57 protein-coding genes (2 of these 57 only partly in view) are annotated in these 57,274 nt (G+C 35.3%); 24 read left to right on the forward strand and 33 right to left on the reverse strand.

Annotated features, from left to right (window positions below; genetic code table 11):
* The 4 genes from ACFPVY_RS00285 to ACFPVY_RS00300 form a co-directional block, all read right to left on the reverse strand.
* Positions 1–1,596 carry the 5' portion of a tetratricopeptide repeat-containing sensor histidine kinase gene (locus ACFPVY_RS00285; protein WP_379789673.1) on the reverse strand. It extends 159 nt beyond the left edge of the window, so only the first 1,596 of its 1,755 coding nucleotides appear in the window; its start codon is at positions 1,594–1,596; its stop codon lies off the left edge, out of view.
* The gene (locus ACFPVY_RS00290) at positions 1,596–1,898 is read right to left on the reverse strand and encodes a hypothetical protein (RefSeq protein ID WP_379789674.1); all 303 of its coding nucleotides are present in this window, start codon (positions 1,896–1,898) and stop codon (positions 1,596–1,598) included. The genes ACFPVY_RS00285 and ACFPVY_RS00290 overlap by 1 nt, the downstream gene beginning before the upstream one ends.
* Before the next feature lie 14 nt (positions 1,899–1,912).
* On the reverse strand, positions 1,913–2,572 hold the full coding sequence (locus tag ACFPVY_RS00295; RefSeq protein ID WP_379789675.1) for a response regulator: 660 nt from the start codon (positions 2,570–2,572) through the stop codon (positions 1,913–1,915).
* Positions 2,573–2,734: 162 nt separating this feature from the next.
* A complete protein-coding gene (locus tag ACFPVY_RS00300) occupies positions 2,735–3,148 on the reverse strand; it encodes a DUF4293 domain-containing protein (RefSeq protein ID WP_379789676.1) in 414 nt (137 codons plus the stop codon).
* A 183-nt stretch (positions 3,149–3,331) separates the two neighbouring features.
* Between ACFPVY_RS00300 and rho the strand changes: the two genes are divergently transcribed.
* The gene (gene rho / locus ACFPVY_RS00305) at positions 3,332–5,170 is read left to right on the forward strand and encodes a transcription termination factor Rho (RefSeq protein WP_379789677.1); all 1,839 of its coding nucleotides are present in this window, start codon (positions 3,332–3,334) and stop codon (positions 5,168–5,170) included.
* A gap of 92 nt (positions 5,171–5,262) precedes the next feature.
* Here the strand turns inward: rho and ACFPVY_RS00310 are convergent, their stop codons facing one another.
* The 8 genes from ACFPVY_RS00310 to ACFPVY_RS00345 form a co-directional block, all read right to left on the reverse strand.
* Positions 5,263–6,060: a class I SAM-dependent methyltransferase gene (locus tag ACFPVY_RS00310; protein ID WP_379789678.1), complete on the reverse strand. Its 798-nt coding sequence runs from the start codon at positions 6,058–6,060 to the stop codon at positions 5,263–5,265.
* 79 nt (positions 6,061–6,139) lie between these two features.
* A complete protein-coding gene (locus ACFPVY_RS00315; RefSeq protein ID WP_379789679.1) occupies positions 6,140–7,306 on the reverse strand; it encodes an endonuclease in 1,167 nt (388 codons plus the stop codon).
* 11 nt (positions 7,307–7,317) lie between these two features.
* On the reverse strand, positions 7,318–8,532 hold the full coding sequence (locus ACFPVY_RS00320; RefSeq protein ID WP_379789680.1) for an RsmB/NOP family class I SAM-dependent RNA methyltransferase: 1,215 nt from the start codon (positions 8,530–8,532) through the stop codon (positions 7,318–7,320).
* Between the two features lie 171 nt (positions 8,533–8,703).
* Positions 8,704–9,891 (reverse strand): hypothetical protein, encoded by a 1,188-nt coding sequence (locus tag ACFPVY_RS00325; RefSeq protein ID WP_379789681.1) that lies wholly within the window; start codon positions 9,889–9,891, stop codon positions 8,704–8,706.
* An 86-nt stretch (positions 9,892–9,977) separates the two neighbouring features.
* Complete coding sequence (locus ACFPVY_RS00330; protein ID WP_379789682.1) at positions 9,978–10,847, reverse strand: helix-turn-helix domain-containing protein; 870 nt, start codon at positions 10,845–10,847, stop codon at positions 9,978–9,980.
* A gap of 111 nt (positions 10,848–10,958) precedes the next feature.
* Positions 10,959–12,119 (reverse strand): PepSY-associated TM helix domain-containing protein, encoded by a 1,161-nt coding sequence (locus ACFPVY_RS00335; RefSeq protein ID WP_379789683.1) that lies wholly within the window; start codon positions 12,117–12,119, stop codon positions 10,959–10,961.
* 15 nt (positions 12,120–12,134) lie between these two features.
* The gene (locus ACFPVY_RS00340) at positions 12,135–12,863 is read right to left on the reverse strand and encodes a DUF4198 domain-containing protein (protein WP_379789684.1); all 729 of its coding nucleotides are present in this window, start codon (positions 12,861–12,863) and stop codon (positions 12,135–12,137) included.
* Between the two features lie 60 nt (positions 12,864–12,923).
* Complete coding sequence (locus ACFPVY_RS00345) at positions 12,924–15,362, reverse strand: TonB-dependent siderophore receptor (RefSeq protein WP_379789686.1); 2,439 nt, start codon at positions 15,360–15,362, stop codon at positions 12,924–12,926.
* A gap of 377 nt (positions 15,363–15,739) precedes the next feature.
* Here ACFPVY_RS00345 and ACFPVY_RS00350 point away from each other — a divergent pair, with 377 nt between their 5' ends.
* A complete protein-coding gene (locus tag ACFPVY_RS00350; protein WP_379789687.1) occupies positions 15,740–16,795 on the forward strand; it encodes a WD40/YVTN/BNR-like repeat-containing protein in 1,056 nt (351 codons plus the stop codon).
* Positions 16,796–16,799: 4 nt separating this feature from the next.
* On the opposite strand, the gene ACFPVY_RS00355 is transcribed toward ACFPVY_RS00350, so the two are convergent.
* The 4 genes from ACFPVY_RS00355 to ACFPVY_RS00370 form a co-directional block, all read right to left on the reverse strand.
* Positions 16,800–17,240, reverse strand: coding sequence for a sensor of ECF-type sigma factor (locus ACFPVY_RS00355; RefSeq protein WP_379789688.1), 441 nt, complete (start codon positions 17,238–17,240; stop codon positions 16,800–16,802).
* A gap of 2 nt (positions 17,241–17,242) precedes the next feature.
* Positions 17,243–17,647: a hypothetical protein gene (locus tag ACFPVY_RS00360; protein ID WP_379789689.1), complete on the reverse strand. Its 405-nt coding sequence runs from the start codon at positions 17,645–17,647 to the stop codon at positions 17,243–17,245.
* Between the two features lie 30 nt (positions 17,648–17,677).
* Positions 17,678–18,220 carry an RNA polymerase sigma factor gene (locus tag ACFPVY_RS00365; RefSeq protein ID WP_379789690.1) on the reverse strand — a complete coding sequence of 181 codons (543 nt, stop codon included), beginning with the start codon at positions 18,218–18,220 and terminating at the stop codon, positions 17,678–17,680.
* Positions 18,221–18,816: 596 nt separating this feature from the next.
* Positions 18,817–20,073 (reverse strand): SRPBCC family protein, encoded by a 1,257-nt coding sequence (locus ACFPVY_RS00370; protein ID WP_379789691.1) that lies wholly within the window; start codon positions 20,071–20,073, stop codon positions 18,817–18,819.
* Between the two features lie 138 nt (positions 20,074–20,211).
* Between ACFPVY_RS00370 and ACFPVY_RS00375 the strand changes: the two genes are divergently transcribed.
* Positions 20,212–22,248: a dipeptidyl-peptidase 3 family protein gene (locus tag ACFPVY_RS00375; protein WP_379789692.1), complete on the forward strand. Its 2,037-nt coding sequence runs from the start codon at positions 20,212–20,214 to the stop codon at positions 22,246–22,248.
* A gap of 116 nt (positions 22,249–22,364) precedes the next feature.
* On the opposite strand, the gene ACFPVY_RS00380 is transcribed toward ACFPVY_RS00375, so the two are convergent.
* Positions 22,365–22,553 carry a hypothetical protein gene (locus ACFPVY_RS00380; protein ID WP_379789693.1) on the reverse strand — a complete coding sequence of 63 codons (189 nt, stop codon included), beginning with the start codon at positions 22,551–22,553 and terminating at the stop codon, positions 22,365–22,367.
* Between the two features lie 78 nt (positions 22,554–22,631).
* Between ACFPVY_RS00380 and ACFPVY_RS00385 the strand changes: the two genes are divergently transcribed.
* Positions 22,632–23,015, forward strand: a complete 384-nt coding sequence (locus tag ACFPVY_RS00385) for a pyrophosphohydrolase domain-containing protein (RefSeq protein WP_379789694.1) — start codon at positions 22,632–22,634, stop codon at positions 23,013–23,015.
* A gap of 190 nt (positions 23,016–23,205) precedes the next feature.
* Here the strand turns inward: ACFPVY_RS00385 and ACFPVY_RS00390 are convergent, their stop codons facing one another.
* Positions 23,206–24,273 (reverse strand): branched-chain amino acid aminotransferase, encoded by a 1,068-nt coding sequence (locus ACFPVY_RS00390; RefSeq protein WP_379789695.1) that lies wholly within the window; start codon positions 24,271–24,273, stop codon positions 23,206–23,208.
* A 284-nt stretch (positions 24,274–24,557) separates the two neighbouring features.
* Here ACFPVY_RS00390 and ACFPVY_RS00395 point away from each other — a divergent pair, with 284 nt between their 5' ends.
* From ACFPVY_RS00395 to ACFPVY_RS00410, 4 genes are all read left to right on the forward strand, one after another.
* Positions 24,558–25,205: a DUF4920 domain-containing protein gene (locus tag ACFPVY_RS00395; RefSeq protein WP_379789696.1), complete on the forward strand. Its 648-nt coding sequence runs from the start codon at positions 24,558–24,560 to the stop codon at positions 25,203–25,205.
* Positions 25,205–25,657, forward strand: coding sequence for a hypothetical protein (locus tag ACFPVY_RS00400; RefSeq protein ID WP_379789697.1), 453 nt, complete (start codon positions 25,205–25,207; stop codon positions 25,655–25,657). Before ACFPVY_RS00395 ends, ACFPVY_RS00400 begins: the two co-directional genes overlap by 1 nt.
* Positions 25,658–25,676: 19 nt before the next feature.
* Entirely contained in the window at positions 25,677–26,339 is a 663-nt protein-coding gene (gene mnmC2, locus ACFPVY_RS00405; RefSeq protein WP_379789698.1) for a tRNA (5-methylaminomethyl-2-thiouridine)(34)-methyltransferase MnmC2, read from the forward strand.
* Positions 26,340–26,482: 143 nt separating this feature from the next.
* The gene (locus ACFPVY_RS00410; protein WP_379789699.1) at positions 26,483–26,680 is read left to right on the forward strand and encodes a hypothetical protein; all 198 of its coding nucleotides are present in this window, start codon (positions 26,483–26,485) and stop codon (positions 26,678–26,680) included.
* Positions 26,681–26,768: 88 nt separating this feature from the next.
* Here ACFPVY_RS00410 and ACFPVY_RS00415 read toward each other — a convergent pair whose 3' ends face one another.
* A complete protein-coding gene (locus ACFPVY_RS00415; RefSeq protein WP_379789700.1) occupies positions 26,769–27,713 on the reverse strand; it encodes a LysR substrate-binding domain-containing protein in 945 nt (314 codons plus the stop codon).
* A 107-nt stretch (positions 27,714–27,820) separates the two neighbouring features.
* On the opposite strand from ACFPVY_RS00415, the gene ACFPVY_RS00420 reads away from it, so the two are divergent.
* From ACFPVY_RS00420 to can, 4 genes are all read left to right on the forward strand, one after another.
* On the forward strand, positions 27,821–28,300 hold the full coding sequence (locus ACFPVY_RS00420; RefSeq protein WP_379789701.1) for a Dps family protein: 480 nt from the start codon (positions 27,821–27,823) through the stop codon (positions 28,298–28,300).
* 166 nt (positions 28,301–28,466) lie between these two features.
* Positions 28,467–28,736, forward strand: coding sequence for a hypothetical protein (locus ACFPVY_RS00425; RefSeq protein WP_379789702.1), 270 nt, complete (start codon positions 28,467–28,469; stop codon positions 28,734–28,736).
* An 89-nt stretch (positions 28,737–28,825) separates the two neighbouring features.
* Positions 28,826–30,691: a SulP family inorganic anion transporter gene (locus ACFPVY_RS00430; RefSeq protein WP_379789703.1), complete on the forward strand. Its 1,866-nt coding sequence runs from the start codon at positions 28,826–28,828 to the stop codon at positions 30,689–30,691.
* Positions 30,692–30,715: 24 nt separating this feature from the next.
* Entirely contained in the window at positions 30,716–31,351 is a 636-nt protein-coding gene (gene can, locus ACFPVY_RS00435) for a carbonate dehydratase (protein WP_379789704.1), read from the forward strand.
* Positions 31,352–31,378: 27 nt separating this feature from the next.
* Here can and ACFPVY_RS00440 read toward each other — a convergent pair whose 3' ends face one another.
* Positions 31,379–32,581, reverse strand: coding sequence for an LETM1-related biofilm-associated protein (locus tag ACFPVY_RS00440; protein ID WP_379789705.1), 1,203 nt, complete (start codon positions 32,579–32,581; stop codon positions 31,379–31,381).
* A gap of 249 nt (positions 32,582–32,830) precedes the next feature.
* Here ACFPVY_RS00440 and ACFPVY_RS00445 point away from each other — a divergent pair, with 249 nt between their 5' ends.
* The 4 genes from ACFPVY_RS00445 (at position 32,831) to ACFPVY_RS00460 (ending at position 34,559) form a co-directional block, all read left to right on the forward strand.
* Positions 32,831–33,427, forward strand: coding sequence for a DUF4142 domain-containing protein (locus ACFPVY_RS00445; RefSeq protein WP_379789706.1), 597 nt, complete (start codon positions 32,831–32,833; stop codon positions 33,425–33,427).
* 24 nt (positions 33,428–33,451) lie between these two features.
* Entirely contained in the window at positions 33,452–33,610 is a 159-nt protein-coding gene (locus ACFPVY_RS00450; protein WP_379789707.1) for a lmo0937 family membrane protein, read from the forward strand.
* A gap of 134 nt (positions 33,611–33,744) precedes the next feature.
* The gene (locus ACFPVY_RS00455; RefSeq protein WP_379789708.1) at positions 33,745–34,341 is read left to right on the forward strand and encodes a DUF4142 domain-containing protein; all 597 of its coding nucleotides are present in this window, start codon (positions 33,745–33,747) and stop codon (positions 34,339–34,341) included.
* A 47-nt stretch (positions 34,342–34,388) separates the two neighbouring features.
* Positions 34,389–34,559: a lmo0937 family membrane protein gene (locus ACFPVY_RS00460; protein ID WP_296146953.1), complete on the forward strand. Its 171-nt coding sequence runs from the start codon at positions 34,389–34,391 to the stop codon at positions 34,557–34,559.
* Between the two features lie 78 nt (positions 34,560–34,637).
* Here the strand turns inward: ACFPVY_RS00460 and ACFPVY_RS00465 are convergent, their stop codons facing one another.
* From ACFPVY_RS00465 to ACFPVY_RS00485, 5 genes are all read right to left on the reverse strand, one after another.
* Positions 34,638–36,443, reverse strand: coding sequence for an acyl-CoA dehydrogenase family protein (locus ACFPVY_RS00465; RefSeq protein WP_379789709.1), 1,806 nt, complete (start codon positions 36,441–36,443; stop codon positions 34,638–34,640).
* 31 nt (positions 36,444–36,474) lie between these two features.
* Positions 36,475–36,840 (reverse strand): four helix bundle protein, encoded by a 366-nt coding sequence (locus ACFPVY_RS00470; RefSeq protein ID WP_379789710.1) that lies wholly within the window; start codon positions 36,838–36,840, stop codon positions 36,475–36,477.
* A 35-nt stretch (positions 36,841–36,875) separates the two neighbouring features.
* Positions 36,876–38,057: an acetyl-CoA C-acyltransferase gene (locus tag ACFPVY_RS00475; RefSeq protein WP_379789711.1), complete on the reverse strand. Its 1,182-nt coding sequence runs from the start codon at positions 38,055–38,057 to the stop codon at positions 36,876–36,878.
* A 112-nt stretch (positions 38,058–38,169) separates the two neighbouring features.
* Positions 38,170–40,560, reverse strand: a complete 2,391-nt coding sequence (locus ACFPVY_RS00480; protein ID WP_379789712.1) for a 3-hydroxyacyl-CoA dehydrogenase/enoyl-CoA hydratase family protein — start codon at positions 40,558–40,560, stop codon at positions 38,170–38,172.
* A 3-nt stretch (positions 40,561–40,563) separates the two neighbouring features.
* Positions 40,564–41,028 carry a MarR family winged helix-turn-helix transcriptional regulator gene (locus ACFPVY_RS00485; protein WP_379789713.1) on the reverse strand — a complete coding sequence of 155 codons (465 nt, stop codon included), beginning with the start codon at positions 41,026–41,028 and terminating at the stop codon, positions 40,564–40,566.
* Between the two features lie 337 nt (positions 41,029–41,365).
* On the opposite strand from ACFPVY_RS00485, the gene ACFPVY_RS00490 reads away from it, so the two are divergent.
* On the forward strand, positions 41,366–41,989 hold the full coding sequence (locus tag ACFPVY_RS00490) for a hypothetical protein (protein WP_379789714.1): 624 nt from the start codon (positions 41,366–41,368) through the stop codon (positions 41,987–41,989).
* A gap of 33 nt (positions 41,990–42,022) precedes the next feature.
* Here ACFPVY_RS00490 and ACFPVY_RS00495 read toward each other — a convergent pair whose 3' ends face one another.
* Positions 42,023–43,042 carry a helix-turn-helix transcriptional regulator gene (locus tag ACFPVY_RS00495; RefSeq protein ID WP_379789715.1) on the reverse strand — a complete coding sequence of 340 codons (1,020 nt, stop codon included), beginning with the start codon at positions 43,040–43,042 and terminating at the stop codon, positions 42,023–42,025.
* Positions 43,043–43,195: 153 nt separating this feature from the next.
* On the opposite strand from ACFPVY_RS00495, the gene ACFPVY_RS00500 reads away from it, so the two are divergent.
* A complete protein-coding gene (locus ACFPVY_RS00500) occupies positions 43,196–44,617 on the forward strand; it encodes an RtcB family protein (protein WP_379789716.1) in 1,422 nt (473 codons plus the stop codon).
* A 506-nt stretch (positions 44,618–45,123) separates the two neighbouring features.
* On the opposite strand, the gene ACFPVY_RS00505 is transcribed toward ACFPVY_RS00500, so the two are convergent.
* Complete coding sequence (locus ACFPVY_RS00505) at positions 45,124–45,549, reverse strand: lipocalin family protein (protein WP_379789717.1); 426 nt, start codon at positions 45,547–45,549, stop codon at positions 45,124–45,126.
* 12 nt (positions 45,550–45,561) lie between these two features.
* Positions 45,562–45,789: a T9SS type A sorting domain-containing protein gene (locus tag ACFPVY_RS00510; protein ID WP_379790252.1), complete on the reverse strand. Its 228-nt coding sequence runs from the start codon at positions 45,787–45,789 to the stop codon at positions 45,562–45,564.
* Between ACFPVY_RS00510 and ACFPVY_RS00515 the strand changes: the two genes are divergently transcribed.
* The 5 genes from ACFPVY_RS00515 (at position 45,778) to ACFPVY_RS00535 (ending at position 48,993) form a co-directional block, all read left to right on the forward strand.
* On the forward strand, positions 45,778–46,218 hold the full coding sequence (locus tag ACFPVY_RS00515) for an SRPBCC family protein (RefSeq protein WP_379789718.1): 441 nt from the start codon (positions 45,778–45,780) through the stop codon (positions 46,216–46,218). The genes ACFPVY_RS00510 and ACFPVY_RS00515 overlap by 12 nt on opposite strands.
* A gap of 263 nt (positions 46,219–46,481) precedes the next feature.
* A complete protein-coding gene (locus tag ACFPVY_RS00520; protein ID WP_379789719.1) occupies positions 46,482–47,036 on the forward strand; it encodes a porin family protein in 555 nt (184 codons plus the stop codon).
* A 150-nt stretch (positions 47,037–47,186) separates the two neighbouring features.
* Positions 47,187–47,765 carry a hypothetical protein gene (locus ACFPVY_RS00525; protein ID WP_379789720.1) on the forward strand — a complete coding sequence of 193 codons (579 nt, stop codon included), beginning with the start codon at positions 47,187–47,189 and terminating at the stop codon, positions 47,763–47,765.
* Between the two features lie 23 nt (positions 47,766–47,788).
* Positions 47,789–48,139 (forward strand): DUF2200 domain-containing protein, encoded by a 351-nt coding sequence (locus ACFPVY_RS00530; RefSeq protein WP_379789721.1) that lies wholly within the window; start codon positions 47,789–47,791, stop codon positions 48,137–48,139.
* A 95-nt stretch (positions 48,140–48,234) separates the two neighbouring features.
* Positions 48,235–48,993: a hypothetical protein gene (locus ACFPVY_RS00535; RefSeq protein WP_379789722.1), complete on the forward strand. Its 759-nt coding sequence runs from the start codon at positions 48,235–48,237 to the stop codon at positions 48,991–48,993.
* Positions 48,994–49,030: 37 nt separating this feature from the next.
* Here the strand turns inward: ACFPVY_RS00535 and ACFPVY_RS00540 are convergent, their stop codons facing one another.
* The 5 genes from ACFPVY_RS00540 to ACFPVY_RS00560 form a co-directional block, all read right to left on the reverse strand.
* Positions 49,031–50,821: a T9SS type A sorting domain-containing protein gene (locus ACFPVY_RS00540; RefSeq protein WP_379789723.1), complete on the reverse strand. Its 1,791-nt coding sequence runs from the start codon at positions 50,819–50,821 to the stop codon at positions 49,031–49,033.
* Between the two features lie 17 nt (positions 50,822–50,838).
* Positions 50,839–52,323: a hypothetical protein gene (locus ACFPVY_RS00545; RefSeq protein WP_379789724.1), complete on the reverse strand. Its 1,485-nt coding sequence runs from the start codon at positions 52,321–52,323 to the stop codon at positions 50,839–50,841.
* A gap of 193 nt (positions 52,324–52,516) precedes the next feature.
* Positions 52,517–54,616, reverse strand: a complete 2,100-nt coding sequence (locus ACFPVY_RS00550) for a glycoside hydrolase family 97 protein (RefSeq protein ID WP_379789726.1) — start codon at positions 54,614–54,616, stop codon at positions 52,517–52,519.
* A 167-nt stretch (positions 54,617–54,783) separates the two neighbouring features.
* Entirely contained in the window at positions 54,784–55,482 is a 699-nt protein-coding gene (locus ACFPVY_RS00555) for a LytR/AlgR family response regulator transcription factor (RefSeq protein ID WP_379789727.1), read from the reverse strand.
* Positions 55,483–56,502: a sensor histidine kinase gene (locus ACFPVY_RS00560; protein ID WP_379789728.1), complete on the reverse strand. Its 1,020-nt coding sequence runs from the start codon at positions 56,500–56,502 to the stop codon at positions 55,483–55,485.
* A gap of 158 nt (positions 56,503–56,660) precedes the next feature.
* Here ACFPVY_RS00560 and ACFPVY_RS00565 point away from each other — a divergent pair, with 158 nt between their 5' ends.
* A protein-coding gene (locus tag ACFPVY_RS00565; RefSeq protein WP_379789729.1) for a TolC family protein crosses the window boundary here: on the forward strand, positions 56,661–57,274 show its 5' end (the start). It continues 772 nt past the right edge of the window; the window shows 614 of its 1,386 coding nt (coding positions 1–614); its start codon is at positions 56,661–56,663; the stop codon falls past the right edge of the window.

The raw sequence follows: 57,274 nt of genomic DNA on the forward strand, positions 1-57,274 counted from the left end.
GTCTTCGACTGTAATCAATAATTGGTTGTTTGTTTCCTCGATTGTGGTGTATGCTTTTGAGGCTTTGCTGTGCTTCATTATGTTGTTAAATAGCTCTGTTATAATGAAGTATACGCGCATTTCAAATTCTTCGGGATAACGTTTTCCGTCTTTTAAGTAGCTCATGTATTCGAATTGAAGGACGGAATTTGAATTTTTTTCGCTTAAATCTTGAAGTGCGTGAAGGAGTCCGAACTTTGCTAAAAGCGGTGGCAATAAATCATGTGAAAGATCGCGAACATTGTCATGAGCTTCTTTTAAAATATCTTTTGCTTTTTTAATTTCTGCAGAATCTTCGTTAGAATTATTAGCCATATAAGCAGCGAGGTGCAGGCCGGCCGACGATAAGAGTGCGCTGATACTGTCGTGAAGGATGTTCGCAATGTTTTTGCGCTCAATTTCTTGGCCGTCTATTGAGGCATTGATTATGTTTTGCTTTACTTGACGGTCAAGTTCAATGAATTTATTTTTTTGCTTTAAGCGTAAATTTTGATAAAAGAAATAGAAAAGGATCGTGCTGAAGGCAAAAAGTGCGACAAAAATCAAAATAATTTTATGGTTATTTTTTTGTTTTTCATCAAAAACACGCTCTTTTTCACGATTTTCGCTTTCCATTTTTTCGATGCGATATTTGGTTTCCACATCGTTAATGGCTTGTTTTAAATTTCCTTGGTAGATATTTTCATTTAAGGTTGACCATTTATTCAAATAATCATGGGCATTTTTGTAATCACCAACCATTTCATATCCATAAGATAAGTTTAAATAGATGTCTGCGATTTGCGACGAAAGTGTATCTGTTGAATTTAATTTTATGACTTTTTCAAATTCATTGATTGCTTTTCGGTAGTCTTTTTCGACAATCATATAATGGCATCCCAAGTTGTTTAATGCTGTGGAAATGATATAGTTGTTTTTACTTCTTTTGGCAAAAATAAGCGATGAGTCTAAATATTTTTTTGCCAGATCATATTGTTGTCGAGAGTTATAGTATGAAAAATAATTATTATAACTGTCAGCAAATTTTTTATCGCTTCCAGATTTTCTGGTATCTTTCATTACTTTTTCAAGATAATAAAAAGCGCTGTCAGAATTACTTTCAAAATAAACCGCATAGATTCTTTGGTAAACAAAAGAATTTTGGTCGGTTATTTTATTTTTTTTGGCAAGAGCAATCGATTTGTGGTAGTAATCAATTGCTTTTTTATAGTCTAAAATTGTTGCATATCGGTGACCGATATCTTCTAAAGTTTGAATTTTAATCTTTAAAAGATTTTGTTCGTCGGTTATTTTTAAAACCTGAAATAAATTTTGAAAAGACTTCTCTTTCTCGTTTAAGAGAAAATAAATGGTTGATTTTTTTAAAATAATTAAGCAATATTTTTCATAATCTTTTTGGCTCAGGTATTCTTTTGATCTTTTTTCGGATAAATCTAAACCTTTGATAAAATTTTTAGTGTTTATGTAAAAATCAATGGAATCAATGCTTTTTTCAAAAGATTGAGAAAAGCATTGAAAACTAAGTGATAAAAAAAATATTATCAGTATTTTTTGCATTATCCTAATAAGGCATTTACCAAGATTTTTGGTTTTTTAGCAAGTCCAAGTCCGCCTTCTGCTGGAAGTAAAAAACCTACTTCCAAATTGTTATCTTGATCACAAGCAATGGCAACAGTTTCGGTAACAAATATATTTGACGGATCTTTTTCTGATGGATTAAGGAATACAGAAATTGTATAAACTCCCGGTGAGTCTTCATCTGCTTTATAATTACAATTATCAGGAATTTGAAATACAATTGAAAAAAGGTCGTCTTCATTTAAAAAGCTGTAATTGCCTAAGTAAGGTGATTTTGCCATAGTTTTTAATTTAGTTATATAATTATGTTATGTTTTAGAGCGTATTTGACAAGCCCAATTGTTGATTTTACATTTAATTTTTTAATCAAATTTTTTCGGTGGGTTTCAACAGTATTTGAACTGATATTGAGCTCATCACCAATTTGTGTACCGCTGTACTCTAAAGTAATTAATCGTAAGATTTCAAGTTCTCGATCAGTTATTGTGGAAAGTGGCATTGCTTCATTTATGTAGCTCTGCTGCGGAATTTTTGAAAAAGATTGAAAAATTCTATCTTTAATTGACTGTGAAAAATATTCTTCTCCAGAAGCCACTACAGTTATTGCTTCGATAATATTTTCTCCAGCGCTTTGTTTGCTTAAATAACCGCTGGCGCCAAGTTTTAAAACCTCCTTAATTATTTTTACGTCATCATAGCTTGAAAGCACGATTACTTTGCAACAAAAACCCTTAACTGAAAATTCACGAAGTACGTCAATTCCATCTTTAACTGGCATGTTTATGTCCATAACCAAAATTTCTGCTTGATTATTTTTAATTTCGTCAAAGAGTTTTTCGCCATTTAAGGAGTATCCCACAACTTCAAACTTGTTATTGGTCTTAAGCATCGATAACATTCCGTCTATCAATACTTTGTGGTCGTCGGCGAGGTGAATTTTAATTTTTCTGTCCATATCGGGGGAAATTGACTGATCCAAATTTAACTTTTTTTTTGAAGTATTACCACTACTAAAGTGCTTTCGGGCATGAAATACTTAAAAAGTCGATGAAATACAAAAAAAGCCCGAACAATGACGTTCGGGCTTTTTAGCACTAAATAAACTAAGTTTATAGGTTTATCTCAATCGATCCACAGATTTTACGAGATCTTCGTCCTTTTTTATGGCTTTATTAGCAAGCACAAGAAAAACGATAGAAAAAATAGGTAGAAACATCCCAATACCCTTCTCAGGAAGCGCCCTTCCTCCGGATACAGTTAGCGAATGATATACAAATAATCCTAATAAAATTAAATTTAATATGATATTCAATCTGCCAAGAACAAATTGAAGTTGTCTGTTTTTAAATAAGAAAATTGAAATAATTGAAAGTAAAGCACTTCCAAGAAATAGAACCAAATCAATCGTGTGATCCATTGCAAAGATTTGCTTATTTCCAGAAGGATCTGTCTCCAACGGAAAAACAAATGGCAAAGCTCCCATAATTATAAAAGCGATCAGCAGATAAATAGTTTGTATTCTTTGGATCATTATTGTTTGTTTTCTGTCACAAAAATATATTTTCTTTTTTATAAATACTATTGCTTGATAAAAAAATATTCGTATTATTGCATTAGAAATCCGTAAACACTTCATTTGTCGGATTTTCCATTTCAAAAAAAATTCACACACTACACTTCACACAAGTTCCCACAATTTATTCAAATAACATTTATGTTTGATATTGATGTATTAAAAGAAATGAAGCTTTCTGAGCTTCAAGACATTGCGAAAGCTACAAAAAAAATAAAATTTAATGGCGTAAAAAAGGAAGCTTTAATCTATCAAATTTTAGATTACCAAGCAGCCAATCCAGAAGTTATTGCTCCGGTAGCACCACAAACTTCACCCGAAGCGGCAGATTCTAAATCAAAAAGAGCTAGAATTGTTCCAGAAAAAAAGCCAAAAATAATAAAGGCAACGAATACAAATCCTTTTTCTGAATCTGATGCAAAAGCAAAAGAAGCTCTAGAAAAAGCACAGGTTGAAGAAGTAGCACCTCAAGTTCAAGCTACTGAAAAACCAGTAAATGAAGCTCCAGCTCCAGAACAAAAGGAAAGAAAATTGATTAAATTCAAGAAAAATAATCTTGATAAAGCTCCCGTTCAGAAAGAAACTGCAGAAAACGTTGCAGAAAAAACTACTGAACCTGCAATTGTAAAAGAGCAAAATAATTCTGAGAAAATAGTTGCAAAACCGCAACACCAAAATCCGAATCAGAATCCAAATCAAAAACAAAATCCGAATCAGAGAAATCAAAACGGAAACCAAAATAATCCAAATCAAAATCCGAATCAGAACCAAAATCCGAATCAAAATAGGAATGAGGCTAATGGAAATGTGAATCCAAATTTCAAGGGAAACAAAAAACCAAACTTCAGAGATGCAGATTTTGAATTCGACGGAATCATTGAAAGTGAAGGTGTTCTTGAAATGATGCCTGACGGTTATGGATTTTTAAGATCTTCAGATTATAATTATTTGGCTTCGCCGGATGATATTTATCTTTCAACTTCACAAATCAGATTATTTGGTTTAAAAACCGGAGATACTGTAAAAGGTGTGGTTCGTCCGCCAAAAGAAGGCGAAAAATATTTTCCATTGGTAAGAGTTTTAAAAATCAACGGACACGATCCGCAAGTGGTTCGCGATAGAGTTTCTTTTGAACATTTAACGCCACTTTTTCCTGATGAGAAATTTGATTTGGCCGGAAAACAAAGTTCTATTTCCACAAGAATTATCGACTTGTTTTCACCAATCGGAAAAGGTCAACGTGGAATGATCGTGGCACAGCCAAAAACGGGTAAAACAGTACTTTTAAAAGATATTGCAAACACAATTGCAGCGAATCATCCAGAGGTTTATTTGATCGTTTTATTGATTGACGAACGTCCGGAAGAGGTGACTGATATGCAAAGAAGCGTTAGGGGAGAAGTTATTGCTTCAACTTTTGACGAGCCTGCAGAAAGACACGTGAAAGTGGCAAATATTGTTCTTGAAAAAGCGAAAAGATTGGTAGAATGTGGTCACGATGTTGTGATTTTATTAGATTCAATTACACGTTTGGCAAGAGCTTACAACACAGTTCAGCCAGCTTCTGGTAAAGTATTGAGTGGTGGTGTGGATGCAAACGCATTGCAAAAACCAAAACGTTTCTTTGGAGCGGCAAGAAATATCGAAAACGGTGGATCTTTAAGTATCATCGCAACAGCTTTGACAGAAACAGGTTCAAAAATGGACGAAGTTATCTTCGAAGAATTTAAAGGAACTGGTAACATGGAATTGCAATTGGACAGAAAAATTGCCAACAGACGTATTTTCCCTGCAATCGATTTGACATCTTCAAGTACAAGACGCGACGATCTTCTTTTAGACGAAGCAACTATTCAAAGAATGTGGATTATGCGTAAATATTTGGCAGACATGAATCCAGTAGAAGCAATGGATTTTATTAATGACAGATTTAAGAAAACTAGAAATAACGAAGAGTTTTTGATTTCTATGAATGACTAATTTATAGTAATTTCAAAATTCAACTTCAAAGTTTAAATAAAAAAACTCCAATCAGGAAATTCTTGATTGGAGTTTTTAATTTAAAAACGGTCTTATTTTTTTGTGGCAACAATAGAATAAACCATCGGAATTTTGTTTTCTAAGTGTTTTATCCTAAATTTTTTTGGTTCAAATTCTTCCATTTCCTTGAAACAATCGTAGGGAGAATAATCATATTCGTTAAAAGCATTTAATTCGAGATCATTCTTCAAAAGACTGTTTAAAAGTTCGCTTGTGCTATGATTCCAACTTATTGTTTTAGAAACAATTTTTGATTCTTTGTTTGCATAAGTACCTTCAATTGTTTCTATTATCGGTTTGTCTTTAAAATAATTGTATCCAATTTTTTCAAAATTATCATCAAACATCCATACAACGGGATGAAAATCGGCCATGATAAATTTGCCTTTTGGTTTTAAAAACGATGAAATTACAGACGCCCATTTTTCTAAATCTGGAAGCCAGCCGATTGTTCCATAACTTGTGAAAACAATATCAAATTTCTCTTTTAAATTATTAGGCAATTCATAAATATCAGAACAGAAAAATTGAGTGTCTGTGCCTAATTGTGTTGCAATGACATTCGCCTTTTTTATAGCATTATCTGACAAATCTACTCCAGTTGCAACGGCTCCCATGCGAGACAAAGAAATGGTATCTTGGCCAAAATGACATTGCAAATGAAGGATGCTTTTGTTTTTTACATCGCCCAATAAATCTAATTCGATGGAATTTAGAGAGTTTGTTCCGCTTAAAAAAGCGTCCTGATTATAAAATTCTGACTTAATATGAACATCTGTTTTTTCGTTCCAAGCAGCTTTATTTATTTCTAAATAATCTTCTTCCATCATTATTGTTATTTTGCATAAATATATAAAAAAAGCCCTTCTAAATTTTAGAAAGGCTTTTCAAATATAAATTTTATCGAAATTAGTTAATAATAACTTTTCTCGTTGTCGATTGATTGTCAGAAGTCAATTTCAAGAAATAAAATCCGGATGGTAAATTTTCTAAGCTATAAGTATTTCCAGTTGAACTTGGATTCTTAATTTGTTGCATTAATTGACCGTTGATATTTATTAATTCAATTTCATCCAAGACAACTTCTGTGTCGATATTAATTCTGTGATTGTTCGATGGATTTGGGTAAACCGCAACCGACGCAAAATCAAATGATGGAGTCGAAAGCAATGAATCGACAGTTGCACATTGTGCTGACCAAATTTGGCAAACATATCCTGGATTATCGATAAATGGATTTCTGTTTCCTTGGTAAGTGTAAATCGCATCATTTTGTGCAATTTCTTTTGCCGAAACAGGATCTTGTTTGTGCCATTTTATCATAAGTAAGATGAAACCATCCGAAAAAACTTTGTCAGCACTTCCGTCAAACATTGCTTTAACTTGTGTTGAAGCTACGTTTGAAGCAGTATAAAACCCAGCCATTTTATCTTGATAACAAGTTGCGAAATAGAAAAATGTTCTGGCAACATCTCCTTTAAACTCGTCGATTGGTTCAAATACTGTTCCTGAGAAATTTGAAAAAGAGTTTACCAAATTAGAGCCTCTTTTCGAGCCATTTGATGATGTGTAATTTGCTGTCCCAACTACTCCAAAAGGAAAATTTCCTCTTGCTCCATTTACAGATCCATCTGTCGCAACAACGTGAAATGGATCATTTTTCATTGGACTTGCCTCGTTAAAATAAGATTGAGCAATCAAATGTTCTCTATTGTAGCATTGTCCTTCACCGGAATAATTTCCGCATTGTTGAGAAGTCGATGTGTATTGGTAGTTATCTGGTCCTGAAGGCTTTTCAGAATAAATATCTAATAATGATCCATCGTTTTCATAGTAATTATCTCTAAATGCAGTTTGCGTGTAAATTCCCCACAAACCGCCGTAACCGTTGTCTGTGTGATTTTTGATAATATTATGCAACTGCGTTTTCAAAGCATAACCAGTTCCTGTTGCAGCATTGTAATATCCGGCAGGAATTGCCTGAATTTCTTGCGTACTTTCTGTACTATTTGCAACGTTTTGGGAAAATCCAATTGTTGCAGTAAATAAAATAGCAAGCGTGTAAAGTTTTTTCATTTTCTAAATTTTTATTCTTTTCTTTCTAATAAAGCCATGTAAAATCCGTCGAATCCTGATTCAGATGCTAAGATTTTCGTTTCTTTGACAAAGGTAAAACTTTTACCAATATCGGTAGATAGGAATTTTTTTACTTGTTCCTGATTTTCAGAAGGTAAGATAGAGCAAGTTGCATAAACCATTTTTCCGCCTGGCTTTACAATTTTAGAATAATTTTCTAAAACTTCAGCCTGTACTTTTCTGATATTATCGATAAATTCTGGTTGCAATTTCCACTTGGCATCTGGGTTTCGTTTTAAAACTCCCAAACCGCTACAAGGCGCGTCAATCAATACTCTGTCTGCTTTTTCGTGTAGTTTCTTGATCACTTTTGTAGTGTCAATAATTCTATATTCTATATTAAAAGCTCCATTTCTTTTGGCTCTTAATTTTAATTGCTTCAATTTACTTTCGTATAAATCCATTGCAATCAATTGTCCTTTGTTTTCCATCAAAGAAGCCATGTGTAATGTTTTTCCGCCCGCGCCAGCGCAAGTGTCAACGACTCTCATTCCTGGTTTTACGTCTAAGAAAGCGGCAACTAATTGTGAACTTGCATCTTGAACTTCAAAAAAACCTTCTTTAAATGCGTCTGTCAAGAAAACATTGGCTCTTTCTTTTAAAACCAAAGCATCGGGCTGATCTTTCAAGAAATCAGTTTCAATATTCAAATCCATTAAAATGGCACGTAGTTTTTCCTTAGTAGTTTTTAAGGTATTGACTCTCAAAATAACTTTTGCAGGTTGGTTTTGCGCTGCAATTTCTTTTGACCAAAGTTCTTCTCCAAGTTCTTGAATTCCCACTTCATCCATCCAATCTGGAATAGATTCTCTGTATTTTCTGATTTTTGAAAGTTCATCAAAACGACCTTTAATTTTGCGTTCCGGAGTTCCTTCTAATTGTCTCCAATCCGGAATTGGGTAACCTCTTAAAACGGCCCAAACCGCAAAAACTCTCCAGATATTATCTCTGGTTAACGGTTCTTTAACTTCGGCAATTTCCATATATAATCGCTTCCAACGAACGATATCATAAATTGTTTCGGCCACAAACTTTCTGTCTGCGCTTCCCCAACGTTTGTCTTTTTTCAAAGCTCTTGCCACAACCTTATCTGCATATTCCTTATCATTGAAAATCGCATTCAATGAATCAATGGTTGTGTAAACTAAATTTCTGTGTAATCTCATTTTTTGTAATTGAGGTGCAAAGGTATTACATTTTTCGCAGTTCTCTAAAATACTTTGGCATAGCTTAAAGAAAAGAAAATGTAGAATTTTTTTTACTCAAGCTTTTGACTGATAAATGCTTACAAAAAAAGGACGCCGATTGAGCGTCCTTTTAAGTATTTAATTTTGAAATTATCTTCTTCCTCCAGAATTTCCTCTAGTTTCTCCACCGCCTGATCTTTGAGACTGTTGTGGAGCAGATTGCGTTCTTGCTGGCGCTTGCGGAGCTTGAGCTCTTGGCTGTGATTGCGCCGGAGCTTGCGTTCTTGTTGGCGCACTTTGCGTTCTCGTCTGTGTTTGAACTGGCGCTTGTCTTCTCACAGGAGCACTTTCTGTTCTGGTTTGCGTATCTCTTGTTGGCGTTGCAGTTTGTGTTCTGTTAGAAGAATTTGTGGTTGATCTTACAGAACCGTTATTTGTTCTACTTGGCGCTTGACTTCTTGTTGAAGTTGTATTTCTAGTTTCCGTCGCTCTTGTATTTGACGTACTTCTCGTTGGAGTTACACCTGTATTTCTTGTGCTAGAATTTGCTCTCGTAGAGTTTGCTTTAGTTGTTGCTCTTGTTCCAGCATTTTGATTTCTAGTTTCAACCAATTCGTGTCTGTTTGTAACATTATTATTTCTTTGTGCAAAAGAACGATTTGGGTTTTGTCTTGCATAACCGTCAGCACGATTTGATCTGTACATTGATTCTGCGCGAGAACTTCTTCTGGTATTTACGTAGTTATAATGGTTGTTTACATTAATATGTACGTGAACATTTCTTCTGTATCTGTAAATTGGGTATGGATTCCACGGAGAATAATAACTTGGATAATAGCTATAATAATAAGGAGAATAATAAGGTCTGTAAGAATTCATCCAAAAAACATTATAAATCACCGGCGTGTGAACATAAACCGGCTCATAAATATAATTTGAACCATACATATAAACGTCTCCAACCACTTGAACCTGAACGTTATTGTTTGAATCTCTCTCGACTTCCACAGTCGCAACATCTTGGTAAACATCTTTTTCAAGAACAGATTGAATGATGATTAAGTGGGTATTATTTTCCACAGTTTCAATAACTCTCAAATAATCGACTTGGTTGTCGCCATTTAAGTCAAGATTTGAAATCTGAATTTTTGGATCGTTCAAACGTCTTTCAAAGTCAGCCAAATCTTCTGATTCACCAAAGATGGAAGCCACCGCTTTTAAGTCTAAATTGTCACTAATATCGCTATTGTTTGCGCGAACAGTGGTCATATCTTGTGCTTGTATTTGAGTTGCAAACAGCGTTGCAAAGAGAGCAAATATTGTAAATTTCGTTTTCATGATTTCTATGAGATAATTGGTTTTGTATTTATTTGATTGACGTCTTTGGTTGTGATTAACCAATATCTGTGCCAAAGTTTTTAAAGTTATTTGTAATTCTTTAGAAAGTCAGTAGGAGTAAGGGCTGACGCTTTTTTAAATAATTTAGAGAAATAAGCGTAATCATCATAACCTAAGGAAAAAGCTACTTCAGAGAAATTATTTTTAGTATGCAAAACGCGTCTTTTTGCTTCCAAGATAATTCGATCCGTAATTACTTCGGAAGCAGTTTTGCCAATCACACTTTTTGTAATTCTATTCAAATGTTTCGGACTAATATTCATCCATTCAGCATATTGCGACGGAGATTTTTCTTTTATGTAATTTTTCTCCAAAAGCGACTCAAATTGCTGAAACTTCTCTGAATAAGAATTGGCTTTGATTATTTTTTGCGAATTATCTTCTAAATACAATCGGGAAGATTCTATATAAATCACATCAATGTAACTCAAAATCAATTGATGCTGAAATGCTTTTTTGTTTAAATATTCATCAAATAATCTGGCAAATAAATTTTCAATAATTACTTTTTGATTTCCATCCAAAGTAAGAAGTGGCGTATTTTGAATCGAGTAAAAAAACGGAAACTGATGAATTCGATTGTGTGAATAATGCAAGTCATAGAAATCAGCAGTATGCGAAAAAATATAACCGTCAATATCTTCTGAAAGTTCCCAATGATGTGTTTGTCCTGGAGCTAAAAAGAAAAGGCTTCCGGGTTTTATGACATACGAATTAAAATCAATCTCGTGTCGCCCAGAACCTTTTGTGAATAAAATCGCCAGATAAGAATTGTGTTTGTGCGGTTTTGTGATCTTGCTTTGGTTTTCAAAAATATGTGCAGGAAGCTGATTTACAAAAAAGTCTTTTTGGCTTTTGTCTAATTCAAATTGGGTAATATCTAAAATACTAATCATTTCCATTTGATAAAATTACAAATAAAATGTCCGTTTTGTACAAATTATAAAATTAAAAAAAGCCCGCTTATAAAAAATAAACGGGCTTGTAAAATAGATTAAAAAAATCTATTATTTTTTTGCTTTTGACTTTTTAAAAGTTCTACCATACCAAATTAAAAATCCGGTAACAGGAAGCATTCCGCAGATGAAACTTGCTATAAAGGCGATGATTTTTCCGGGAATTCCAAGAATCGCGCCTACGTGAATGTCATAATTTGCCGTAATCAATTTTTCTCCAAAGTTTTTTTCAGAGTGACTTCTGTTCAACAAAATTTCTCCCGATTGCGCAAAACGCATTTCGTGTGAAACATAATACGTGTTTTGGTTTTGTTGCACATAAATATTTACATTCGCCAACGAATCGGCAGGTTTTGCAAGACTGAAAGCATCTGCATCAGGATATTCAATTTTTGTTTTTTCTAAAGCAGTTTCCATCGCATTTAAAAGTTTTGGAAGATTTTTGTCTGCTTTTTTCTCAACAATTTCTGGCGGAGTCATTGTTCCAGAACCTACAACATAAACCAATCCTTGAAACCAAGTAAATGCCCAAACCATTCCGGTAAAGGCAATTATGATTGCAATTGTTGCAATATAAAATCCGAAAATATTATGAATATCATAGTTTTTTCGTTTCCATTGCGTGGTTTTTTTCCATTGAAATTTGAATCGCTGTTTTCTGGCGGCTTTATTTTTTGGCCACCAAAGAATGATTCCGGTAATCAGCATTATTACGAAAATAAATGTTGACCAACCCACAATCTGCTGGCCAATATCTCCAGAAATTAGTAAGCTCCAGTGGATGAATTTTACGATGTTGAAAAAATCCATTTCTTCATCATAAATCTTCAAAATCTCTCCAGAATAAGGATTTACATAGATTGATTTATAATAATCAATGCTTCCGAAATAAGTGATTCCGTCTTCATTTCCTTTGTAACAACCAAAAATATAAGTCTTTTGTGGATCTTTTGAAACCTTTACACTAGAGATTTTAAATTGATCGCCGATTTTTTTCTGCGTGTCATCCCAAAGTTTCGAAACAGCAATTGGTTCTGTTTTTACTTCAGAAACATACATGACATCGTCACGAAGTGCTTCAGTAATTTCGACACTGAAAACATAAATACATCCGGTCACAGAAAGGATCAAAACAATTAAACCTGAAGCCATTCCGAGCCACAGGTGTAATTTTCCTATCCAATGTTTGAAACCTTTTTTCTTTTTACTCATAGAAAAGTATTCGTATTATAGAGCAATTGTGTAAGTCGCGCTGTGGAAAATAAATTGGTAATCTAATCCGTTATATTTACCCGGAACTTGTTCTTTGTCAGTTACTTCAATAATATATTTTGTTTTGAACGGCAAGTTGAATTTTATAATTCCGTTTGCGTCAGTTTTTGCTTTTTTTATCCAAAGATCTTTTACAAATAAATCAACTTCTTTGTCTTTTACAATTTCTCCTTTGTATAAAATTTTCAAAGAAACTTCTCCGTTTTCAGCGTGCAATTTTTTAGAAACATCAACAATGGTAAGTCCTTCCGGATTTAATGATGCCGTTTCATTTGACTTGTTTCCAACTTCCACTTTTGCAATCGCGTGATAATGTGTTTTAAAAATCCCGAAATCATATTGCGTGTAATCCACTACGTCAATTTCGTTGTTGTTCAAAACGATCGTGTAAGTTCCGGCAATTTTTGGCGTAAATGAAGTTTTGTAAAATAAATCTCCAGCTTCAACATTTAATTTAGTTTTTTCTCCGTTTGGCGCAACAGCCCAAACTGTGAATTTTTTTACTTTGTTGAAAGCGTCTTCACCAACTTTATCTTGAACGCCATAAGTATATTCTCCGTAGAAAATTTTGACCTCTTGTTTTTGGTTTAACTTTCCTGAAGCGTTCGTTTCAATCCACAAATAGTGTGCGAAAGAAGTTGTACTGAAACAAAGTAATAAAAATAATAAAGATAATTTTTTCATGTATTTTATTTTAAAATAAACACCTTTTCAAGTTAATGAAAAGGTGTTTGATTGGTTTTATTAAAAGTTGTAAGTTGCTCCAATTGAGAAGATACGAGGTCTTTGCGGACTGATTGTTGACCAACCTTTGTAATATTCTTTATTTGTGATGTTGTCTAATTTTAAGGTAATCAAGAAATCATTTGAAGAATAAAATAAAGATCCGTTGATCACGGTGTAATCTGGTAATGTGAATGCGCCTGCGCCATTTCTGTTGAAAATTTTGTTTTCACTACCATAATTTCCTCCAAATCCTAAACCGAAACCTTGAAGTTTTCCGTCTAAAATTTTGTAAGTCGCCCAAAGATTAGCCAAGTTTTGAGGTCCAGCACTTTCAGGTCTTCTGTTTGCAAATTCATTTCCTTCGGCAGCTTTTTCAAGTTTGCTATCATTATAGCTGTAACCAGCGATGATATTTAAACCAGCGATTGGACTTGCGGTAATGTTTGCTTCAAAACCTTTGTTTGTTTGCTCACCATCTTGGATATATTCTTCTGGAGAAACTTGTAAAACAGTGTTGCTAACTTTTACGGTATAAAAGCTTAAACCTGCAGTTAATTTATCATTTAATAGATTTAATTTAGTTCCAACTTCAAGTTGATTTGCTTGTTCTGGATCAAATGTAAAAATGTTGTTTCCAGGCGTTGTGATTGGTGCAACATTGCTAAATCCATTCATGAAATTTGCAAAAACCGAAACTTTATCTAAAATTGGTTGAAAAACAACTCCAAATTTTGGAGACAAAGCCGTTTGATTATAATCATCAGCAGTTGTTGAAAGGTCGCCGTTGTTAATAAAACGGTCAACTCTCAAACTTGTCATTACCGAAAGTGCAGGCGTAATGTTCAATACATTTGAAGCATAAGCACTATAGATTTCTTGTTTAGTTTTTGAGGCACTTCTTGGAGAACCTGCCAATAAACCATCGACTCCAGCTTGAGAAAGTGTTCCGCTATCGTCAGTATAAAGTGTTGGATCAGTGATTCCTAAAACGCTTTCGTTAAATTGCTGTAAATTGTTTCCGATGTAAACATAACCATCTTGAACATAAGAAGAACCATTATTGACAACATTCATATTATAATAGTCAAAACCTACTATCAATCTGTTTCTTAAACTTCCAATTTTAAAGTCACCAATAAAATTTTGTTGAATATCTGTTCCGATAGACTCTGAATTTTGATTGCTTGTATATCTTGCTAAAACAATTCCATCTGTTACTGGTGTATATTGTGTTCCTTCGTATAGGTAAGAATAATATCCTTCAGATTTTGAAGAAGTTCTTGAAATTACTGTTTGAGAAGTCCATTGGTCATTGATTTTATAATTCATCTGACCTTGAAGATTGAACGAAGGAGTTTCGATAAATAAATCATTTGAAGTGTATGAACGTTTATTATCATATCCAAGCTCGCCAAGATTATGAACTCTTAAAGGTGCTCCTCGGTCAAGAAAAAGCATGGTTTGATTAGTGCTTTTTCCGTTGTAAAACTCTGTGTTAATCAAGAATGATAGCTTGTCATTCACTTCATAAGAAAGTGATGGAGCGATAAATAATGATTTTCTAAAACCAGCATCTTGAAAACTATTTTCAGAGTGATATGCGGCATTGACACGCATTGCTACGTTTTTTTCAGTGCTTAGTGGCGTGTTCACATCAACTGCAACTCTATTTAAACCATAAGTACCGCCAACATAAGAAACGCTTCCTCCAAAACTATTGTATGGTCTTTTTGTAGTAACATTGATTAAACCACCATAAGAAATTAAGCTACTGCCAAATAAAGTTCCAGACGGACCTTTTATAACTTCAATTCTTTCGATGTTTGCAGGATCTGGGCTACCATTAGTTAAACTTGGAAGTCCGTTAACCATCGTTGGTTGAACTGCAAAACCTCTTAATGAAAAGTAACCAGCGCCATCAGAACCACGACCCGTTGATTCCCAAAGTTTGTCGATTCCAGGCGCATTTTTTAAAGCATCATCAAAGTTTGTAACTACTTGCTCTTTTAATAATTCACTTGAAATTGTGTTGTAAACTTGTGGGTTTTCAATGTCTTTCAAAGGCATTTTTGAAACAACCGCACTTTCCTTTCTAGCGTAAGGATTTGTTTTTGTTCCGTTCAAAACTACTTCGTCAAGTGTTTCAGCTTTTGAACTTAAAGCAACATCTTCTAAAGTAGTGGTTTGATTTTCAGTTATTGAAAAAGTAATTTCTCTAGTTTTAAAGCCTACAAATGAAGTCTTTAATGTGTAATTTCCTGATTTCAGGTTTTTAATTTCAAAATTTCCTTGAGAATCAGTTTGAGTTCCAAATTTTGTTCCGTTTACAGTAACCGTAACTGCCTCAAGTGGCAAATTATCTGAAGAGACAATTTTACCATTCAGTGTTCCGTTCTGTGCAAATGAGATTGCTACGCAGAAAACACTGGCAAGAAATGTAAGTATTGATTTATTCATTTTGAATAAGAGTTAAGTTTGAATTAAATTTCGGTGCAAAAGTAATTCGCAATTTACACTTGCACAAAATTAATTTAGAATAAATATAAATAGAAGTAAAGTTTTATAGTAGTCTTTATAAAATTGTAATTCCATCACCTAATTATCAGTTTTTTATTCAGAAAAGGCGATACATTAATTGAATTAATAATAATTTATTATGAATTGTTTTTTTATCAAATCATCATAACGACAACGTTGTCGTTATGAATTTTAATCATATAAGCAATGAATTATGTAATTCGTCGATTAGGTATGAATTTTATCCGAGCTAAACTTAAAAAGGTTGAAAGATCAACTTATCTTTTGTTAATTTGTAATTAATTATCACCTTACCAATGAAAAAAGCCACATTTCTAATATTGTCAACATTACATTTATGTTCTTGTAACCAAAAAATTGTACTTCCAAAAAGCGAATATTTTGCTGAAATAGAAATAGATACAATTTTAAAAGATGATTTTAATGTTAGAGCAATTCTTTTAGATGATAACAAAGTTTGGTTTTCGTCAGACAAAGGAAATTTTGGTTCTTATGATTTGACAACTAAGGAATTGTTTAGAGATTCGATTGTAAAAACACCAAATAAAGTTGAATTCAGAAGCATTGCAAATAATTCAAGCCACATATTTTTACTAAATGTTGGAAGTCCAGCTTTGCTCTATAAAATTAGAAAAGACGGATCTGAAAATAAATTGGTTTACACAGAAAACGATAAAAACACATTCTATGATTCCATGAAATTTTGGAATGACAAAGAAGGAATTGCGATTGGTGATCCAACGGAAGGCTGTTTTTCTATAATAATTACAAAAGACGGCGGTGAAACTTGGAAAAAACTATCCTGCGAAAATTTACCAAAGTTGATTGAAGGCGAAGCGGCATTTGCGGCAAGCAATACAAATGTAATTGTCAATAAAAATGATACCTGGATCGTTTCCGGAGGAAAAAAAGCGCGTGTTTTTTATTCTTCAGATAAAGGAAAAACTTGGGAAGTTTTTGATTCTCCAATCACGCAAGGCGAACCGATGACAGGAATTTTCTCTGCCGATTTCTATGATGAAAACATCGGATTTTTAGTAGGAGGGAACTACGACAAGCCTTCCCAAAATTCGGGAAACAAAGCGCTAACGATCAACGGCGGTAAAAACTGGACGCTTATTAGTGAAAATAGCGGTTTTGGCTACGCTTCATGTGTTCAATTTGTTCCAAATTCTGGCGGAAAACAATTGGTAACCGTTGGATTCTCTGGCATAAATTACTCGTCAGACAACGGCACAACTTGGAAACAATTTTCAAAAGACAAAGAATTTCATACCATTCGATTCGTTGATAATTCTACTGCAATCGCTGCCGGAAAAGGCAAAATCGTCAAGATAAAATTCAAAAAATAAGGCCCTATTTTCTAGGACCTTTATCTTTAAACTGTTTCAATAACTTGCGCTGAAATTCATCTTCCGCTTTTTTCAATTTTATAATTTTCTTCGGACTTATAACAGGTTTCAAGCTTGAAATCAACTTCTTTTTGTTCTGCAATAACTCTTCATCAAGGTCTTCCATTTGGTTTAAAATCGCCAAAGCGTCTTTGTCTGACATGGCATCAATTCCGTCAATTTTTTTTCCTAAAGCACGCATTCTTTGATGTCTAATCTCAAATTGCTTATCATCAAAATCATTGTAAATTGGCCAAAATTTAGCAGATTCTTCCGAAGATAAATCCAATTCTGTCGTAATAAAAGCCGTTTTCAAAGCCTTGATTCTTTCTCTTTTTTCATCTTTTCCTTGTGCCGAAACTCCCAAAGAAATCATCAAAATAAGTAATGTAAAATACGTTTTCATAGTTATTCTGTTATGTAGTTTTCCAAATTTCCATTATATTCAATCGCACTTTCCAATGTCGATTCGTCCATGGCCAAATCGCGTTCCAGCGCGTCAATATCAGCATCATCAAGCATATTTACCAATTCATATTGGCTGATATTTGACTGCGCCAAATAATTTTCCATCGTTGCATCATCAATACTTTGCGAATCTGTCGGCTTGTTCAAAAACGGAATCATAATTCCCAAAATCAAAACTGCCGCCGCCGCTAAAAACCAATTTCTGTGGCGCTGAAAAATTGAAATCACCGGTTTTTCTTCCTGAATTTTTGAAAGTAATTGTTCCGAGAAATTCTCAAAATAATGCTCCGGCGTTTTAAACCCCGAATTAATCTTTGGCTGATTTTCTAAATTAAATGAATTCATAATCGTTAGACTTTAAAAACCTAAAAAGGTTTAATTTTTAAGCATATATTCCTCAATTTTTTTCACCGCATGATGATACGACGCCTTTAAAGCGCCCACCGACGTGTCCAAAATCTCAGATAATTCCTCATATTTCAGTTCCTCAAAATAACGCATCTTAAAAACCAACTGCTGTTTTTCTGGCAACAACGCAATCGCTTTTTGAAGTTTCAACTGAATTTCATCACCTTCAAAATACGAATCAGCTTGCAAATTTTCCACTTGTTTCTGTTGAAAATCTGCGCTCGTCATTCCATTTCGCTTTGCCTTTGCATTTAAAAAAGTAATCGCTTCATTCGTCGCAATTCGATACACCCACGAAAATAATTTGCTTTCACCCTTAAAATTTTTCAGATTCTTAAACACCTTCACAAATGTATTCTGCAACACATCGTCCGCATCATCGTGGTTCAAAACAATATTTCTCACGTGATTATAAATCGGCTTTTGATACGAAGACAACAGCGTTTGAAACGCAACATTCTGCGTTTTCGGGTCCAATAAATCCTTTATGAAAGCCTGTTCGTCCTGCAAAGAAATTCGTTTTTAATAAGACTAAAGATAACCCAAAAGGTTTAAACGAGCAGTACATTTTTTTTCAGAAGCGAATCGTCAGGCATTTTCAGGAAAGGCAATTCCCGCTGGAGCCACTCGCTTTTCCCGTCTTAATCAGCCGTGAAAGAGCTCAAACAAAGGCACCATCGGGGCTATTTGAGAGAGATTTTCGCATTTTTGTTATCACCCGAACCATCGGGACGAACCAATATTGCGCAAAACAAATAGTGTCTAAAACAAATTTGATTTCCTAACAGGTTTCAAAAACGGGTTAGGTATGTTTTTAAACGACTCGATATTTCGTGAAAATTAGTGAAATTCGTGGCTAAATTTCTGCCACAGATTAAAATGATTTACACAGATTTCATGAAAAATCCTTTCTAATCCTTTAATCTGTGGTAATTTTAAAAAGGACAGAAGACGACAATTTATAAAAATATATTTGTCACCTAAAACTTGTCACGCAAACTTGTCATTCCGAGGAACGAGGAATCTTCGTAAACCTTGACTGTTTTGATGAAATTCCTCGTTCCTCGGAATGACAATAGACGTGACATCCGAGATTTTTTTAAACTTTATTCCACAGGCTTAGCAACTGGTTTCGCTGTCGTATTTGCAGGTTTTGGCGTAGCAGAAGTTGTCGGCTTTGCTGTTGTAGAAGTAGTAGGTTTCGCCGTCGTTGAACTTACAGGCTTCGCTGGAGGTACCGAAGTAGGTTTCACAGCAACAGTTCCCGCAGGTTTTACAACAGCCGAAGCAGGAGAAACGACATCCGTAGAACCTTCCACACCGCCAATTTCACTCACAACTATCGGCGAATTGCCCACCGGTAAATAAAGTTCAGTCACCCATTTCGATGGATTTTTTACTTGATTAGCCGAAACTGAATACACTTCCATGCGTTTTCCAGAAGTATTTTCAGCCAGATTATTTTTTCTAGCATACGTTCTTGCGTCTGCCCAAGCTTCCTGTGAATGCGAATAATCACCTTTTAAAGTGGTTTTTAAAGCTTGAAAAGTTTCAATTTTTCCGCTTGTGTAATCGCTTCCATCAGCAGTATAAATTTCCTCGCGCATCGGAAGACATACAGAAAAACTCGCTTTGTCATTCGCAATATCATACGAATCATACAAAACAAACGGACTTCCGGTCATTGTGATTCCGTTTTCTTTGAAGAATAAAACCATACTTTGTAAAACCAAATTCACATTTTTCTGAACTTCAGAAATCTTGCACGTCACTTTATGTTGAAAATAAATAGTACCTGGTTTTTCCACCACGCCATCTACCTTAATAGTGTAAGTATTAATTTCATACGAAATCACTTTGTCTAATTTTGCCAACGTTTTTTCATACGTCTGACCAATCATTTTCTCGGCTCCACCTTTGAAAGTCGCATAAACCTTGTCCATAAAACCAATTTTTCCTTTAGAATGCCAAGTTACTTTTGTGCCTCCAACGGTGTCTTTGAAAGTCAAATACGCCGTTCCTTCATTTCCAGAAAAAAGTACTTTTTGAGCAATGCTATCGTTTTCCTTTTCAAAAATCGTGGTTGTTTTTCCTTCGCCAGCGCTTCCGGTCCAAGAATAAGACGCACCAGTTCCAATCGTTGTATCAGAATACGTAAATTTCATACTTGAATCATCGTCTTTCCAAGAACCAAAATCTTCCCAGTTTCTGTAATCATTTACATAACTAAAAATCACTGATTTTTGCGCTTTGATGACTCTGCTTCGTTCCACTTCAAACTCACTTGGCTGTGTCGCCACATAAACTGTCAGTCCGATTATAGCCAAAATAGCCAGAAGCAAGATGTATTTAAGTATTCTCATAATTTATTTATTAGGCGTTTTTCCGTTAACAAAAGTAGCAAAAATAGTTTGCAATCAGCGGGCGTTCGCACTCGCATTTCCTTCCGATTAGAATTCCTTATATTTGTTTTTTATAAATGTAAAACTAAATTTTAGAATATGAAATTAAAAACCATTGCAGGGATTTTTCTTGCCTCGGCGTTTCTTGTTTCTTGCAATAAAGAAAAGGAAGAGTCGAAAGACGTAGCTTCTGCTGAAACGACTGATTTTCAATATGAAGTGGAGCAATTTGCGGACATTAAAGTATTGAGATACCAAGTTCCGGGTTGGGAGAAATTGACTTTAAAAGAGCAAAAATTGGTTTATTATTTGACGCAAGCCGGAATGGCGGGTCGTGATATTCATTGGGACCAAAATTACAAGCACAATTTAAAAATCAGAAAAGCATTAGAAAATATCTACCAAAATTACAACGGAGATAAAACTTCTGCCGATTGGAAAAACTTTGAAATCTATTTAAAAAGGGTTTGGTTTTCTAACGGAATTCACCACCATTATTCAAGCGATAAAATCAAGCCAGATTTCTCAAAAGACTATTTCACAAAATTACTTTCAGACACAAAAACGACTTTAGCTCCGGAAGTTGTTGATGTTTTGTTCAATGATAAAGATGCAAAAAAAGTAAATTTGGATGAATCCAAAGGTCTTTTGGCAGGTTCTGCTGTAAATTTCTACGGAGAAGGAATTACTGATAATGATGCAGAAGCATATTACAAAACAAAGAAAAGTCCGGATGCTACGAAGCCTTATTCTTTTGGATTAAATTCAAAATTAGTTCGTAATGCAAGCGGTCAAATCGAAGAAAAAGTTTGGAAAAGTGGTGGCATGTACGGTCCAGCAATCGATAAAATTGTTTATTGGTTGGAATTGGCGCAAGGCGTTGCTGAAAACAAAAAACAAGGAGATGCAATTGGTTTGTTAATCAAATTTTATAAAACAGGAGATTTGAAAACTTGGGACGATTACAACATCGCTTGGACAGAAGCTACCGAAGGAAATATCGACTATATCAACGGATTTATTGAGGTTTACAACGACCCGTTAGGTTACCGTGGTTCGTATGAATCTGTGGTGCAAATCAAGGATTTTGATATGTCAAAAAAGATGGAAGTCATTTCAAACAACGCACAATGGTTTGAAGATAATTCACCATTAATGCCAGCTCACAAAAAGAAAAATGTGGTTGGGGTTTCCTATAAAGTGGTCGTTGTCGCTGGTGAATCTGGAGATTCTTCGCCAAGCACTCCAATTGGTGTGAACTTGCCAAACGCAGATTGGATTCGTGCAGAACACGGTTCAAAATCGGTTTCGTTAGGAAATATCGTAGATTCTTACAATCATGCTGGCGGAACTGACCGTTTGAAAGAATTTGCCAATGATAAAGAAGAAATTGAATTGGAAGAAAAATACGGGGAAATTGCTGATAAATTGCATACGGCTTTGCACGAAGTTGTGGGCCACGCTTCGGGTCAAATCAATCGTGGCGTTGGAACTCCAAAGGAAACTTTGAAAAGTTATGCTTCGACTTTAGAGGAAGGAAGAGCAGATTTAGTTGGTTTGTTTTATTTGTATAACCCAAAATTGCAAGAATTAGGCTTGGTTGACGATTGGAAAAAAGTAGGAACTGCGGCTTATGACGGTTACATCAGAAATGGTTTGATGACGCAATTGATTCGTTTGGAACAAGGTGCTGACATTGAAGAAGCGCACATGAGAAATCGTCAGTGGGTGAGTGCTTGGGTTTTTGAAAAAGGTAAAAAAGACAATGTAATCGAGAAAATTACGCGCGACGGAAAGACTTATTTCAATATCACAAACTATCAGAAACTACACGAATTATTTGGACAGCTTTTAAAAGAGACACAAAGAATTAAGTCAGAAGGTGATTTTGTAGCTGGAAAAGCTTTGGTTGAAAATTACGGAGTGAAAGTGGACCAAAAACTGCACAAAGAAATTTTGGAAAGAAACAAACAGTTTAAATTGGCGCCTTACAGCGGCTTTGTGAATCCTGATTTGGTTCCGAAAACGAATGACAAAGGAGAAATTACCTCTTTTGAAATCACACAGCCAAAAACTTTTGCAGAGCAGATGCTTTACTATTCTAAGACTTATGGTTTCTTGCCGGAGGAAAATTAGAACACAGATTTCACAGATTTGCACAGATTTTTATTGGCGCAATTTGTTTGGTTAAAAAGAAAACGCCTTGAGAAATCGAGGCGTTTTTTTATATTCAAAATTTCGTGGCAAAAAAATTAATGCTTCAGGTAAACTTTAATCACAAATAACAATCCGATGAAAGCTAAAAAGCCAAGTAAAATCCAGATGCTTCCTTTGTAAAAAACTTTGTGGAGTTTCAGGTCTTTTCTATAAGTGTAAATCATTGCGATAACAAAAACGATTACGAAAAATATTGCAAAGGCAATCTGACCTTGTGAAAACATAGTTTATAAATTTTATGCAAAAGTAATTATTTGAATCCAAAAGTTGCTATTTTGCACCATCATTTAATTTTGAAAATTATGCAAAAACAATTGGACGCAGTGAAAGAATTCCACCAAGCTTTTGGGATTGGATTTAGTGAAATCCCGAGAGGAGATTTGGGCGAAAGCAAAAATATCCTTCGGTATAATTTGATGAAAGAAGAGAATGAAGAATATCTGGAAGCGGTTAAAAATGACGATAAAGTAGAAATTGCCGATGCTTTGGGCGATATGCTTTACATTTTATGCGGGACAATTATCGAACACGGTTTGCAACATAAAATTGAGGAAGTTTTTGACGAAATTCAAAGAAGTAATATGAGCAAATTAGGCGCTGACGGAAAACCAATTTACCGAGAAGACGGGAAAGTGATGAAAGGGCCAAATTATTTCAAGCCTGATTTTTCTGTGATTTTGAAGTAGTTTTTTACCGCAAGATTAATTTTACCGTTGATTCCCGATAAAAAAAATAGGCCACAAATTAAAAGATAAAAAGGATTCTAAAATTTTTAAGAAATTCTTGAAAATCTTTAAATCTGAGGTAAAAAAGAAAATCCCGAAAGTAATTTCGGGATTTTTATTTATGTAGAACTGAAATCTAAAATCTAAAATCTTAAATTTTAACCGTCCAGCCAAAAGTATCTTCTTCCAATTTATATTGGATGTTCGTCAATTTGTCTTTCAACTTTAAGGCAACTGAATTTTCAATTTTAGGTAATTCAAAATATTCATCTTGGTAAGAGAAACCAACGATTGGATTTACAACTGCTGCGGTTCCGGCGCCAAATATTTCTTTCAAGCTTCCGTTTTTAGCGGCTTCAACTAATTCGGCTACTAAAACAGAACGTACTTGAATATCAATTCCTTCTCTTTCTGCTAACGAAATAATACTTTTTCTGGTAACTCCGTCTAAAATTCTTTCGCTTGTTGGAGCTGTAAATAAAGTGTCATTGATTCTAAAGAAAACGTTCATTGTTCCCGCTTCTTCTAATTTTGTGTGCGTTGCGTCATCGGTCCAAATGATTTGCTGGAAACCTTTGTCGTTCGCTAATTTCGTTGGGTAAAATTGTGCGGAATAATTCCCGGCTGCTTTTGCAGCACCAATTCCTCCGTTTGCTGCACGGCTGAAATGTTCTGCGATAATCACTTTCACTTCTCCAGAATAATACGACTTTGCAGGAGAAAGTATGATCATAAAACGATATTGTGTTGATGGAGCCGCGATAACGCCAGTTCCAATAGCAATCATAAACGGACGTATATATAAGGTGTTACCTTTTCCTTTGCGAACCCATTCTTTTTCTATTTTCAAGATTTCGTGCAAACCTCCTAAAAAGATATCTTCAGGAACTTCAGGCATCGCCATTCTTTTGGCAGACGCATTGAATCTTCGGAAGTTTTCATCAGGTCTAAAAAGCCAAACATCATCGCTTTCATCTTTATAAGCTTTCATTCCTTCAAAAATCGCTTGGCCATAGTGAAAAACTTTGGCAGAAGGATCTAATAAAAAAGGTTCGTAGGGTTTGATTGTTGGTTTTTGCCATTTTCCATCTCTGAAATCGCACATTAGCATGTGGTCAGTGAAGATATTTCCGAAGGCAAGATTTTCAAAATCGATTTCGTTGATTTTTGAGCTGGAAGCTCTGACTATATCGATTTCGTTAGGAGTAATACTATCCATTTGGTTTTAGGTTAGGTTTTTATAATCAATTGATAATCAGTATTTTGTTCTAAAATATCGATTGGTTGTTATCAATTATTCTTGATTTTGCTAAATTAAGAAAATTTGGAAAGTTTTTGCATAAAATGCTAAATAAGTTCTCAAGAATTGCCACTTTTCTAAATTTAATCATTTACGACTTAAAAACTTGTAGAATTATCAATAAAATCTAAAATTTTTTATTTAGAATGGCTCTACTTTTGAATAAACTGCCTATTTTTGTACCATAATTTTAATATTACATTATGAAAACTATATTTGTTTTAGCTTGTTCGCTTGCGGTTTTTGCAAGTTGTGCTGATAAATCTAAGGAAGTTAAAGTGGACGAAACTACAATTGAAACTCCTGCTGACACCGCTTCTGTAACTAAAGATACCGTGGTTTCAACAGAGCAAGACGCTACAGAAGTTACTGACGTTGCCGTAACGAAAGATGAAGTTAAAGAGGACAAAAAAGTAATTGAAGTTGTTCCAACCAAAGAAGTAAAGGTAGAATATGCTTCTTTTGGAGATAAAATTTTGGCAGACAAAGCGTTGACAAAAGATCAAATGCTTGCAAAATACAAAACGATGAAAAAAGGCGATACGCTTGCCGTTAAATTCAAATCTAAAATCAATTCTGTTTGCAAGAAAAAAGGCTGCTGGATGAAAATGGATTTGGCCAATAATTCTGAATCGTTTGTTCGTTTTAAAGATTATGGTTTCTTTGTTCCTTTAAATGCTGACAATTCAGAAGCTATCGTTAGCGGAAGAGCTTTTGTTGATGAAATTTCAGTAGCTGAGTTGCAACATTATGCAAAAGATGGCGGAAAATCTCAAGCTGAAATCGACAAAATTACACAACCAAAAATCACGTATGCTTTTCAAGCTGACGGTGTTTTAATTAGCAAATAATGAAACAATTTTTTTTAATTCTTTTCTCAATTCTCATTCTTTCCAGCTGTAATAAAAATGAAGAAGTAAAACCTGTTGCTAAAAAAGAAATTCCAGAAAAAGCAGATTCTAAGGAGTTTGAAATGTATGAAATGTCAGAAATGGCGGCTTTGATGGAACAAATGTATGTGGACAATCAGCGATTGAAAGAAAGGATTAAGAACGGAGATACGATTGGAGAATTTCCTTCGCACTTTTTGCAAATCCATAAATCAGCAATGACAGATGAATCTGAAAATGATGCTTTTTTTAAGAAACAAGCCGAAGTTTTCATCAATTCGCAAAAGTTGATTTATGAAGATCCAAAGAATGCAAAAGAACATTTTAACGCCGGAATTTCGGCTTGTGTAGCTTGCCATCAAGTGAAATGTTCAGGACCAATTCCGAGGATTAAAAAATTGTTTATAGAATAATTTATCTGAAGAAATTTAAATGAAAAGAGAAATTATTCAAACCAAAGATGGCTCAACATCCATCTTATTGCCAGATTGGAATGAAACGTATCATTCAAAATTTGGAGCAATTCAAGAAGCAAAACACGTATTTATAAAAAACGGACTTTCCTTATTTTCAGGGGAGTCCGTTTCTATTTTAGAGATTGGTTTCGGAACTGGATTAAATGCTTTTATAACTTATTTAGAAGCAAAAAATTCGGGACAAACTATTAATTATACTGGCGTAGAAGCGTATCCGGTTTCTGGAGAAGATGCGCTGAAAATGAATTATGTTTCTGAATTGGACGCCAATTCTTCGGAAGAAATCTTTCTTAAAATGCATCAAGCAACTTGGAACGAAAAAGTGGAATTAGATTCCAATTTTACGTTGGAAAAACAAAACAAAAAGTTCCAAGAAATTAGTGATGAAGAAAAATACGACTTAATTTATTTTGATGCTTTTGGATTTAGGGTGCAACCCGAATTATGGTCGCTCGAAATCTTCCAAACTATGTTCAAAGCTTTAAAACCTAACGGAATTTTGGTTACCTACGCTTGCAGAAGCTCAATCAAAAACGCAATGAAAGAAGCTGGCTTTGAAGTTGAAAAATTAAATGGGCCTCCAGGAAAGCGCGAAATGCTGAGAGCGAGAAAGTTATGATTTGAATATATTTCAATAAAAATGTTAATTAGGAAAACATACTTCGGTTCTTAACGTTTTTTTATGAAAACGTATTAATTAAAAGACTAATTTTACTAAACGTTCTACAAGAAACATTAACCTCCAAAAATTTAATTTTCACTATGACAAGACCAATGTTTGCCTTTACAAAATCTATCCTTGAAAGAGTGAGTTTCGATCCTTTATTATTTTGTAAAGAGTTAGAGAAAGCAATCAGAAGTTTGCTTCCTTATGAAATCGAGCAATTGACAGAATGGCTTTTGAGCTACACAGTCGAAAAACCAGAATTAAAGCAGTGTTTGATTATATTTAACAAATAAAAAAAGAAGGAGCTTAAATGGCTCCTTTTTTCTTGTCCTTTTGCCACGAATTCACGAATTTTTCTAATCTGAGAAGCCTTGCTAAAGATTACGGTTTTTTAGAAAGCGGACTGATAATCTGAACGTTTTGGAAAACAATCGCACCTTTCACAACTCCAGCAATCACTTGCCTTAAAGCGTCGATAATGTGAATTTTAAGTTCGCTTTTTGGGAAAATAAGGCTTACTTCTCTCGATGGTTTTGGATCTTTAAATTGTCTCAATTTCAGTTTGTCTTTTTCCTTTAAATCCAAAGTGTGCAAATAGGGAAGAAGCGTGGTTCCTAAACCTTCGTCTGCTAATTTTATCAATGTTTCAAAGCTTCCGCTTTCAATTTGGAAAGTTGTGTCATCAGAAGAATTGATGTTTTTACACAAATTTAAAATCCCGTCACGGAAACAATGTCCGTCTTGCAACAGCAATAAATTATCCACGTCAATATCAGCAACTTCAATTTCTTCTTTCTGAAAACTGCTATGGTTTTCTGGGAAATAAGCCACGAAGGGTTCATAATACAGCACAATTTCCTTGATTTTTTCATCTTCCAAAGGTGTTGCGGCAATCGCAGCATCCAAATGTCCGTTTTTTAATCTCGTGATAATTTCTTCAGTATTATGTTCTTCGATCACCAATTTTATTTTTGGATATTTCTTGATAAAATTATTCAAAAACATTGGCAAAAGCGTCGGCATAATCGTTGGAATAATTCCTAATTTGAATTCACCGCCGATAAAACCTTTTTGTTGATCCACAATATCTTGAATTCTGCCAGATTCGTTGACGATATTTTTAGCTTGAGTAACAATTTTTTGTCCAATTTCAGTCAACTGGATTGGCTTTTTACTTCGGTCAAAAATTAAAATTCCAAGTTCATCTTCCAACTTTTGAATCTGCATACTCAATGTGGGTTGCGTCACAAAGCATTTTTCTGCTGCAAGCGTAAAATTTTTATTTTCGGCCACAGCCAAAACATAATATAATTGAGTGATAGTCATTGGTATAGTATTTTGTGATGCAAAGATAAATAATTATAAGATTTCTTTATGATTTAGAAGTTTAAAATTTTCTAACTTTATATCTAGAATTTAAAAACACAAAAAAAATGAAGACAAATATTTTAGGATTACCTGTAAAAGAAACGGAAGAAATTGCAAACGACTTAAACATTTTACTTTCGAGTTTTCAGGTTTACTATCAAAATTTAAGAGGAGTTCACTGGAATATCAGGGGAAAGCGTTTTTTTGATCTACACGTAAAATTTGAAGAATTATATAATGACGCTCAGCTAAAAATTGATTTAATTGCAGAACGAGTTTTGACAATTGGCGGAAAGCCATTACATACTTTTCAAGATTATGTTGAAAACAACAAAATTAAAGTTGGTAAAAATATTTCTGTCGATGAAGAAGCGATTCATTTGATTGTAACTTCACTTTCTGATTTATTGAAAATTGAAAGAGAACTTTTGAATAAATCTGGTGAAGCGAATGATGAAGGAACTAACTCCATGATGAGCGATTTCATTAAAGAACAAGAAAAAACAATCTGGATGATGAAAGCTTGGTTAGAGGAAAAAATCTAAAAAAGTTGCTCAAATTTTTTTAAAAAGTGCAATGATTATATTAATATAGTCATTGCATTTTTTATATTTGTTAAAATTTAATTAAAATAATTTATTGGCTTACCAACTGATTTTTTTTATAATTACTTTCGCCACGATGAAATTTGCTGTTAAAATAGTACTATTAATGTTTCTTACATTTCTTGTCACGCCCACAGTTGTGAGCTTGATTGAAGAAGACGTTGATACTTCTGTGGTTTACAGTATGTCTGAAGAAGAGCACCACAATCATTCTTGCAAGGAATTAAAAGAGCTCAAGGCCGACTTGAATTTTATTGACTATTTGGTATTTTCAAAATACACTGCAAAATCGTCTAGCTTAATCATATCGCAACATAGTTTGAAATATGACAAGGCTTCTTCGGTGATTTTTTCTCCACCGCCCAACTTGGTTTAATACATTTTTATCGATTTTGAATACTTCAAGATCAAAACTTGCATTTCTTTAATGCGGGTTCACTATTTGTATTAAATTTTCCAGGTATTATGACAAAAAAAGTAAATATTTTTGCCAACCTTAAATCTGATTTTCCTTCAGGTTTAGTGGTTTTTTTGGTGGCACTTCCATTGTGTTTAGGAATTGCTATTGCTTCTAACGCACCACCACTTTCGGGAATTATCGCCGGTGTTATTGGCGGAATTGTCGTGGGAACTATGAGCCGTTCTCACATCAGCGTTTCTGGTCCGGCGGCAGGTTTGACCGCAATTGTTTTAACCGCAATCACTGATTTAAAAGCGTTTGACATCTTTCTAACGGCTGGTTTAATTGCTGGAATTATCCAATTAATTTTAGGATTTATCAAAGCGGGAAGCATTTCTAATTATTTTCCAACGAATGTGATTGAAGGAATGTTAGCCGGAATTGGTGTCATCATTATTTTGAAACAAATTCCGCACGCTGTTGGTTATGACAAAGATTTTGAAGGAGATGAAGCTTTCGCTGAAAAAACAGGAAACGCTTGGGATTCCGTTTTAGATTCTTTTAATCACGTACAACTTGGTGCCATTTTAATCACGCTAATTTCGTTGGCCATTTTAATTTCTTGGGATAAAATTCCGTTTTTGAAAAGATTGAAATTAGTTCCAGGAGCTTTGGTGGCTGTAATTGTTGGAGTTATTTTGAACGAAGTTTTTATTTCGTCAGGAAGCAATTTGGCCATAGCCAAAGAACATTTGGTAAATTTACCGGTTCCAAAAACTTGGAACGATTTCAAAAATATCATTGTCACTCCAAATTTCAGCGGATTTACTGATGTCAAAGTTTGGACAATCGGTGCAACTATTGCAATTGTAGCATCGATCGAAACTTTGCTTTGCATTGAAGCATCTGACCGAATGGACGTTCAAAAAAGATATACCGATACCAATGTCGAACTAAAAGCACAAGGAATTGGAAATATTTTGAGTTCATTGATTGGCGGTTTGCCCATGACTTCGGTTGTTGTGCGATCTTCTGCAAATGCCAATGCTGGTGCAAAAACCAAAATGTCTGCAATTATTCACGGAGTTTTGTTGTTGATCAGCGTACTTTCCATTCCATTTCTTTTGAATAAAATTCCGTTGGCGACATTGGCTGCGGTTTTGCTAATGGTTGGTTATAAATTGGCAGTTCCAAGTATAAAACACTTTGCTTCTTATATGCCTAAAGAAATTAATTTTTTGATGATTTTATTTATTGGAGTTATAATTGCTTATAATAGTGATAAAAAAATAAATGAAGGGGTTATTATAATTGCATCTTTAGCTTTAACAATTGTAGCTTTCAGCATTTATAAATTTAAAACTCTTATTGATTTTAAAAAAGCTATAACACGCAATCAATATTTATATTTTCCTTTTTTTGCTACAACAATTGCTGTCGTTTTTACAGATTTATTAAAAGGAGTTGCTCTTGGAGTTATCATTAGCATTTTGTTCATTTTAAGAGGGAACTTGAAACGCGCTTACCGTTTTAGAAAGGAAAAATTTGAAGATGGCGATGTGATCAGAATTGACTTGGCGCAAGAAGTTTCTTTCCTGAATAAAGCTGCGATTAAAACTACTTTATCACAAATTCCGGAAAATTCTCGAGTGGTAATCAATGCTTCTGATACGGTTTATATTGCGCACGATGTTTTGGATCTGATCCAAGAATTTGCAACCATTCGCGCTTCTGAAGAAAATATAAAAGTGAAATTAAAAGGTTTCAAAAAAGCCTACGAATTAGACGATATTGAAGATAGCGGAAATCATGTTTTCTTTGAAAATTATGAAGAATCGCGATTAAGAAAACAGTCAAAGTCAGATTATGAAAAATGTCTGACGATGTTAGAAGAAAAAAGAAATAATAAAGAAACGGATTTTAATATCTAATTCAACAACTTAAAAACTAAAAAAATGAGTGATTTTTATAAGAAAATTTTAGACGGAAATAAAAATTGGGTCAAATCAAAAATTGATACTGATCCACAATATTTTGAAAGATTAGCTGAAGGACAGGCGCCACCATTGTTGTGGATTGGCTGTTCTGATTCTAGAGTTCCTGCAAATGAGGTGATTGGAGCGCAACCGGGCGAGGTTTTTGTGCACAGAAACATTGCAAATATGGTCATTCACTCTGATATGAATATGTTGAGCGTTTTAGATTATGCCGTGAACGTTTTGAAAGTCGAGCACGTGATCGTGTGCGGACATTATGGTTGCGGTGGTGTAAAAGCGGCGATGGGAAATTCTTCTATCGGATTAATTGACAACTGGATTCGTCACATCAAAGACATTTACAGACATCATCATAATTTTTTGAATTCAATTATTGATGAAAAAGATCGTTTTGACGCGTTTGTGGAACTAAACGTAAAAGAAAATGTACTTGATTTGGCTAAAACTTCAATCGTGCAAAACGCTTGGAAAAACGGACAAGATTTGCACCTTCACGGTTGGGTTTACCGATTAAACAACGGACTTGTAAAAGATTTGGACGTAAATCTTTCTAACAATCAAGATTTAGATACGGTTTATCAATTGATATTCTAAAACAAAAGCCTCTTAACGGAGGCTTTTTTATTCATCTTTTTCTAAGTTTTCATTGAACGTAGAAGGAAGTATTTGCGGAATGAATTTGATCAAAATCGGAAGCAGTAAACTTCCTCCAGGAAGCAAAAAGATGGTCAGCGACGGAATCGTTTTACAAATTTCCAAAAGCTGTTTTTTCATTTTTTTCTTTTCTTTGGCATCCAAGCTTCGGTGTGTGGAATGTGTCAATAAAAGCACCAAATCTCCGTTATTTGATAATTCTTTAGCCAATCTAGTTTTATTTCTAGAAATCAAAGTCTTCACGTTTTGAGTCGTCTGATCATAAAAATGCTTCACCGGATTTGAATAATTGAAATACGGAATTCGTTTCTTGTATTTATTGATAAATTCGTCAGTGGAAGCAATGCTTTCGGTTACAAAATTATCGGGAACGTGCATTATTTTGGCCAATTCATATAAAAAAGACGCTTCATTTTTCTCCATTTCAAGGTCGTTCCAAAGCGCCATTCCGGCCATATCAATCAGATATAATTTTTCCAATTGCGACGTAAAATAATCCAATTCTAAAACTTCTAAATCTTGAACCTCAACTTTTGAAAATTTGGTATAACGAACCGAGGCTTCAAATAATTTAATCAATAAATCGTCGTAATCAGATTTTTTTGATTTGGTTTTCAAGGCCAAACTTACTATGCTGACGATAGTTTCCTCTAATTTTTTCAAATAATTATTCGGAATTGAACCATTTATTAAATATTGGCGGAAAGCCAAAACATCCACAAAAAGCAAAGCATTGGTTAAAATATGCGAGAAATTTTTCCCGATGATTCCTTCGTTTGTCTGCACTCTTTCAGAAATCATTTTTTCCAAATTAATTGCCGGCGCATTTTCTGGCAACATTTTATCCAATAAATTAAAGCCTTTCGGACTCATTTCTTTGTAAAATGAAATTGCTTTCGCGATAAAATCTGTCTGGTTTGTTTCGTGCGTGATTAATCCATAGGCGCCATACAAAGTATTCAAAAGTGCGACTTTAGAAAATTCTTCCGAAAGCCAGCCTTTCGTCTCAATCGGAAGCGGTGTGTCAAACGAAACTACGTGTCCATAAATAAATCCGGTTGCACGCGTATTGCTGTAAAATTCGAGTGCATAACCCACAACAGGAAGTTGCAGATGCTTTTGTTCTGCAAAAAACTTGTCGATCCAGCCGTGTGCCGAAGGGTTTATCATCGTTTGAAATTGTGGTGCAAAGCTATGTTTTTTATTATGAATTTAGAAAATAATGAAGAGGGAGTTTTTACATTTTTACACACTCAAATTTTATAGAAACGGACTTAATAAATTGCGTAAAAATTATCATAAAATTCTTGTTATACTAATCGTGTAACATAAAAGCCTAATTCTGTAAGCAGTAAATTATTGTAAGATAGTAATTTAGATAAAACCAAAAACGATATATAAAACCAAAAAGATTTAGTTATGAAAAAGCCACAAATATTTGGAAGAACACTTTTAGGACTCGGAGTTTTATCACTTTCATTAGGAAGTATTTCTTGTAAACAAGAAGCAAAACCAGTAGATCCAAAGGAAGTCGCTGAAGAAGAAAACGAAGCGAAATTTGAAGAAGCGCAAAATGCCGAAGACATTGCAGAAACGCTTGTTGATGTTGCAGAATTTGATTTGACTCAAAGAGAATTGGGCAAATTGGCGCAAGTGAGTGGTGTTTCCGCCGATGTAAAAACTTTGGGTAAAATGATGGAAACACATCACGATGAATCTTTTAAAGATCTATCAACGCTCGCAAAAAGTAAAACAATTTCAATTCCGACAGCAATCACTGAAGATGGTCAAAAAGAATATGACGACTTGAAAAAAGTGGAATTCAAAGAATTTGACAAAAAATACTTGAATGATGTTGTAAAAGATCACAAAAAAGCAATTGACGATTTTACAAAAGAAGCGCAAAGGACTACAGATGTTGAATTAAAAGCTTTTTTAGAGCGAAAAGTGACTTCGTTACAAGGGCATCACGAATCAGCTGAAGCTTTAGCTACCAAATTAAACGTAAAAAAATAAACCAACTCAACAAAACAAAACAACATGGGAAATTTACTTTATACAATCGCAGTTATCTTAATTATTATCTGGGCCATCGGGTTCTTAGGCGGATTCGTCGCCAGTGGATTAATTCATATCTTATTAGTAATTGCAGTAATTGTTGTGCTTTTAAGAGTAATCCAAGGTAGAAAACCGCTGTAATTCTCCATTTAATAAGGCATTTCCTTAATGTTATAATCTTTTAGGCAAATTCTGTAAAATAATTTTTATTGGTAATTGGTAAATTTATAATTCTAAACAATTAATAATTTCTAAACCATTAAAAACACTGAATTATGAAAAAGATACCATTCAGAAAATCATTATTAGCAACAGCATTAGTATTATCAATCAGCTTGACATCTTGTAAAAACGAAACGACCCCGGCAGATTCAAAAGAAGTTGCAGAAGAACAAAACGAAGCAGTTGTTGACGATGCAAAAGAAGAATTAAACGAAGTGGAAGATAATTCCCAAGTTTATATCGACGCCGCTGAATTCGACTTGACCCAAAAAGAATTGGCGGTTTTGGCACAAAAAAGAGCAGTGTCACCAGACATTAAAGCTTTGGCCAAAAAAATTGCTGATGGTCACGACACTTCGTTAAAAGAATTGGCGGATGCCACCAAAGACAAAGGAATCGCGGTTCCAACAACTTTAACTGAAAACGGAAAAAAAGAAGTTGAAGCTTTAAATAAAGAAAAAGGTCAAAATTTCGACGTGGAATATATTGACAAAGCGATTACTTCTCACAGAGATGCAATCCAGAAATTTCAAAATGAAGCTTCAAAAGCAAAAAATCCTGAAGTAAAAGCGTGGCTTGACAAAAAAGTTGTGGAATTGCAAGGGCATTTTGATATGATCAACGACTTAATTGCAAAATCGAGAAAATAAAAAGCAAACAATAAACCAATTTATAAAACCAATAAAAAACATTCATTATGGGAAATTTACTTTATACAATCGCAGTGATTCTGGTAATCATTTGGGCTCTAGGATTTTTTGGAGTTCTTGGAACGGGAATCGCAACAGGAGGATTAATCCACATTTTATTAGTAATCGCAATTATTATTGTGTTGCTAAGAGTAATTTCAGGTAGAAAACCACTATAAGAAAACTCAAAAAAATTGCACTGAAAACAAAAAAACCGCTAAGAAATTAGCGGTTTTTTATTTGTAGAAACTTTTTAATTAGAAGCAATATTCATTTTCTTCAATTAATTTTGAAGCAATCGTTTCACGCAAAGCTACCATATTTGGAAGGTTGGTGTATTTTGTAAAACGTTTCAGACCCATCAACATCATTCGTTGTTCATCGCCTTCAGAGAAAGAAGCAATTCCTTCTTTTCCTTTAGAATTTACGATATCAACCGCTTTATACAAATACAACTGCGCCATTGCGATTTGCTCTTTTACATTTTCCTGACCTTTTGATTTCGCTAATTTTTCTGTTCTTAGAATTACCGATTCGGCCATATAAATTTCAATCAAGATATCAGAAGCAGCCATCAATAATTGCTGGTGACTGTCTAAATCTGGACCGTATTTTTGAACCGCAGCACCAGCCACCATCAAGAATACCTTCTTCAATTTTCCGATGATTTCTTTTTCCTCAGCAAATAATTCAGAATAATCAGGCGTGTTGAAATCTGGAATTCCCATCAATTCCTCCTGTACTTTCATCGCTGGACCTAATAAATCAACATGGCCTTTCATTGCTTTCTTTACCAACATTCCTACCGAAAGCATTCTGTTGATTTCGTTGGTTCCTTCGTAAATTCTAGCAATTCTGGCATCTCTCCAGGCACTTTCCATCGGAGTATCTTCTGAAAATCCCATTCCTCCAAAAATCTGGATTCCCTCGTCAGCACAGTTTTGTACGTCTTCAGAAATCGCTACTTTTAGAATAGAACATTCGATTGCAAATTCTTCAACACCTTTTAATTCTGCTTCTTGGTGCGAAACACCTTCGGCAACTCGAGCCTCAATTCTGTCTTCAACAGATTTGGCAGCACGATAAGAAGCACTTTCTCCTGCATAGCAAGACGTTGCCATTTCAGCAATTTTAGAACGTATGGCACCAAAATTTGAAATCGCAGTATTGAATTGGATTCTTTCGTTTGCGTATTTTACCGCTCCAGTTGTCACTCTTCGTTGTGCATCCAAACATGCAGCGCCCAATTTGATACGACCCACATTTAGTGCGTTCATTGCGATCTTGAAACCGTTTCCTCTTTCAGAAAGCATATTTTCAACAGGAACTTTTGTGTCGCTGAAGAAAACCTGACGAGTAGAGGAGGCACGAATTCCCAATTTATGCTCTTCTTCGTTCATCGAAATTCCGTTTGAAGGGTCATTTTCTACGATGAAACCGGTAATATTTTTATCATCTCCAATTCTTGCAAAAACGATGAAAACACTGCAAAAACCAGCATTTGAAATCCACATTTTTTGTCCTGTGATTTTGTAATGCGTTCCATCTTCTGATAAAACGGCTTTTGTTTTTCCAGAATTGGCATCAGATCCAGCTCCAGGTTCTGTTAAACAATACGCTCCAAACCATTCGCCAGAAGCTAATTTTGGTACGTATTTTTGCTTTTGTTCTTCTGTTCCATATAAAGTGATTGGCATTGTTCCAATTCCCGTATGAGCTCCAAATGCTGTCGAGAACGAACCTGTAGCACCCGAAATATAGTCGCAAACTAGCATTGTGGAAACGAATCCCATTCCCAATCCTCCGTATTCTTCTGGAACTGCAACTCCTAGAAGTCCCAATTCGCCTGCTTTTTTCATACACTCTTCGGTAAAAGCGTAATCTTTGTTTTCAAAGCGGTTTTTGTTTGGCCAGATTTCTTTGTCAACAAATTCCTTGACCATTTGTTTCATCATCAATTGCTCCTCCGAAAAATCCTCGGGAGTAAAGATGTCTTCGCTTTTTGTTTCCTTAACTAAAAACTGACCACCACGGGTTACGTCTTTTTCAATTGTATCTGCCATTTTTATTAGTTTTAGATAAAAGATGAAAGAATCAAGAAGAAAGATTAGCATCTAATCTGCTAATAAATCCTGAAACCATCTTTTGAAATTCAATTATTTTGTTTTCTATTTCTGTTGTTTTATTTTCTGTAACATAATCATTTTGAAAAGCGATCAGCAATTGAGTTTGCAATTCAAAAGAAGAACCTAAACTAATATTAAGAAAATGTTTAAAATGCACATTTCCTCTATTAGAACCTTCTGCAATATTTGAGGGCATTGAAACAGAGCAACGATTCATTTGACTTACAAGACCATATGTTTCATTCTTTGGAAAGCTTAAACAAAGCTTATGAACATCTGATGCTATTTCCATTGAAATAGTCCAGATTTTCAAATTTTTAAAGTTGTGCTTCATCAGTCTTTTCTCTTGTTTCTTGACTCTTTCTTCTTTTACAATACTTCGTAAACTCCCGCAGCACCTTGTCCAGTACCCACACACATTGTCACAATTCCATATTTGTTTCCTCTGCGTTTCATTTCGTCAAATAATTGGACAGAAAGTTTTGCTCCTGTACAGCCAAGCGGGTGACCCAATGCGATCGCACCACCGTTCACATTCACGATATCAGGATTGATTCCTAATTCTCTAACAACTGCCAAAGATTGAGAGGCAAAAGCTTCATTTAATTCGAATAACTCAATATCGTTCAAAGACATTCCGGCTTGTTTCAACGCTTTCGGAATGGCTTTTACTGGTCCGATACCCATGATTCTCGGTTCAACTCCTGCAGCAGCATAACTTACCATTCTTGCAATTGGTTCCAACTTTAATTCTTTGACCAAATCTTCTGACATCACCATTACAAAAGCAGCACCGTCGCTCATTTGAGACGAACTTCCCGCAGTAACGCTTCCGTCAGCGGCAAAAACGGGTCTTAATTTTCCTAAAGCTTCCAAAGAAGTATCTGCTCTCGGACCTTCGTCTTTATTTACTACGTAAGATTTTGTAGCTTTCTTTCCGTTTTCATCAACATAAATTTGCTCCACAGTGATTGGAACAATCTGTTTATCGAATTTGCCTTCTGCTTGTGCTTTCAAAGCCTTTTGATGCGAATTGAAAGCAAATTGGTCTTGGTCTTCACGGGAAACATTGAATTGTTTTGCAACAGCTTCTGCTGTCAATCCCATTCCCCAGTAATAATCCTCGTGGCCTTCTTTTGCCACGGCATAATCTGGAGTTGGTTTGTAGCCTCCCATCGGGATAAAACTCATGCTTTCGGCACCGCCGGCAATGATGCAATCCGCCATTCCTGATTGGATTTTAGCGGTTGCCATGGCGATGGTTTCCAATCCAGAAGCACAATATCTATTTACCGTAACCCCTGGAACATCATCGACTTTCAATCCCATCAAGGAAATCAATCGTGCCACGTTCAAGCCTTGTTCGGCTTCTGGCATTGCGTTTCCGACCATTACGTCGTCAATTCTTTTCTTGTCGAAATCAGGCAGCTCGTTCATCATGTATTGAATGGTTTCTGCGGCTAATTCGTCGGGACGTTTGAATCTGAATACTCCTTTTGGAGCTTTTCCAACGGCCGTTCTGTATGCTTTTACTATATATGCTGTTTTCATATTTTTTTATTTTGAAATTTTTTTTGGAACACAGATTAGAGAAATCTGAGAAATTTTAATAATTTTTCCAATTTTAAAAATCTGTGTTCCTTTCAACCAAAAGCCTATTTTTTTAATTACGTAAAGGCTTCCCTTTTGTCAACATAAATTGAATTCTTTCCAAAGTTTTTCTTTCCGTACATAAACTCAAAAATGCTTCTCTTTCCAAATCCAATAAATATTGTTCTGTTACCAAAGTCGCTTCCGATAAATCGCCACCGGCCATAACATACGCCAGTTTATTTGCAATTTTTTTATCATGTTCAGAAATATAGCTTCCGGCTTGCATTTGATCCGTTCCAACCAAGAACATTCCTAAAGCTTGCTTTCCTAAAACTTTTACGTCTTTTCTTCTGATAGGCTGTGTATATCCAGCTTCTGCCAAAATCAATGCTTGCTTTTTAGCTTCCGCAATCTGTCTGTCTTTGTTGACTACGACGATGTCTTTTCCGTGTTGTAAGATTCCTAAATCAAAAGCTTCGTGAGCAGAAGTTGAAACTTTTGCCATAGCTACAGTTAAGAAATATTCCTGCAAAACGTTTAATTCCACGTCATTTTTACGGAATAGATCCGAAGCTCTCAAAGCCATTTCTTTAGAACCGCCTCCGCCAGGAATTACTCCGACACCAAATTCTACCAAACCGATATACGTTTCCGCAGCAGCGACAACCTTATCAGCGTGCATGCTCATTTCGCAACCGCCACCCAGAGTCATTCCGTGTGGAGCAACTACTACTGGGATTCCTGAATAACGAACGCGCATCATAGTGTCTTGGAATAATTTAATCGCCATATTCAGTTCGTCATATTCCTGTTCAACTGCCATCATAAAAATCATTCCGATGTTGGCACCCACAGAGAAATTCGCCGCTTGATTTCCAATAACCAAACCTGCATATTCTTTTTCGGCCAAGTCGATTGCCTTGTTGATTCCTTGCAAGACATCGCCTCCGATGGTATTCATTTTAGATTGGAATTCAAGATTTAAGATGCCATCACCTAAATCAGTGATTACAGCACCTGAGTTGCTCCAAACTTTTTTGCTTTCGCGGATATTATTTAAGATGATAAACGAATCTTGTCCCGGAATTTTCTTCTGAGATTTTGAGGCGATATCATAATAATAAGTTGCTCCGTCTTTAATTGTATAAAAAGATTTGTTTCCAGAAGCCAGCATTTCGGTTACCCAAGTTGCAGGTTCCAGGTTTTCGGCTTTCATCAGTTCGATTCCTTTTTCAACACCGATGGCATCCCAAATTTCAAACGGACCATTTTCCCATCCAAAACCGGCTTTCATCGCGTCGTCAATCTTGTATAAATCTTCTGTGATTTCAGGAACTCTGTTGGCCACATAAGCGAACATTCCTGTGAAGTTTTTTCTATAAAATTCTCCCGCTTTGTCTGTTCCTTTGACCAAAACCTTGAAACGGTCAATTGGCTTATCAATAGTTTTAGTTAATTCCAAAGTAGCAAACGACGCTTTTTTAGCAGCTCTGTATTCTAAAGTATCTAAGTCTAAAGACAAGATATCTTTATCCACTTTCTTGTAAAAACCTTGTCCGGTTTTGCTTCCCAGCCATTTGTTTTCCATCATCTTGCTGATGAATTCGGGTAGCTTGAATAATTCGTGCGCTTCGTCTTCGGGACAGTTTTCGTAGATTCCGTTGGCAACGTGTACCAAAGTATCCAATCCGACAACGTCAACGGTTCTGAAAGTAGCCGATTTTGGACGGCCGATAACTGGGCCCGTTAATTTATCGACTTCCTCAATCGTCAAGCCCAATTCCTTCACTTGATGGAACATACTCATGATTCCGAAAATACCAATACGGTTTCCGATGAATGCCGGAGTATCTTTGGCCACGACCGAAGTTTTTCCTAAGAATTTTTCTCCGTATTCATTCAAGAAATCCAATACTTCGGTCGAAGTTTTCGGACCCGGAATGATTTCGAATAATTTTAAATAACGTGCCGGATTAAAGAAGTGCGTGCCGCAGAAATGCTTTTGGAAATCTTCACTTCGGCCTTCGCTCATAAAATGAATCGGGATTCCAGAAGTGTTGGATGTAATTAAAGTTCCCGGTTTTCTGAATTTCTCGATTTGTTCAAAGACTTGTTTTTTGATGTCCAACCTTTCGATAACCACTTCGATAATCCAATCTACATTTGCAATTTTATCCAAATCATCCGTTGTGTTTCCAGTCGTGATTCGGTTTGCAAATTTTGGATGATAAATAGGAGCCGGCTTCGATTTTAAGGCATTCGCCAAATGTTCGTTCACCACTCGATTTCTTACCACTTTACTTTCTAATGTCAATCCTTTTTTCTGTTCGGCTTCGGTCAATTCACGAGGCACAATATCCAGAAGCAATACTTCCACACCGATATTTGCAAAATGACAGGCGATGCCCGATCCCATGATTCCCGAACCAATGACAGCAACTTTTTTAATCAGTCGTTTCATTATTTATTTGTTTGTTGTTTGTATCTGTTTGTCTTCTGAAAAGATATTTTTGTCAGCAATCAAGTTGTTGATGGTTTCCGCCACTTCAATAAAATGCTGTAATTTTTCTTCAGAAATATGTTCTCTGATGGTTTCGTTAAACTTCAAAACCGTATTTTTTGACAATTCTCTTTTCTCTTTCCCAAATTTTGTCAGGTGAATCAAGACACCTCGTCCGTCCACCGGATTTTTCTTTCTGGTAATCAAGCCTTTGTCTTCCATAGATTTTAAGGTTCTGGTTAAGCTGGTGGCTTCCATTCCCATTTTTGGGCCCAAAGTCGTCGAAGGTGAACCTTTATCCTTGTCAAGGCTTAACAATGCAAAACCCGTTGCCATCGTTGCGCCATATTTTGCAGCTTCTTCGTTATACATTCGGGCAACTGCTTGCCAGGTCGCTCTTAAAATATAGTCTATAGTTTTGTCTTTCATAAGTATAAGGTTATTCCAAATGTACAAAATAAATATTATGCACGCATAATAAATTATAATTATTTTTATGTTATTTCATTTACTCAATCGTTTTCATCAAGAGTTACTGTCATTTATGTCTTGTAAAAACACAGAAAATCCGAACTTATAAATGAAAAAAAAGCAAGCTGTAAGTTAAGAAAAAAAGAACAAATAATTTTCCTGATTTTGCCGATGTCGTAAATCTAAATGAATTGCAAATTTGTTTCTGCAACTTTCTGGAGTTGTAATTTGAATTTAAATATCTTTACGAAGTTCTACGTATGAACAAATTTATAACCAACCAAAAAAATCCTTTATGAAAAAAATTGTATTCTTCTTTTTGTTGCTTTCTTTTTCGGCATTCGCCCAAAATTTTGAAGGTGAAATTAGCTATGACGTAACTTACAAAAGCGAAAATCCGCAGTTAAAACCAGAACAGCTTGCCTCAATGATGGGCAATAAACAGACGTACACGATTAAAGACGGCAATTATAAATCTGCCATAAACGGTCAGATGTTGCAATGGCAACTTTATGTAAAATCTGCTAATAAATTGTACACCAAGATGTCAAATTCTGAGAGCGTTTTTTGGAATGACGCTTCTGTGCAAGGTGATGAGGTGATAAGTGCGAAGGTCAATAAAGGTGTTATCGAGATTTTGGGTTATAATTGCGACGAATTGGTTTTAGAATGCAAATCTGGAGTCCAAAAGTATTACTTCAATTCAAAACTGGCAGTTGATCCGGCGTTGTTTGTCAATCATAAATTTGGAAACTGGTATGATTTTGTTTCCAGATCAAAAGCCTTGCCTTTAAAATCAATTGTCAACAGCGGTCCGTTAGAAATCCATTCGGTTGCGACAAAAGTGACTCCAAAGAAATTAGAAGCTTCTTTCTTTTCATTGCCGGCGGGCGTTAAACTTGAAAAAAGTCCCTATTAATATTGGCATTTACGAAAAAAGCGTATGGAAATTCTATACGCTTTTTTCATAATTTAGCAACGCCTTTGCAAATTTGTCTTTCATTTTTTTTCGTAAACTTTCCGGAGCAATCACTTTTAGGCATTCGCCAAAACCAAGCAATATTCTTTCAAATTCATTGTTTATTTTGAGTTCTACGCTGATGACAATTCCGCCGTTTTCATTTTCATTTTCTATTTTTTGCGAATGGTGAAAAGGCTTTGTGATCACATACGGCGCATTGCTTCGATCGATCCAAATGGTGATTTTTTGCGTGCGAAGGCCTTCGTTTACCGTTACTCCAATGACGTCTTTGTAATACGATTCGGCATCAAAATCTTCTTCGATATGGTTTAGGGTGAAATCAAAATCAATCGAAATAATTCTATCCAAAGCCAAATTGATAATCGGCAGGGAAGCTTTCTTTTTTCCGACCAAAAACCAGCGGTTGTTAAATTCCTTCAAGATAAACGGATGGAAATTAAGCACCTGCGCCTCCCGAGATTTAAACGATTTGTACGTCAGTTTTACCACCATTTTTTTGACTATCGCCTGATACAAGACGTCCAAAAAATGCAGTCCTTTTAAGTTTTCATTTTTATCCAAATAAATTACCGGACGCGAATGGGATTTCTCGGCATAAATCTTGTCTTCCAAACGTTGCAAAATATCCGAAACATCGCTGAAAAGTGAAAAATCCTTAAATTGTTTCAACATCGAAACGGTTTCCGTCAACACATTAATATCGGTTTCCGTCAACGGAATATCCGTGATGGAATAGTCTTCGTCCTCATATTTATAAAACTTCTTGTCGTACACCACAATCGGCGCATTGTATCCCAATTTCTCACTTCGCATCAATTGAATATCTAATTGCGTGGTTCTTTTGCTGACCGAATTTTCCTTTCCTTCGTATTCAAACAATGCTTCAGAGCAAGCCTCCATTAAATCTTCCAAAGTCCATTGTCTGTACTGATTTTGAAGGCATTTGTCGATCGTTTTGTACCTTATGAGTGCGTTTTTATTTTGGGACATCTTTTTTTAGGTAAAAGGTTTTGGGTTCTGGATTTAAGGCTTTTTGGCGTAAATTTAAGAGCGTATTTTTATCAAAAATAGAAATTCTTTTCTACTACGCAAAATAATTGCGCACTTGCCCAATCATCTTTGTACTATCAAAAAATAGAAATTATGAAAACACCAATCAACGGAAACGATTTATTAGCAATAGGATTTGCCGAAGGAACTATTTTGGGTATTGCCTTAAAAATTAACCGAGGCAGAAATGGTTTTACGAGAGAACAAATGATAGACCATTACAAAGCGATTTTAGAAAATCCTGAAAATTATATTGACGATAAAATCTTTGGAAAACTGGCTATCGCCTTGATTGAAAAAGCCAATGAGAAACCGGAAGATTTTATACAATTGAACCAAAATCCGGATGCTTTTTCGGCTTATGGTTTGGATCATATTGAACAAGGCGCGATCAACCAGATGAAAGTCGCAATGCAACTTCCGGTAACGGTGGCGGGCGCGCTGATGCCTGACGCGCACCAAGGTTATGGACTGCCGATTGGCGGTGTATTGGCCACAAAAAATGCAATTATTCCTTATGGCGTGGGCGTGGATATTGGTTGCCGAATGGCGCTTTCGGTATATGATATTCCAGAGGATTTTTATTTTGAAAACGAAGCCAAGTTCAAACGAGAGTTGGTCGCGCATACGAAGTTTGGTGCCGGACACGGTTTCCACGGACAGTACAAATCAGACCATTCGGTTTTGGAAAATCCTGATTTTGAAACCAACTCTTTTGTCAAGAATTTAAAAGACAAAGCGTGGTCGCAATTGGGATCTTCCGGTGGTGGCAATCATTTTGTGGAATTCGGAATTTTGGAATTTGCCAAAGACGATGCGGTTTTAAACATTCCGAAAGGGAAATATGTCGCTTTGCTGACGCACTCGGGTTCCAGAGGTTTTGGAGCGACCGTTGCCGGACATTATACCAAACTGGCGAAAGACGTCTGCAAACTGCCTGATGTGGCGAAGAACCTGGCTTATTTAGATATGAGTTCTTCCTTGGGCCAAGAATATTGGATTGCGATGAACCTGGCCGGAGATTATGCGTCTGCCTGCCACGAAATCATCCACAACAAGATGGAGAAAGCACTGGGAGCCACGGTTTTGGCCAAAGTGGAAAACCACCACAACTTTGCCTGGAAGGAAATCTGGAACGGCGAAGAGGTAATTGTGCACCGAAAAGGAGCGACCCCGGCGGGAAAAGGCGTGATGGGAATCATTCCCGGAAGTATGACCGCGCCCGGATTTTTGGTCAGAGGAAAAGGCGAGGAGAACGCCATCAACTCGGCTTCTCACGGCGCGGGAAGACAGATGAGCCGAACGCAGGCCATCAAAACGATTACCAAAAACGAAATGCAGTCGATATTGAAAGACCACGGCGTAACGCTGATCGGCGCTGGCTTGGATGAAGCACCGATGGCCTATAAAGACATCAATATGGTGATGGCTTCACAGGAAGATTTGGTGGATGTTGTGGCTAAATTTACACCTAAAATGGTGAGAATGGCAGACGACGGAAGCAGAGAGGATTAAAAAATAAATTGGTTCCAGAAGATGACGGTTCAAATCCGTCTGCGCTACCCGTAAGTCGCAGTAGTTTAAGTTGGGAAAACAGCTGGAATTTTTTTTAAATTAAACTTTAAGAACCTCTGCACTGCAATGAATTCAGTGCCGGAGGTTTTTTTGTTCCAAAACTGTAATGCAGAAATCAAACCTAAAATCACCAACGGAAACTTGCTTCATTTTCTATTTTACATAACCATTTTCATACTATTTTCATACAGTATCTGTACTTGAAAGTGAGCGTAAAGTACAGGGATCTGGGTTTGTGGCTCGTCCTAAAATAACTATACAGTTAATGAATAATTCCTATAGGTTTTTTGTAGCTATACTATGCAGTAGACTTGCTATTCACCAAAGGGATCCAATTAGCCTTTTGTACTATTAAGATATCAATGGGTATGACCTTTAAAAAAAAGCTCCTAACCAGAAGCTTTTTTATCTTTTAGATATTTATTTTTAACACAAAGATCAAATTATTAATTAGTCATATCGGTATTATCTGAAATTTTTCTGAATTTCTCGCCGCACCCTTCATCACAGCTGCTATAAGTTGGCCTTAAGATAATGTGGTCATCTCGATAGAGTACCGTCTCGATATAGGAATCCAAATTGCCGCAGCCGAAAGTGAGCGTCAATTCAGTTTCTGATAGGGAAAACGTGCCGTATGCGCATTCCGAAAATCGGTTAGAGGTAAAGGTGCTGTCCCTGTTGAACGTATAGCTATAGCCGTTATTCAGTTCATTCCATCCTCCATTAGCCCCGTTGTGGTAAAAGGTCTCTGTCTGCCTCCAAGTGCCGAAAAGCGTGCCGTCGCCTTTTATATATTCAATTTTCTCACTAGAATCGTCCGTGCATCCCATTATCGCGGTAATAAGAATGCTAATAAAGAATAGTTTTTTCATAATAGGCTGTTATTATTGCACTGCAATTTTCTTGGTTATATTTTCGCTCCCTGTCTGTAAATTTAATATATAAATTCCTTTTTTCAATGTGCTGATGTCAATTTCCGCGCTACTTCCATTAAAACTGCCTGATTTTACCTGATTTGAATAAATGTCATGAAGTGTGTAGCTGGTAAATTCCTGATACTCTGCTGAAGACTTTTTAGTATCAGAAGCTAAGCCTTCTTCTTGAGTATAGATTCATTTAATGCAACGCTTTCTCAAGTTTGGGATGCATTTACTAAACACGAAATTCTTGATCAGTGGTGGGCGCCAAAACCTTGGGCTTCAAAAACAAAATACATGAATTTTGAAGAAGGCGGACAGCGGTTTTATGCAATGGTAAGTCCTGAAGGGCACGAACGTTGGGCTGTTCAGAAATACAGCGCCATAACTTCTCAAAAGGGCTTTAATATGTTAAATGCATTTGCCGATAAGGATGAAAATTTAGATGTGCCTGGCTCAAACTGGGATTTCAATTTTAGCGAAGAAAACGGAATTGCAAAAGTGATTATTACCATAAAAAATGACTCGCCTGAACGCTTTGAAAAAATGCTTGAAATGGGCTTTAAAGAAGGGTTTACAATGAAGCTAAATAATTTGGACAGTGTAATAGCTACTTTGAAATAAGCACTTCAAATAAAAATATGGGTAGCCAAAAGAATGATGATTCAGACGCTTTTAAATTTTTAAATGAGCCGATTTAAAAGGCTATCTATCCGATCCATTCGATTGGGAAAAATACCGACAGCGAATTTTAAAATAAATTCAGAAAATATCAAAATACAAAATATTTAGTTAAAATCCTACGCTTTAGTTAAATATTATTTAAAACTAAAACAAGCGTGTAAGAAAACACTGTTATTTGCTTCAAATTTTAAAACAGTTCAAACATGAAAAAAGTAGTATTAGCAATTTTTGTTGCAGGTTTTGGATTCGCAAAAGTTAGCGCGCAGGAGTTTAATTTTGGTGCAAAAGCAGGTTTCAACATTGCAAATGTCAGTGGCGACAATTCTGGTGAATTTGACGCGGTGACCTCGTATCATTTTGGCGTTATGGCCGAAATTCCCGTGGCAACAAAATTCTCTTTCCAACCTGAATTACTATATTCTCGTCAGGGATTTAGCATTGGTGATGATGTTGTGGCGATGATTTATTTGAATGTGCCCTTGATAGGGAAATACTATGTTACCAAAGGTTTTAGCGTGGAAGCTGGGCCACAAGTTGGTTTTTTGCTTTCGGCAGATGCTGAAGGAACCGATGTCAAAGATTTATACAAAACGCTTGATTTTGGCGTAAACTTGGGACTGGGCTACAAACTTGATAACGGACTTAATTTTGGCGTAAGATATAATTTTGGGTTATCAAATGTTAATGATATCGAAGGATTAAACGATAAAAATCGAAACAATACGCTGCAGGTTTCTGTAGGCTATTTTTTCTTTTAGACCGATTTTATCTTAGTTATACAACCCAAAGTAATTTCGCTTTGGGTTTTTTGTTTCTGCAAATTATTAGACAGTTAAACTATTTATTTTTTTGAAAATGAATTATATTAGCGTAGCGAATATTTGAAGTCATTTAATCAACTGCTTTTTATGAAAAACCGCATTTACATTTTAATGTTGCTTATTTCGTTGGTGTCTTGTTCGAAAGAAAAGGATGCAGTTGTGGAAAATAATGCAGTTAAAATAGATTCAATTGTTCCGATAAAAACTATTGCCCCGACAGTTAAAGCCGATGATGATTGTGTTTTTGACAACAATCCTCAAGAACTTACAAAAGAATGGCTAAAGGACGTTGGTATTAAAAAATTCTCTTGGGACCAGAAAAATAACAAAGCGATTGTGATTCAAAATCAAGATACTTTACTGCTTTATAAAGGAGGTTGCAATCATTTGACCAGTTCGTTAGAATTTAAATTCGAGAATAAAAATGAGGCTGATTTTGATTCCCGATTACTTCAGAAAATAAGCGAGGTGGTATGTAAGTTCCAATTTGAAAACTATTGTACCAAAATAAATAACAATCAATTTGAAAAGATAAAATCAAATGACATGTCTTATCTGCTTGATTTTGAAGATGATGATCCCGAAGATAATTTGATTTATAACGGTATTGAAATTAAGTCACAGGCCAATAAGGTTTACATAACTATTTCAGAATATTATAATTAGGTTTTAACCAATAACTTGAAATAATGGAAAAGCATCGAATTTTCACAACTTCTTTTGCCAGCGTTTATCCGCATTATGTGACCAAAGCAACAAAGAAAAACCGAACAAAATCTGAAGTTGACGAAATAATTTTCTGGCTTACAGGTTATTCAGAAAATGATTTGAATTTGATACTTGAAAATAAAACAGATTTTGAAACTTTTTTCGCGGAAGCACCGAGATTCAATCCCAATGTTTCAAAAATAACCGGAGTAATTTGCGGTTATCGTGTAGAAGAAATTGAAGACAAACTGATGCAAAAAATTCGGTATCTTGATAAATTAATTGATGAACTGGCGAAAGGAAAGTCAATGGAAAAGATTTTGAGGAACTAAATACTCTAAATTTTTTCTAAGTTTTAAAGGCTGACTAAGAATGTAAATGGAATTCTTAAATTATCAGGAATTGAAACAATACTAAAGTTTTCAATATGAAAAAATATACAATTAAAAATTATCATTTTTTATTTTTAGCAATCACGTTGATTTCAATTTCAAGCTGTCATGATGTCGCTAAAAAAGAAGCGATTGACGAAAACACAGGAATTGAAACCGCAGCAGTTAATGTTGTTGAAGAGATTGCTGTTCGAGAAGAAACTGGAAAAAAAATAGCAGACTTTATTCCGGAAGGTTATAAAATTTTTGAAGAAATTCACGGCGATTTAAATAATGATCAGATTGAAGATTGTGTCGTAATCATCAAGAGAACGAACAAAGAAAATTTTGTTGTCGACGAATATAGAGGAGAACTTGACCGAAACCGACGCGGCATTATTGTGCTTTTAAAAAAGGGGCAAAATTATGTTTTAGCCTCTAAAAATTACGACTGTTTCTCTTCTGAAAATGAGGAAGGAGGCGCTTATTATGCGCCAGAACTTTCTGTCGAAATTAAAAAGGGAAAAATATATGTTCATTATGCCCACGGACGATACGGCTTTTGGAGTTATACTTTCAGGATAAAAAATAATGATTTTGATTTGATTGGATATGATTCTAGCAATAATTTTGGACCAAGAGTTGACAGTGAAATTAGCATTAATTTCTTGACCAAAAAGAAAATCACCAAAACCAATACCAATCCAGAGGGAGAAGGAGGCGATGAGGTTTTTGAAGAAGTTATCGAAAATATCAAGCTCAAAAAACCTCTCAAACTTTCTGAAATCAAAGATTTTGACGAACTTGAGGTTTAAAAAAACTGTTTTAATTTAGATTAATTTTCCAAATCAATTACTTCGAAATAATTACTTTTTGAGTCAAAGTAATTTCTTCTTTTGTAGTCATTTTTAAAATGTAAACACCTGTACTGAAACCACTTGTTGAAAATTGATAGGTTTCATTGGCTTGTAAATTTTCTTTTTTGAAAATTCGCTTGCCTCCAATATCAAATATAGAAACGGTCTGAACGTCTCTCAATTTCGGATTGTGAATTGTCAACGTTTCTAACGCATTATTTTGAGAAACCATAAAATCGATAGTGTTGATTTCTGGAACTCCCAATGCTGAATTATCGGTAAACGTAACTTCAAATCGGTTATTGAAAACTCCTGCTGACATTGTCACTTCGTACTCGTTATTTTTTATGCTGTGATAACTTTCATCAAGCGCATCATAGATGAAAACATCCTGACTTTCGTCAAAATTTACTGTTTCCGCAATATAAAATTTTAGGGTAGAACCTTCACTAGATTTTACACCTAAAGCGACGCGTTTACTCACGTCAAAAGGAATTCCTTGAATCGTATATTCAGTATTGTCAAGAAAAAAATAAGTATCATTTGGCACATCTGAAATAAAACTAATGGCGTCAATTCCAGGATCAATTCCGTCGGTAGCTTCGGGCAAAAAGGCGAGCGCAATTTGTTTTGTAAATTCATTATTCAAAATAGTATTGATTCGAATATGAGATGTTTCGATAACAGAATCTTGCACCGTGATTGAATTTTGAGCATTTGAGTTCCGTTCAAAACCTGAAAAAGGGCCACTTTCTTTGTAATACGCTCGATGCGAATTTCTTAAGGTTACAGTTCCATTTGCAGTTCCATAAACCATAAAACCTTGACCAATCGGCGCATATTTTCTGTTTACAGTTGAACCAGAAGAAACCGTTCCGGTAGTATTTAATGATCCGTCAGCATTGTAAGAATTAAAATATGCGGGAACATAAATTCCTGTCGAAGCCAATGCTGTTGGTGCATACGTCCCATAACCGCCTCGGTATTGATCAAGATAGTGCGAGTTTATACTTTTGTCTTGTTCCCAATAATAAGCAATTCGATTTATAGATGTATTCAACGGATCAAGCAAAAAGGCGTTAACGTGCAATGCCGAAGGATATGGATTTCCGGTCAACGTACTGTTGTTCAACGCCACTGTCACCGGAATGTTTCCGTCATTTGGTTTTCCTCTAAAATCATAACGCTGCGCACCAGTTCCACCAGGATTATTTAAGACTCCGTTTCCTTCGATATTCAAATTGTCAGTTCCACTGGTTCCCTTCATCGTAAAGCCTTCGCCGGGTAAAATTGTAGTTGTCCCGCCCGCATAAATCCATTGCGCATACGCAGATGACGCTACAAACCGATACACCCATCGAGAAGCAATCTGCAACGGATTTGCGACACCATTCAGAGCATAATCATAAGGCAAGGCAATCGCCTGTGTACTCGCTGTCAAAGTCGTTGGACGGTTTAAAAGCGTGATTCCAAAAGGTTCGTTTCCCACAGAAGCACTTGCATTTCCGATAGGTGACGACCAATAATTGTAATCAAAATTATCAGAAGTTCCTTCCTGAAAAACGGATAACTTTCCTGCACCAACATTTGTAGATGTTCCCAATGTTCCTTGCACCAATTGGGCTTCATTTCTCAAATAAATATTTCCGTCGGTTTGCAAGTTAATTCCTTGATTTACATACAAAACATTGTCCCTTACGAATACATAATTATTTGAACTCACATACAATTGTGCAAAAGAACTTACAGAAATTAAAGCTATGATTGATATAAATAATTTTTTCATAATAATAGATTTTGGGATTATCTTATTGTCATGCTGAAGGATCTAATTTTAAAGGACTGACCGCCACTATTCAACCTTTTATACCAAAGCTCAACTGAATCACCCGCATTTAAATAAACAGATCCTTGAACTTGAAATGATTGAATAAAGCCAGAATTTGTGTCAATAAGAGTTTCAGAAGCAACTTGCGCTTCGTTGGCTCCAGACGCAGGAACTTTCATAAAGAAAAAAGAATATTCAGTGTTTGAGGTCAAAGCTGGGATAACAGCATCAAATGAAACTCCCGAAGAAATCTGAAAAATTCTTCCTTTTTTACCGATATATGTAATTCGATTGGTTTGGCCTGAATTTGTTCTAAATAGATTTGAACTTAGTCCAGAGGTTATAATAATCTTGTTGTTTTGATTCGTTGCACTTGGGTAAGCAGTATTCGCTTGAGTTGTTCCGCTTTGATTTAAATAAACCGTCCCCGTGGATTGTGCATCGCCTTCCGTAGGAATTCCGGGACTAATAACCGACCAATTATTATTAAAATTAAATCCTGAGTAGCTTCCTGTGGTGTAACCGTTCACATATTTTCCGGAAGTTAAAGTTCCAGAAAAAACGGTAGATTCAATTACAGCATCTCCAGTAATAACTGGATTTGCAGAAACATCAAAGCCAATATTTGTCCCAGCAACTTCAGAAAAACCTCCCTGCTTGGTAATCAAGTTAAATGTACCCGCAAGCGTTTCATATTTTCCACCATTACTGCTGAACCACGCAGCATTACTTAATAAAAGTCTTCCGATATTCTCATAAACAATGCCATTTGCATTTCCTACGTAATTTACAATGCTCACAAATACCAACGCGAAATTTTGAATTCTTCCCACATTTGCAGAACTAGTCACGATGCAATCTCTCAAAATCATGCTTTGATTTGGCGACGGACTTATAATATTAAAAACATTTCCTGCCGTGGCTTGCAAGGTCAAAACCCTGATCGAGCCACCAGTTGTTCCCGTAAACAAATCTCCCGAAGCTTTTATTAATTTATCTTCTCCAGAATCTAATCCAATAAGGTAAGCATTGTTGATTTCAATGGGCAAGTCAACGTTGATGGTTCCGTTAATTTCATATAAAGTCAATGGATCCAAGAGATATTTTGTTCCTCCGCCATTTGTTTTTTCAGTAGCTAAAACAGTTGCCAATACATCGCTAGATCGAATTAATTTGTAATTCAGTCGGTTGTCTTTTCCGCCTGCAACCTTGATCCAAGTTGTCGTTGGCGTGTCATAATAAAAGAAGGATGTAAGTGTGGTATCATAAACCAGAAGTCCGTTTGCAGGCGAAGAAATTGCAATTCTTTCCGCAGAAGACATTCTTGGCGTTAATAATCCTTGAGTTGTAGATTGGATATCAAGAGCTGACGACGCGCTTGGTGTCACAGTTCCGATTCCCACTTGCGAATAGCTCATGCTTCCTAAAAGCAATATTGCGATGAGGTAAAACTTTTTCATATAAAATAGGTTTTTTGCAGATGGGGATGCAATTGTACAATAAAATTAATGAAAATAATCGCATTTTGTTTATAAATATTCATTTTAACATTGCAAATATTCGCAATTAGAGAATTTTCGTCATAAAAAAAGCCCAATCATATCGATTGGGCTTTTTCAGCAGCTGAATTATTTTGGCTTAACTTTTTAAAACTTATTTCACGCTAATTGCGAAACCACCGCTTGTTGCCATCGGTTGTTTTAATTTTGTTTTTGAAGTAACTTTTATCTTTTTAATTTCATAAGATTGCGGATTGTTGATATAATCGGCATCTTTTCCGTCAGCATAAATTATTGCTTCATACGTTTTTCCTTTTGGAAGAAAATCAAAATTTACGTTTCCAACTCTTTTATTTTCATCCGTAATTCCGCCCACAAACCATTCATTTTTACCTTTAGCTTTTCTGGCAATCGTGATGTAATCGCCTGGTTCAGCTTCCAAAATATAAGTTTCGTCCCAATCAATCGCCACGTCTTTAATAAATTGAAATGCGTCTAAATGTTTATTGTAAGTTTCTGGCAAATCGGCCGCCATTTGCAACGGAGAATACATCGTTACATACAATGCCAATTGTTTCGCCAAAGTCGTGTGTACAAAAGAATTATTTTCTGGATTGTAAGCATTAATTCTGGTTTGAAAAATCCCCGGCGTATAATCCATCGGGCCACCCATCAATCTTGTAAACGGAAGAATTGTCAAGTGATCTGCGTTATTTCCTCCAAAAGATTCATATTCTGTTCCACGCGCCGCTTCGTTTCCAATTAAATTTGGATATGTTCTGCTCAATCCCGTTGGACGAACCGCTTCGTGCGCATTTACCATAATTTTATATTCTGCCGCTTTTGTAATCGCATACAAATAATGGTTGTTTGCCCATTGTCCATAATGATATTCGCCACGCGGAATGATATCGCCAACATAACCACTTTTTACAGAATTATAGCCATTATCCACCATAAATTGGTAGGCTTTGTCCATGTGTCTTTCATAGTTTCTGATTGACCCAGAGGTTTCGTGGTGCATCATCATTTTTACATTTTTTGAAGCCGCATATCGGTGCAATTCCTTCACGTCAAAATCTGGATAAGGCGTCACAAAATCAAAAACATAATCTTTTGATTTCCCAAACCAATCTTCCCAACCTTCATTCCAGCCTTCGACCAAAACCGCATCGAATCCGTGTTTTGAAGCAAAATCGATATATTCTTTTACGTGCGCTGTGTTCGCTGCGTGTTTTCCGTTTGGTTTTGTCTTCGAATAATCAGTTTCGCCAAGTTTTACGCTCGTTAAATCATTGTAAGCCCAAGAACTTTTTCCGGTAATCATTTCCCACCAAACACCCACATATTTCACAGGTTTAATCCAAGAAACATCTTTGTATTTTGTAGGTTCGTTCAAGTTTAAAATCAACTTTGAAGCCAAAATATCAGTCGCCTTATCGCTCACCACAATTGTTCTCCACGGCGATTGTGTTGGTGCTTGCATATAACCTTTATCACCAATGGCATCAGGCGTTAAGAAAGAATTCAATACAAAATTTTTATCGTCTAAATCAAGTGACATTGCAGAATAATCAACCAAAGCGGCTTCGTGAATGTTTATGTACAAACCGTCATTGCTTTTCATCATCAAAGGCGTTTGAACTCCCGTTTCTGAAAATGTATGTTGCGACGCATTTTGAGTAACCGCGCCTTTCATTTTTCCTCTAACTTCAGATAAATTTGAAGTCACCGTGCTGTATTCTTGCGTATCAAAATCGCCCGGAAGCCAAAAAGCTTTGTGATCTCCGGCCAAAGCAAATTGCGTTCTTTCTTCTTTTATGATGAAATAACCCAAGTCTTTTTGCTCTGGAAATTCGTATCTAAAACCCAATCCATCATTGAAAAGGCGGAAACGAATTTTGATATAACGGTCATTTACAGATTTTTGCGATAGTGTTACAAGCAATTCGTTATAATTATTTCTGATATTTTTTTGCTCGCCCCAAACTGGAGTCCAAGTTTCATCAAACGTTGCATTTTCAACTTTGGTAACCGTGAAACCGTCTAAAAATGAAGGAACATCTTTGGTTTCAATTCCCAATTTGCTGGTTTTGATAACCGCTTTGTTTTTATAATTTAATTCATAAGTTGGAATCCCATTTCCAGTCAAGCTGAATTTTAGCTTCAAATTTTTGTCTGGAGAAGAAATTTCTTGAGCTTGCGCAATGAAGCAAGTCGCAAGAAGAAAGAATGCGGAAAAAAGTTTGTTCATAATTATAAAATTATCATTTATGTTTCGTAAAAATAGCAAAATCAACAGTATTTGCCCGACTTTATTTTCAGATTTGGAATAATTGGGAGCGTTACAACGTTATAGTTGCGGTTTTTGTTGAAAAGTAATTTGGAAGAAAGAAAACGTTTGAAATTCAGAAATTACCTTTATTTTTTCAATCGTTCAAAAAGCTCTCTTTTATAAGTAATTCCAATCGGAAGCTTGAAATCATTGATCGAAACAAAATCTTTTTCAGAAGCTTGAATTTTATCCAAAGCCACAATATAGGATTTATGAATTCTCAAAAAGGAAGCATTTGGCAAACATTTTTCAATTTCATTTGTAGTTATGGAAGCCAAATATGTTTTGGTAGTGGTAAATAATTTCACATAATTCCCGAAGCTTTGGGCGTACAGCAATTTATTCAATTCAATTTCCAGTAGATGTCCGTCAACCTTGACATTTATCGAGTTTATTTCTTCAGAATTTAAACTATTTTCCGAAGGAAATAAAGCAAAAAAGCGTTCGATTGCTTTCAAAAATCTCGGAAAATAAATGGGTTTCAACAGATAATCGATCACGCCATAATCATAACTTTCCAAAGCAAATTCTGAATAAGCGGTAGTTAAAATCGTCTTTGGAGGCGACGGAATAATTTTTAGTAATTCAAGTCCGGTAATTTCAGGCATATCAATATCCAGAAACATCAAATCGACCTTGTTTTCCCTAAGATAATTCATCGCTTCGATTCCGTTATAGCATTGCTTTACCAATTCTAAATTCGCATTTTGTTTGATATAATTTACCAAAACATAATGCGCAGCAGGCTCATCGTCAACAATTATGCACTTCTTCGGAGTTTCCATTTAGCTCAAATCAATTTCTAAATTTACATTAAAAATAGTTTCTGTCGGTTTGATTTCCAATTTATGCTTTTCGGGATAAATGATTTCAAGACGTTTTTTGGTGTTTTTCAAACCAATTTTTGTGGAAACAACAGCCTTTTTCTTGGTTGGAATTGAATTAGAAACCGTCAAAAATAATTTATTTTCCTTAACCGAAATATCGATATCCACAAAACAGTTTTCTATCGTGCAAGCGCCATGTTTAAAGGCATTTTCTATAAAAGAAATTAATAACATCGGAGCAATTTTATACTGCTTTTCTTCGTCAAAATTTTCGGTATAATTGATTTCGCAACGGTAACCCACGCGCTCTTTTTCCAACTGAATGTAACTTGAAATAAAGGCGATTTCATCTTCAATTGACACAAATTCCTTCGAACTATTTTCAACCTGATAGCGCATCAACTGCGAAACCTGCATAATCATATCTGAAGTTCGCTCAGGATATTGCAAACTGATTCCGTAAAGTGTGTTGAAAGTATTAAACAAAAAGTGCGGATTCAGCTGTCCTTTCAAGGCATTTAGTTGTGCTTCGTTGTATAAAAGCGTCTTATTTGTCTTCTTTTTTTGCTCCCGATAATGTTCTAAAATCAAGAAAGATCCTAAAATGCAGACCAAAGTTCCGGCTAAAGTCGCCAATTGAAAATGATATGTTTTTTGGTTGGATGATTTATAAAGAAAGCAATTTTTATACAAGATTTCAGTGGAGGTTTCATATAAAATTATCGAAAAAACTAAAATCAAAAGTGTTGTTAAGAGTAAGTAAAACAATGGTTTATGTTCCTTTAGCAAAACTGGAAGCAGAAAAAATCGGTTGATTTGCGCGTGTGCATATAAAATGAAAAAGTAAACCAAACCGGTCAAAAAACCTCTCCAACTTAAGATTAAAATCCAGTCGTTCAGCGTGAATAATATAAAGGAGAAAACGAGGATGAAAATTTCCTGCCACCATTTGTTTTCTAAAACATATTTAAATTTCATTTTTGACAATTAAAAGTTTACAAAGTAAGCACTTAATATCCTTAATTCAGCTGAAATAATGACCAATTCAATTCGTCATTTTATAACACTATTTCATCATTAATAACGGCGTTATGACTTTTTTGTGGGCTAAATTTGCACTTTAAAATTCAACATCAATGATATTAAAAAAAATCCCCCTTTTGTTTTTTATATTGTTCTGTTTTAGCGGTTTTTCACAAACTCTTTCGTTGAAAGAAGCTGTGGAAACCGGAGTTTCAAATTATGGAACCATCAAGGCAAAAAGCAAATATGCCGAAGCTTCCAATGAAACTTTAAAACAAGTGCGACGCGATTATTTGCCTAATTTGAACCTTTCGGCACAGCAAGATTTTGGAACAGTAAATGGGCAAAATGGGCCGCTTTATGGTTTTGGAGGTCTTGGTGTCGCTTCTTCAGGATTGCCGCTTCCAGAACAAAATTGGAACGCCGCTTTCGGAGCTTTGTATTTGGTAAATGTCAACTGGGAATTTTTTACTTTCGGAAGAATTAAAGAAAGAATCAATGTTTCAAAAGCCGATGCCGCACGTTTTGAAAAAGATTTGGAACAAGAAAAATTTCAGCAGAAAATTAAAATTTCAGCTGCTTATTTGAATCTTTTGGCGAGCCAGCGATTGGTAATTTCCCAAGAAAAAAATTTAAGTCGAGCTGAAGTTTTTCAAAGATTGGCCGCCGTGAGAGTTAAAAACGGATTGCTTGCTGGCGTTGATTCAACATTGGCTTCCGCCGAAGT

It is taken from the genome of Flavobacterium qiangtangense (genome assembly GCF_042658345.1).
GTDB lineage: Bacteria > Bacteroidota > Bacteroidia > Flavobacteriales > Flavobacteriaceae > Flavobacterium > Flavobacterium qiangtangense.

Excerpts from the sequence above, each read along its gene's own strand:
- ACFPVY_RS00290 (WP_379789674.1), bottom strand. The coding sequence starts at position 1,898 with ATGGCAAAATCACCTTACTTAGGCAATTACAGCTTTTTAAATGAAGAC.
- ACFPVY_RS00295 (WP_379789675.1), bottom strand. The coding sequence starts at position 2,572 with ATGGACAGAAAAATTAAAATTCACCTCGCCGACGACCACAAAGTATTG.
- ACFPVY_RS00300 (WP_379789676.1), bottom strand. The coding sequence starts at position 3,148 with ATGATCCAAAGAATACAAACTATTTATCTGCTGATCGCTTTTATAATT.
- rho (WP_379789677.1), top strand. The coding sequence starts at position 3,332 with ATGTTTGATATTGATGTATTAAAAGAAATGAAGCTTTCTGAGCTTCAA.
- ACFPVY_RS00310 (WP_379789678.1), bottom strand. The coding sequence starts at position 6,060 with ATGATGGAAGAAGATTATTTAGAAATAAATAAAGCTGCTTGGAACGAA.
- ACFPVY_RS00315 (WP_379789679.1), bottom strand. The coding sequence starts at position 7,306 with ATGAAAAAACTTTACACGCTTGCTATTTTATTTACTGCAACAATTGGA.
- ACFPVY_RS00320 (WP_379789680.1), bottom strand. The coding sequence starts at position 8,532 with ATGAGATTACACAGAAATTTAGTTTACACAACCATTGATTCATTGAAT.
- ACFPVY_RS00325 (WP_379789681.1), bottom strand. The coding sequence starts at position 9,891 with ATGAAAACGAAATTTACAATATTTGCTCTCTTTGCAACGCTGTTTGCA.
- ACFPVY_RS00330 (WP_379789682.1), bottom strand. The coding sequence starts at position 10,847 with ATGATTAGTATTTTAGATATTACCCAATTTGAATTAGACAAAAGCCAA.
- ACFPVY_RS00335 (WP_379789683.1), bottom strand. The coding sequence starts at position 12,119 with ATGAGTAAAAAGAAAAAAGGTTTCAAACATTGGATAGGAAAATTACAC.
- ACFPVY_RS00340 (WP_379789684.1), bottom strand. The coding sequence starts at position 12,863 with ATGAAAAAATTATCTTTATTATTTTTATTACTTTGTTTCAGTACAACT.
- ACFPVY_RS00345 (WP_379789686.1), bottom strand. The coding sequence starts at position 15,362 with ATGAATAAATCAATACTTACATTTCTTGCCAGTGTTTTCTGCGTAGCA.
- ACFPVY_RS00350 (WP_379789687.1), top strand. The coding sequence starts at position 15,740 with ATGAAAAAAGCCACATTTCTAATATTGTCAACATTACATTTATGTTCT.
- ACFPVY_RS00355 (WP_379789688.1), bottom strand. The coding sequence starts at position 17,240 with ATGAAAACGTATTTTACATTACTTATTTTGATGATTTCTTTGGGAGTT.
- ACFPVY_RS00360 (WP_379789689.1), bottom strand. The coding sequence starts at position 17,647 with ATGAATTCATTTAATTTAGAAAATCAGCCAAAGATTAATTCGGGGTTT.
- ACFPVY_RS00370 (WP_379789691.1), bottom strand. The coding sequence starts at position 20,073 with ATGAGAATACTTAAATACATCTTGCTTCTGGCTATTTTGGCTATAATC.
- ACFPVY_RS00375 (WP_379789692.1), top strand. The coding sequence starts at position 20,212 with ATGAAATTAAAAACCATTGCAGGGATTTTTCTTGCCTCGGCGTTTCTT.
- ACFPVY_RS00380 (WP_379789693.1), bottom strand. The coding sequence starts at position 22,553 with ATGTTTTCACAAGGTCAGATTGCCTTTGCAATATTTTTCGTAATCGTT.
- ACFPVY_RS00385 (WP_379789694.1), top strand. The coding sequence starts at position 22,632 with ATGCAAAAACAATTGGACGCAGTGAAAGAATTCCACCAAGCTTTTGGG.
- ACFPVY_RS00390 (WP_379789695.1), bottom strand. The coding sequence starts at position 24,273 with ATGGATAGTATTACTCCTAACGAAATCGATATAGTCAGAGCTTCCAGC.
- ACFPVY_RS00395 (WP_379789696.1), top strand. The coding sequence starts at position 24,558 with ATGAAAACTATATTTGTTTTAGCTTGTTCGCTTGCGGTTTTTGCAAGT.
- ACFPVY_RS00400 (WP_379789697.1), top strand. The coding sequence starts at position 25,205 with ATGAAACAATTTTTTTTAATTCTTTTCTCAATTCTCATTCTTTCCAGC.
- mnmC2 (WP_379789698.1), top strand. The coding sequence starts at position 25,677 with ATGAAAAGAGAAATTATTCAAACCAAAGATGGCTCAACATCCATCTTA.
- ACFPVY_RS00410 (WP_379789699.1), top strand. The coding sequence starts at position 26,483 with ATGACAAGACCAATGTTTGCCTTTACAAAATCTATCCTTGAAAGAGTG.
- ACFPVY_RS00415 (WP_379789700.1), bottom strand. The coding sequence starts at position 27,713 with ATGACTATCACTCAATTATATTATGTTTTGGCTGTGGCCGAAAATAAA.
- ACFPVY_RS00420 (WP_379789701.1), top strand. The coding sequence starts at position 27,821 with ATGAAGACAAATATTTTAGGATTACCTGTAAAAGAAACGGAAGAAATT.
- ACFPVY_RS00425 (WP_379789702.1), top strand. The coding sequence starts at position 28,467 with ATGTTTCTTACATTTCTTGTCACGCCCACAGTTGTGAGCTTGATTGAA.
- ACFPVY_RS00430 (WP_379789703.1), top strand. The coding sequence starts at position 28,826 with ATGACAAAAAAAGTAAATATTTTTGCCAACCTTAAATCTGATTTTCCT.
- can (WP_379789704.1), top strand. The coding sequence starts at position 30,716 with ATGAGTGATTTTTATAAGAAAATTTTAGACGGAAATAAAAATTGGGTC.
- ACFPVY_RS00440 (WP_379789705.1), bottom strand. The coding sequence starts at position 32,581 with ATGATAAACCCTTCGGCACACGGCTGGATCGACAAGTTTTTTGCAGAA.
- ACFPVY_RS00445 (WP_379789706.1), top strand. The coding sequence starts at position 32,831 with ATGAAAAAGCCACAAATATTTGGAAGAACACTTTTAGGACTCGGAGTT.
- ACFPVY_RS00450 (WP_379789707.1), top strand. The coding sequence starts at position 33,452 with ATGGGAAATTTACTTTATACAATCGCAGTTATCTTAATTATTATCTGG.
- ACFPVY_RS00455 (WP_379789708.1), top strand. The coding sequence starts at position 33,745 with ATGAAAAAGATACCATTCAGAAAATCATTATTAGCAACAGCATTAGTA.
- ACFPVY_RS00460 (WP_296146953.1), top strand. The coding sequence starts at position 34,389 with ATGGGAAATTTACTTTATACAATCGCAGTGATTCTGGTAATCATTTGG.
- ACFPVY_RS00465 (WP_379789709.1), bottom strand. The coding sequence starts at position 36,443 with ATGGCAGATACAATTGAAAAAGACGTAACCCGTGGTGGTCAGTTTTTA.
- ACFPVY_RS00470 (WP_379789710.1), bottom strand. The coding sequence starts at position 36,840 with ATGAAGCACAACTTTAAAAATTTGAAAATCTGGACTATTTCAATGGAA.
- ACFPVY_RS00475 (WP_379789711.1), bottom strand. The coding sequence starts at position 38,057 with ATGAAAACAGCATATATAGTAAAAGCATACAGAACGGCCGTTGGAAAA.
- ACFPVY_RS00480 (WP_379789712.1), bottom strand. The coding sequence starts at position 40,560 with ATGAAACGACTGATTAAAAAAGTTGCTGTCATTGGTTCGGGAATCATG.
- ACFPVY_RS00485 (WP_379789713.1), bottom strand. The coding sequence starts at position 41,028 with ATGAAAGACAAAACTATAGACTATATTTTAAGAGCGACCTGGCAAGCA.
- ACFPVY_RS00490 (WP_379789714.1), top strand. The coding sequence starts at position 41,366 with ATGAAAAAAATTGTATTCTTCTTTTTGTTGCTTTCTTTTTCGGCATTC.
- ACFPVY_RS00495 (WP_379789715.1), bottom strand. The coding sequence starts at position 43,042 with ATGTCCCAAAATAAAAACGCACTCATAAGGTACAAAACGATCGACAAA.
- ACFPVY_RS00500 (WP_379789716.1), top strand. The coding sequence starts at position 43,196 with ATGAAAACACCAATCAACGGAAACGATTTATTAGCAATAGGATTTGCC.
- ACFPVY_RS00505 (WP_379789717.1), bottom strand. The coding sequence starts at position 45,549 with ATGAAAAAACTATTCTTTATTAGCATTCTTATTACCGCGATAATGGGA.
- ACFPVY_RS00520 (WP_379789719.1), top strand. The coding sequence starts at position 46,482 with ATGAAAAAAGTAGTATTAGCAATTTTTGTTGCAGGTTTTGGATTCGCA.
- ACFPVY_RS00525 (WP_379789720.1), top strand. The coding sequence starts at position 47,187 with ATGAAAAACCGCATTTACATTTTAATGTTGCTTATTTCGTTGGTGTCT.
- ACFPVY_RS00530 (WP_379789721.1), top strand. The coding sequence starts at position 47,789 with ATGGAAAAGCATCGAATTTTCACAACTTCTTTTGCCAGCGTTTATCCG.
- ACFPVY_RS00535 (WP_379789722.1), top strand. The coding sequence starts at position 48,235 with ATGAAAAAATATACAATTAAAAATTATCATTTTTTATTTTTAGCAATC.
- ACFPVY_RS00540 (WP_379789723.1), bottom strand. The coding sequence starts at position 50,821 with ATGAAAAAATTATTTATATCAATCATAGCTTTAATTTCTGTAAGTTCT.
- ACFPVY_RS00545 (WP_379789724.1), bottom strand. The coding sequence starts at position 52,323 with ATGAAAAAGTTTTACCTCATCGCAATATTGCTTTTAGGAAGCATGAGC.
- ACFPVY_RS00550 (WP_379789726.1), bottom strand. The coding sequence starts at position 54,616 with ATGAACAAACTTTTTTCCGCATTCTTTCTTCTTGCGACTTGCTTCATT.
- ACFPVY_RS00555 (WP_379789727.1), bottom strand. The coding sequence starts at position 55,482 with ATGGAAACTCCGAAGAAGTGCATAATTGTTGACGATGAGCCTGCTGCG.
- ACFPVY_RS00560 (WP_379789728.1), bottom strand. The coding sequence starts at position 56,502 with ATGAAATTTAAATATGTTTTAGAAAACAAATGGTGGCAGGAAATTTTC.